This window comes from Streptomyces sp. NBC_00873 (assembly GCF_045207415.1).
GTDB lineage: Bacteria > Actinomycetota > Actinomycetes > Streptomycetales > Streptomycetaceae > Streptomyces.
Genome location: NZ_CP108804.1, coordinates 1 through 55,783, shown reverse-complemented (window position 1 = coordinate 55,783; position 55,783 = coordinate 1). Strand labels below are relative to the sequence as shown.

Sequence of the window (55,783 nt, the reverse complement as noted above, 5' to 3'; positions counted from 1 at the left end):
GTCCGCGCGTTCTGGGCCCAGGTCGAGGCCGACACCGCCGCACGGCGGGAGCTGGCCACCTTCCTCATCGGCCACCTGTCCTGGAAGGACCCTGCCATGTCCCCGACCGCCAAGCCCCTGGGAATCCGTTACGCCGCGCTGTCCGACGCCGGCCTGGTCCGCGAGAGCAACCAGGACACCGCCTACGCCGGATCCCGCCTGCTCGCCGTCGCCGACGGCTTCGGCCGAGGAGGAGCCCCGGCAAGCGCCGCTGCCGTCGACGCACTCAAGCGCCTCGAAGCCGACAGCACCCCGGCAGGCAATCTCCTCAACAGATCGGCACCCACAGCATCCTCACCGGCCCCTGAGCGCAGCGTGGTCATGGGAGCGACTGTTGACCGATCCGGACCGGTCAGCCGGTGCCCATCACGTGCTCGGCTCGCTTCCGGATCTCTTCTGAGATCGTCTGGTTCGGGCTTCTCGTGCGGAGCCGGGTTGCAGGGAGGGGTATCCGAGGGTGGCGAACCGGAGCTCGATCAGCCCGGTGCGGGCCTCATGGTCGAGCCGGATCGAGTACTCCATGTCGTGCGGCGGGTAGATCGCGTCAAGGTGGCGAGCCTCGCTCACCGGCAGGCCGAAGTCAGGGTCGGTCTGCGCGTTGACGAGGTCCTGTCGGCGATGGGTGGCGCTCGGCTTCCCCCGTGACCGGGGTGAGTACACGTACTCAGGTGTCGTCGGCCGGACTCCTCCATGCTGGTGCGCGAACGCCGGACCGTCTCAGGGGGACACGCATGGACCACGCCCTGCAGCTGCGCGCTGCCACGCCTCGGGATCACGACTGGATCCACGAGTTGCGCCATCGCGTGTACGCGGAGGAACTGGGACAGCATCCGGTGGATCCGTCGGGGCGGCTGAGCGACGGGCTCGACGGCGACAACATGTATCTCGTGGCCGCGCGCGGGGAGACGCGGATCGGCTTCGTCAGCCTCACCCCGCCGTGGGTCGGCCGCTACGCGCTGGACAAGTACCTGACGCGCGAGGAGCTGCCGGTCCTGTCCGAAGAGGCGCCGTTCGAGATCCGCGTCCTGACCGTCGAGGAGCGCTGGCGGTCCACCGTGGCGGCGCCGCTCCTCATGTACGCGGCGCTGCGCTGGGTCTCGGCCCGGGGCGGCCGCCAAGTGGTGGCGATGGGACGCACGGATCTGCTCGACATGTACCTCACCAGCGGGCTGCGGCCAGTGGGGCGCACGGTCCGCTCGGGCGCCGTCTCGTTCGAGGTGCTGAGCGGGTCCGTGGCCGAGCTGACAAGGACGGTCCGGGAGCGCCACGGCCGGACCGTGGAGCGGCTGCGGGCGGGCCTCGACTGGCGGTTGGACATGGCGTTCGCGCCGCGCGCGGACGGCTGCGAGCACGGCGGTGCCTTCTTCTCTGCGATCGGTACGGACTTCCGGACGCTGACCCGCCGTCACGAGGTGGTCGCGGCCGATGTGCTGGACGCCTGGTTCCCGCCGTCCCCGGAGGTCCGCGCGGTCTTGTCGGAGGATCCGGGGTGGGCGGCGCGAACCTCGCCGCCGACAGGCGCGGAAGGGCTGCTCGCGGAAATCGCCGGGGCCCGTGGGCTGCCGGTGGAGTCGCTGGTCGTCGGGGCGGGCTCGTCCGACCTGATCTTCCGGGCGTTCGGCCGGTGGCTGACGCCAGGAAGCCGGGTGCTCCTGCTGGATCCGAGCTATGGCGAGTACGCCCATGTCACCGAGCGGGTGATCGGCTGCCGGGTCGACCGGCTCCGGCTGCGCCGGGAGGACGGCTGGCTGCTCGATCCGGCCCGGCTCGCCGCCGCGACCCGGAGCGGACAGTACGACCTCGTGGTGGTGGTCAATCCGAACAATCCGACCGGCCGCCACGCTCCCGCAGACGCTCTGCGCGCGGTGATCGAGGCCTCGCCCACGCGGACCCGATGGTGGATCGACGAGGCGTACCTGGGCTATGTCGATCCTGCGGACTCGCTGGCCGGGCTCGCGTCGGTCGACCCCCGGGTCGTGGTCTGCACCTCGCTTTCGAAGATGTACGCGCTGTCGGGAATGCGGGCCGCGTATCTGGTGGCCGACCCCGACACGGCCGGGGGGCTGCGCCGCTGGACGCCGCCGTGGCCCGTGAGCCTGCCGGCCCAGCTGGCCGCCGTCACGGCGCTGCGCGAGCCCGCGTACTACGCGGAACGCTGGGCACGTACCGCTGTGCTGCGCCGGGGGCTCGCCGCCGGGCTCGCGGAGCTCGACGGGTTCTCCTCGGTCGACGAGGGGGTGGCGAACTTCCTCACGGTGACCCTGCCGCCGGGCGGACCGAGCGCGGCCCGGCTGGTGCACGAGTGCCGCCGCCACGACGTGTACCTGCGGGACCTGTCACCGATGTCCCCGGCGTACGAGGGGCGGACCGTCCGCGTCGCTGTCCGCGACACGGCGGAGAACACGCGGATCGTGGCGGCGTGCCGGAGCGCCCTGGACGCGCTACGCGCGCCGGTGGCGGTGGCGGTGGCGGTGGCGTCGGGCGTGCCGGACGGGCGGGTCTCCCGGTGACAACGGTCCCCGGTCTCGTGCCGTACCTCGGCGGGGCAGTGGCGATCGGAGGGCTCGCGGTGGCGGCGACCCGGCGGCGTGAGCTGATGGTCCGCTGGTGTGTGTGGGCGCTCGGAGTACCACTGGTCACCGGCGCGTTCTGGCTCGGTCCGCCGGGGATCGCGGTGCTCGCGGCCGTGGTCGGGGTGGTCGCGGTGGCGGAGTTCGGCGGGCTGCTGCGGCTGGGCCCGGTGGACCGGGCGGTGCTCGGCGCAGCGGTCGTCGGGCTCGTCCTGACCGCCTGGCTGGCCCCCGGGGAGGTGCTCCGGGTAGCGGCGGTCGGGGCGCTCGCGATCGCCGGAGTGCCCCTGCTGTCGGGCGACTCCGAGCACGGGTTACGCCGCCTGGGGGCGGGCCTGCTCGGGCTCGTGTGGCTGGGTGCCCTGGCCGGTCTCGTGCCGTCGGGTGCTCTCGGCCTCGTCCTGTTCGTGGCCGTGTCGATCGCCGACATCGTCGCGTACGGGGCAGGTCGCCGTCTCGGCGGCCCCCGGCTCTCCCCGCTGTCCCCCGCCAAGCGGTGGAGCGGCACGCTGGCCGGGGCGGCGGCCGGTCTCTTGACGCTCGCCGTGCTGTCGTCCCTGACCTGGCAGACGGCAGCGGCCGTGGCGGTCGGCGGCCCACTCGGGGACCTGCTGGAGTCGATGGTCAAGCGGGGTGCCCGCGCGAAGGACGCCGGCCGTTGGCTTCCCGGCTCCGGCGGTCTGCTGGACCGGATCGACTCCCTCCTCGTCGCCCTGGCGGTGCTGCTGGTGCTGGGCTGAGCCACGGTCGTGTCCCCCGGAACTCAGAGTGTCCCTTGGCAACGAACCTTGAGCGAGGCCACCGGGAGTTGAGCAACGTGGAAGTCTGCCAGCCTCCTAGATTGATGCCAGAACACGGTCAAGCGCCGCCCGGCCCGCGGGTCCCCATGTCGGCTTGCCGCCGGGCAGGCCCCGCTCCCCGGCCTGGCCAATGAGGATGAGGATGAGGCTCTTCAGGGCAGCCAACCCTCGTGCGCGCCGGATCGTCGCCTCGTCCGCGTGCGCGTACGCGTCGAAGAACCGTGCAGCCGCCCCCGCGGGAAGGAGCACCCACGCAGCCGCGAGATCGACCGCCGGATCGCCTGCGCACATGTCACCGAAGTCGATCACGCCCGAGAGCGTCCCGTCCAAGACGACGACATTTGCCGGGTGAAGGTCGCCGTGCAGCCATACCGGCGGGTCCTCCCAATCGGGAGCCGCAAGGGCCTCGTCCCAGACGTCCTGGACATTCCGGAGGTCGCCGGCAACGCCATCGGAGGCGAGGTCCTCGAGTGTTTTTCCGAAGGCGTCCGTGAGCGTTTTGAGGGGAACGCCGCGATCTGGAGTGACCGGTGCCTCGGCGGGCGCCTTCACGTGGAGCGCCTTGAGGAAGCCCGCCAAAGTGTCGGCCGCGCGGTCGTGGCTGATCGGGGCGCGGTCGGCTGGTTCGCCGGGAACCCATGTCGCGATGGTCCATGGCCGCGGGAAGCGTGCGGAGGGTTCACCGATCCTCACGGGGGTCGGGACCGGTAGTGGAAGGCACGGGGCCAGGGCGGGCAGCCACCGGTGCTCGTTGCGCAGGAGGGACGGTGCGCGCTCCGTGCGCGGCATGCGCACGGCCAACTCATCCCCGAGACGCCACAGTTGGTTGTCCCAACCGCCGGCCACCTCACGCAGGTCCAACTCTGCAAGGTCCGGATGCTGCTCTCGCACCAGAGAGCGCACCAAGTTCTCATCGCTCTCGAAGCTGTCCATGATCTCACTCAACCATCGATGGCACGGGCAGCCGGACCTGATCAGCTGAGACAACATCCGGCATTCATCCAGCCAGGACCACATCACCCGAGATTCCCGGCATCCCCACGTCTCAACTGAACTGGTCGCCGCACGTCAGCGGCCCGACGCCGAACCAGATCATTTAAGACGGGACAGGCAGTCCCGGTCTTCTGTAGACAGGAAGTTCAACCGGCGTACGGTGCGCCCCCGCTGCCCTCGAGCGTCCCGCATACCTGTAGGCACTGCCGGTCAGTGGCACACGATGCCTACAGATCTCCGGGACGAACATGAGCCGACGTCACCCGGCTCGGTATTACGCCGTAATAACCGGAGTCGCCGACATCCTGGATCCCGACCGCGCCCCTGCGCTGCCGCCGAGTATTACGGCGTAATAGTTGGCTTCGTCGGCATCCTGGTCCCGACTGCACCCCTGCGCTGCCGCCGAATATTACGCCGTAATACTGCATCGCTGGTCCTCCATCAGGTCCTCGTCATCCTCAACGGGCTTTGCTGTCAGCTTCGGCTCCAGGAACAGTCCCTGGTACTGCGGCTTCGGGCGCCGGCCAACGTTGTCACGGTCTGAGGCTTGCGGCTGGCGGGGGAGTTGAGGCATGACGGGCTCCGTTCGTTCGGACTGCGGGAGAGCTGATGGGTGGGGTCATGTGACATCGGAGACGCGGCGGACAGGGTGGTCGCCGCCGCGGTGCTTGTAGGCGATGGCGGCCCGGATGCTCACCGGCAACGGGTCGGGGCTCTCCTTGGCGGCGACTTCCTCGAGCTCCTGGCGGGCGACGACGACTTCGGTGAACGCCCCTTCGGGTTCGCGGGCCCTGGCGAGGATCTGCCGCTTCAACGCCTCCACGACACGGGGGTCGACGACGCCTGGCGTCTTCCGGCGGATCGCGGCAAGCCTGATCTTGTAGCCGGGGGATGCGGTGTCGCGTGTCTTCACCGGCGCCGGGCCGGCTGCGGGCGCAGGCGCTGCGGCGGGCCGGATCACAGATGCGGTCGCGACGGCACCGACGGGCAGGGCCGGATGGCGTGGACGACTTCATGGCCGGCTTTGTCGTCGATCTGCCTGGCGAGCTGCCCGCCAGGGAGGGAGTTGTTCGGCGTAGGCGGGGGAGCCACCAAGGGCGGACGGGTTGCCCTGCGAGGACGGATTTCCAGGCTGCCGTGAGGTCCATGGTGATCTTGTGGGGCGGTCACGCCCATGCCTCCTGTCGTTCCTCGGCGCGGGCGGACTTCTTGACGGCGTAGGCGCACAGGCGGGCTCCATACAGATCAAGGGCGTCGTCGGCGTCCTCCGTGTAGTGGTCGGCGACCTCGGGCCAGTTGTTCCAGTCAGCGCGGGCAGCGCGACGGTCGTCGTCGGTACGGGGCCCGGCCGCGGCGGCCGCCAGTTGTGCCCTCACGTGCTGCTGCTCAGCCCAGGCGCGCCATTCCGTGTTGGCCATGGGGTCGGCGGCGTTGGCGAGGGCTTGCTCATGGGCGGCGAGTTCGGCTTCGTACCGGGCCTGGCTGAGAAGCGCGGCGCGGATGTAGTTGGCGGGCTGCTGAGGGCGCCAACCGAGGCACATCCCGTTGAGCTCGGCGGCAATCTGGGTGCTGTCGAGTCCGCGGTCGAAGAACGGCCGCAGGACGTACGCGAGGCGGCGGAGCTTCTCCGTCTGCGTCCAGTTCACCAGGGCCCGGACGCGGCGGGTGTCCTGGATCTCTCGGGCTGCCTGCAGGGGTGTGCGGCGCTTGTGCCTGTCGCTGTTGTTGCTGGTCTGGTGGGGGAGTGATGCGGTTCGACGGCCCGCGTGCGGGGTGTCGTTAAAACCCCCCACCATCTGAACCTGACTCTCTTCATCAGCTGAGGTAAGGGAAGGGGGCTCACAAGATCGTTCAGCCGGGTTGTCCACAGGGTCCGAAGAGGCGTTGTCCACAGGGGCGGTCGTGGTGCCCGGGGTGCGCGCGTCGGGCATCTGTCGGTAGTCGACGACGACTCGTGCGGTGTACCCGGTGCCGATGATGCGGTGGCCGAGGGCGTTGTCGTAGGCGGGCGGGATGACCGCGGCATAGATGGTGGCCGTGCCCGCGTACCCGCCCAGACCGAGGGCCCGGCGGATATTCGTACGAGTGCCGTGCTGAACCCAGGCGAGGGCGCCCAGCTCGCGGAGGTAGGCGACGTGCCGCTTCACGGTGGCGCGGGACGTGTCGAGTCGGGCCGCGGTCTTGTCAAGGCAGTACCGGGCGTGACCGGTGTCGTAGTCCATGCGCGCCCCCAAGTCCCGTGCGACGGCGAGCGTGGTGGCGTTCGCTCGCGGGTGCAGGCCGGCTGAGATCAGCCATTCCACGGCGCGAAGCCACCGACGCGGGCCGCTCCGGCGCGATGCGGTGTGAGCGACCTCTTGCGAGGCACCGCGGACCAGGGTGACCTGCCTCGCACTGTACTCGCACGTACGTTCGAGCACGGCGTGCGGGGTGATCGTGTCGCCAGACGTTTGCTGGCGCGGGATGCCGCCGATGGTGGGTGACTTTTGCCGCGAATCGCCCATCCGGGCGCGCGGGAGCTGACAAGTAGGGGCGCGGTGCTGCACTATGTACCCGTCCTCCTTGTTGTGGACGTACGCGAAAGCCCCGGTGGGGTCTTCGTAAGTGGTTCGCCTGAACCTGAAAGTCGCTCGAAGCCTCGGGCCCGGTCGCCAAACCGGATCTGAGAGTTCGGGCCTTGGCTCGGTCGCCAAACCGAGCCGTATGAAGTGGCCGCGCACGGTGCGCCAACACCAGCGGCCGGCGGTAGAGGAAGTGCCCCCGCCAGGGGGCCCAGGATCTCCCGCTCAGAACGTCGCTACGTCACCTGATCTCCCTTGTTGGGTGAGGTCTGTGCCGATGCGGTGCGCATGACCATGTAGCTGGTCGTCTCGGCGACAACTCGCATCGGGTCTGGGGAAGCGGGCCTTGAGCTGTTCCACGCGCAGCTCGGCCTCGGGGGAGGGGTTGGGTGCCGGACGTCATCGTCCAGCCGTTGTTCTCCCAGCCCTCAACTCGGAAGGTCTTCTTGGTGCGGTGCTCCAGCCATGCAGGGCAGCGCTCCGCGAGCGAGCCGCGGAACTTGCAGAGGTTCTCTGACGGTGACCTGCGGCTGGGTCGGTGCGCGGTCGCGTTGACGGTCAGGGCCGAGGAGGGCTCGGCTGGGCTGCTCATCGCGTGGCGTGGGTAAGTGGTGACAGGGCCTGTGCGGTGTGTCGCCGGTGTGATCTTCACGGCGGACTGCTGAGTCCCACTGTCTGATAGCCCGGGTGTCCGGGTACGCTTCACCATAGAACTGGCACCTTCTTTTAGTAGAGGACTGTGGTGTCGGTCGGCCCCCGCACCAGATGCGGCAAACATCTGGAGTACTGCGGGGGCTTTCCTGTTGTCTTGGTGACCCCGTCCGGCCGATCCCATTTCTGAGTGGTCGTCTGGCGCCAGGCGCAGCCTATCGGTTGAACTCGCCACTCGCCTACCTCCTGCGGAATCGTGTCGTTGATCCGACTTGTCATCAGATAGCCAGCTCATCGCACGGTTGGCGGGGGCCTGTTCGTGTCCTCCAAAATCCGTCGAAGTACCGCACGTGCTCGCCCTGGCGGGACCTGCCCGATGAACTCGGGTCGTTCCAAACTGCGCACAAACGCTTGATCAGGTGGGCCGTGGACGGCACGTGGGAACGGATCCTTGCCGCGGTCCTGGCGTCGGCGGACGCTGGTGACGACGTGGGCTGGACGGTGTCGGTGGACTCCACCGTTTGGCGGGCTCACTAGCCCCAGTCGGTGAGCTGGACGGCCTCCCTCCGGATGTCGGTGAACCTCGTGCCGCAGCCGGTGCAGACCGGGCGCCGGGCCTCAAGCTCGGGCTCCTTCTCCTCAGCCAGGCGCTGTTGCTCGGCCTTGTACGCGGCCGCCCTGGCGGCCTCGGGTTACGACGGCTTCCCTGCGCGGAGTGCGGCTACGACGGACTCGTTCACCGCCAGGGGCGGGAGGCGCCGCTGCTGCCCGCGCCGCGGGCGGTCCCGCCCATCGAGCCCACCGGCCGTCCCAGCTCGGGTGAACTTCGCCGGCCCCCGTGACGCCGCCGACATCGCCGCCCTCGTACGCTGCCGCGTCATCCGGAAGACGCAGCAGCCAGACTCGACGGCGTACTGACCAAGGTCGGCGAAGCACTCGCCTAATGGAATCGAACACACGTACTATTCCCGTGTGTCCACGTACGACTTTCCCGAGGATCTGCGCGACGCCCAGCTCGCGCTCCACCAGACCCGCGCCGCATACGAGCAGTACGCCACCACGCTCCCGTGGTCGGCAGAGCCGATGCCCGGCTGGGAGAGCGAGAAACAGCCGTACACCAGCTTCCGCTCCGGCAAGGCCGACAGCCCCGGGTACACAGAGAAGCAGGCCGCGGAGGTCGCCGGCTTCCAGGAGAAGCTGCGCCGGCTGAGCGCCCAGGTGGCCACGCACCCGTACTGGACCACCCTCGAGGGCGCAGTGGTGGACGCCCGGATGGCCCTCAAGCACGCCCACGAAGCCGCGGACGAGGCGGCGTAGCCATGTCCGACCCCGGGTCGATATCCCGCCTCGACAAGCTCCAGGCCCTCGAGGAGTGGCTGGACTGGCAGCTGCGCCAGACCCGGGGCCGGATCCAGCAGCTCAAGGCCCAGGAGCGGCAGGGGCATCAGCAGGAGGAGCAGTGGGCGAGGGAGAAGCGCGAGCAGGGGAAGCCGCGGGTCGAGGAGCGGCGTAGTAAGGAGCGGCGTCCGCGTTCCCCGGACTGGGGCATCGACGACATCGGTGTCGGCACCCTGCAGTCCGAGGTCCACCGTGGCGACTGTTTCGCCGCCGGAAAGCGGCTGCGGACCATCAGTCGGGAGCAGGCACTCGCGGCTCTCAGCGACGGGGCTCCGGCCTGCGAGGTGTGCCGGCCGGACACTGCGCTCGGCGCACTGTGATCAGTGCCTGGTCGCAGCATGAGGGCGTGGAACTCCCGATCGGCGTGGCGCTGGCCCGTGCCGTACCGGTGCTGCCGGAGGGGCCGGGCTGGTGGTACGAGCCGAAGTTATGAACAGAGTTTGATGCTGTCCGTCGTCCAGGAGCTCTTCGACGCTGCCGCCCCGACCGGCGGAACGCAGCCCCAACGCAGGCTGGCATGCCCGTCCCGGTTCCCTGGCCTGTGGTTCCAGCGGCCCGGCAGTGTCGCCGCCCGCCAGAAGTGGCTTCCTCGGCATCGCAACCGCGAGCGCCTCTCCCGCAATACCTGGGCCGGCCGCCGCGTCCACTACCCGGGTGCGGTACGAAGTCCGGTGTGAACGATCAGACTCAGCCCGCGACCGTTCGCGTGTTCATCGCCCTCGCCCCGCCCGACCACGCGAAAGAAGAACTAGCCCGGGAGCTGCGCCCCGCCTATGACACGCACCCTCACATACGGTGGAACCGCATCGAGGACTGGCACATCACCCTGGCGTTCCTCGGGGAGCTACCGGCCGAGACAGTCCCGCTCCTGCGCCCGCCTCTCGCCAGCCTCGCAGCGGACCACCCACCACTCCGTTTGGCACTACGCGGCAGCGGAAACTTCGACGACCGGGTGCTGTGGAGCGGAATCGACGGAGACCTCGATGAGCTGCACATGCTCGCCGCCGATGTGCGTACCGCGGTCAAGAGCTGCGGTGTCGCCTTTGAGGACCGGCCCCTGCGCCCACATCTGACGTTGGCCCGTGCCCGCCGAGGAGACCGATCCTCGGCAGGAGAAATCGCCGAAGGGCTCGCCGGATTCACCGGCCGCCGATGGCCTGCCGAACGTCTGCACCTGGTCGGCAGCAACGTCGGCCGTAGCCGCGGACCGATCCACTACCGCGACATCGAGGCTTGGGCCCTCGGCAACGGGAACTCCACTGGATCTTGAACGAACCAACGGCGACCTGGGGAAACGTGATCACCTCGGGGGCTCCCGCAGAACTCGCGCATCAGGCGCTGGGCGATCACAGCACCGTGTTCGCCGGTTCTGCCGGTCGGCGGGGCCATGGCTGCCCGTGTGCGGGGTGTTCTCGGTGGCGGCCCAGCTGGCGAGGAGCTGCAGGGCATCGTGGTCGGGGGTGCCGGGCGCGGCGGTGTATGCGGTGAGGGTCAGGCCGGGCCCTGCTGAGCGGCAGGGTGTCGCCCTCGGCGTCGGCGCCGCCAAGGACTGACGGGCCTATAGGGCTCGTTCGGATCACCCGTCGCGCAGCAGAGGTAGTCGGCGTCCCTAGCCTCGTACTTCGCAGGCCGCTGATTCGGATGATCTGGCCGCCACCCCACAACAGAGAGTGTCCGGAAGGCATTTCCTACGGGCTCCCGGCACAGGATCAGATGGCCAGCGCCACCACCCCCACCACCGCGAACGCGACACTGGCCAACAGCACAGAGCCCGTCAGCAGGATGAGCACCGCACCGAGCACGAACCATCCCGTCGTACGGCGACCGACCATGGCGGTATCGGGGTCCACGGGGTCGTACGTGATCTCGGCCCGCTCGGCTCCCCCGTCCGAGCCCGTGCACTCACGCCGTACGCCTTGGCTGTCGACGTACGCGTAGGTGTACTGCTTGACGCCCTCGGGCTGGAGTGGGCGGCGTAGTAGCTGGCGAGTCTGCCGGGGCGGTGGTCCGAAGGGCGTAACCCGAACGGATGTGGAGCTCGGACTGGCAGAGCCTAGCTGGACTCTGGTGTGGGCTCCAGAGCGTCTACGTCTGACGTGGAGCCCTTCAGCAGACCAGTCTCCGCTGCCACCCTTACGAGCACGTCGTCGAGGGTCTGGCCCTCGACACCGCCGCCGTGCTGCTGCACGCCCATCCCGCCCATCTGGTACGGGTGTTCAGCAGGGCGTACGGCATCGCCCCGCACCAGTACCTGATGTCCCGGCGGGTCGGCCGGGCCCGGCGCCTGCTGCTGGAGGGACGGGCGCCGGGCGAGGTGGCGGCGGCCAGCGGCTTCTACGACCAGGCCCATCTCACCCGGCACTTCGGCCGGTTGGTGGGCGTGCCGCCGGGACGCTACCGGGCGGGCGTGCGCGGAACGTCGTAGCCGCTCACTTGACGTCGACGTAGTCGCCGGCCGCGGTCGCCCCGCCGGTCGTGTCCGTCTCGCCGAAGGTCCAGCGCCAGTAGCCGTCGGCGGAGGCGGTGACCGTGGTCTTCAGGGTACCGGCCGAGTTCGCCTTCACGATCTTGACCGTGGTGTAGGTGCTGGTGCCGGCCTTGCGGAACTGGAGCTTGGCCGACTTGCCGCCGAAGCCCGTGTACTTGTGCCGCACCCAGTCGGCGCGGGTGATCGTGCCGGTCACGGTGAGCGTCTTGCCCTTGGCGACGGGCTCCGGGGAGGCATTGACGGTGACCTTCGCCGCGCGCTTGACCCGGACCGTGCCGAAGCCGGTCAGGTACTCCGTGCTCTTGGGCTGGCCGTTCTTCCAGATACGGGCCATGACCCCGATCTTCCAGGTCGTGGCGTCGCTGTTGGAGTCCAGGGTGTAGCGCGGGTCGATGTACAGCTCGCCGTCGCACTGGGAGGGCGAGTAGTCGGAGTAGGTGATGACGTAGCTCATGTGAATGCCGTCGTCGCCCTCGTAGCCCTTGGCGGCCGTGGTGCCGCGGTACAGGAAGGGGTACGTGTTCGCGTCCCCCGCCTTGACCCCGGACGGCCAGGTCTTCCGGAACGCGAAGTCGGGGGTGACCTCGGCGCTGGTGCCCACGATGATGGGCTTGCCGTTGTTGAGGACCAGGTTCGACACGGTGATGCCGGTGTCCGCCGCCTCCGCGGTCGGCGCGGTGAACGTCCCCAGGGCGAGGGTTCCCGCGAGTACGACCGCGGAGCCGGATCTGCCTGCGCGCATGCACTGCCTCTTCGTCGGTGGGAGACCGGTGTGGTCCCGGTGCGGAACGAGCCGGTCGTCCACGCTAGCAGGCGCTCAGGAAAGGTCAGTCGGATATTCGGGGCCCGAAGTGCCGGTCCCGCTGGGCGTCGTACAGGTTGCGCGGGCGCACGACGTCCGTGGTGCCGTACAGCTCCAGCCGGGAGTGCAGGTCGCCGGTGAAGTCGGGGACGTCGATCTGGTCGAACTCGGTGACCGTGCTGATGCCGACGGTGGCGGAGTACGGGGCCAGGCCGTCGATCTTCATCAGGCCGGCGCGGCCGTTGGTCACGCGGATGTTCCAGTGGGCGAAGCGCACGCCGAACAGCGGGCCGGCGATGGCGTCGCCGCCGTGGCGGCCGTTGTTGTCGACGGTGATGTCGGTGTGGACGTTGGCGAACGGCAGCCCGCGGTGGCTGTCGAAGGTGCCCATGCGCATGTCGCCGCGCGACCAGACGCTGTAGGAGGACAGGCCCTCGACATTGATGCCGTGCAGCTGGGTGCCGGCGGGGGCCGGGACGGTGCGCTCCTCGATCGTGAACTACCGGGCCGGTGCGGTCAGGGGATCGTGTAGGGCCTGGGGTGGCCCATCCGCTCGTACCGCGCGGTCTCCTCGTCGAGCTGTCTCCGCTGCCACCCTTACGATTGTGAGAGCGGTATCGAAGGGCATCTCGTAGAAGCGCTCGCCCTCGTGCTGAATGCCGTGCAAATCCTCCGCGAGGCGCATGCCAGCCCTTCTTGCGTCCTACAACGCGCACCGCCCGCACCGCACCCTCGCCGGCGCCGCACCCCTGCGCCCGCTGCCCGAACCGATCACCGAACCCGACCGGCTTGTCCACCTTGACGTCCACCGACGCGACCGCCTCGGCGGCATCCTGCACAAGTACCAACATGCAGAGTGAGCAGCACGGATGTGGTTCTCGGCACCTACAGGGTCGGCGCGGCCGTCGAGCATGTAGGCGGCGCTGACCGTGACGGCGGCGCCGACTTGCGCCGCTCGTGGTCCTACGCGACGGGATCCCAGACCTGTCCGGGCCGGTACCAGGTCGTGCCGTCCCACCAGAAGCCGCCGGCGCGGAACAGCAGCTGGTCCTGGGACCACTGGCTGTGCAGGGAGGAGGTGTCGTCGTCGCTCATCAACAGCACGGTCCGGCCGTGGTCGGGGTGGTGACGTACCGACCAGCCCAGGCTGTGCTGGAACGGGTCGGTGGTGAAGGCGTGCCAGCCGCCGCCCTCACGGTTGGGGTCGAAGCGGCCCCACATGCCACTGGCCTCGTGGGCGGGGCATTTGGCCTCTCATGAGGCTGCCCCCCATGCCGATATACCTCCGATGATTTCAGCCCTTTTTCGCTGCAAGCGCCCTTGACAGGCTTCATTAGGCAGCCTCAAGATCTATAGAACCGATGTCTGAGTGTTCAGTCGGATGCCAGGAGATCCCACTCACACACGGCTGCGGAAGCAGCGGAAGGACAGTGACGATGCACCCCCAAGTCACCGGTTTGACCAGAAGTTTGAAGGCGGCGTTCGCGACAGCCGCCCTCGTGGCCGGTTGTGCTCTGGCCGCTGGCAGCCCGGCCCAGGCCAATCCAGCCCCCAAGCCCATCGATGCCTACCCCGCAGCGATCCCGCTGAGCACCGACACGAACATCGCGAACTGGGAGAAGCTCCAGTTCGGCATGTTCGTGCACTGGGGCATGTTCTCCTCCTACGGTGGCTACTACAACGGGGTGCAGCAGACCATCGGCTACCCGGAGCAGATCAAGGCGTGGATGAACATCCCGACCTCCGACTACCTGGCCAGCGCGCACCAGTTCACCGCCGACAAGTTCGACGCTGCCCAGTGGTGCGCTACCGCCAAGGCGGCGGGTGCCAAGTACTTGGTGCTCACGTCGAAGCACCACGACGGCTTCGCCATGTGGGACACCGCGACCACCGACTACAACGTCGTCGCTCAGACACCGTTCGGCCGTGATCCGATCAAGGAGCTGAGCACCGCCTGTCGCGCTCAGGGCATGGGCTTCGGTCTGTACTTCTCCATCATCGACTGGACGTTGCAGACCCCCGAGCCGTACCAGAACCTCAACCCGATTCCCGACTCGATGATGCCGTACATCAAGTCGCAGCTGACCGAGTTGCTGACGAAGTACGGGCAGCTCGACGAACTGTGGTTCGACATGGGCAAGCCGACCGCCGCACAGAGCGCGGAGATGGCGGCGACGGTGCACCAGTTGCAGCCACAGACCATGGTCAACTCCCGGGTCTGGAACAACAAGGGCGACTTCGAGGTCGGCGGCGACAACTCGGTGCCGGCCAGGCAGCTGCAGGCGCCGTGGCAGTCTGCCTACTCGATCTTCCCGATGTGCTGGGGCTACTGCACCTGGCCGAGCACCGATCGCTCCGACGCCTCCAAGGCGTCCAAGACCACACAGCAGGTCAGGTCCCTGTTCACCGTGACATCGGGCGGCGGCAACTACCTGTTGAACGTCGGACCGCAGGGCAACGGTGCCATCGACGACTTCCAGGCCGGCGTGATGGCCGGAATCGGCGCCTGGAATGCACGCCACCCCAACGCCGTCGAGGGTGCCCGGCCGACGCTCTACGGCCGGATGTCCTGGGGCGACAGCACGATCAAGGGCAACGCGGTCTACCTCGGCGTGAGCAGCTGGCCGAACGGCGGTGGCGACATCAGGCTGCCCGGTTTGGCCAGCACGATCCTCGACGTCACGGTGGACGGCACGGCTGACCAACTGCCGTACCGGATGGACGGCAACGATCTGGTGATCACCCTGCCGGCTCAGCCGACCGATGCCGACCTGTCGGTCATCAAGGTGCACACGGACGGTGCGCCGCTCGTGCAGCCGGCCGGCACCGCCGTCAGCGCGGACCGGCACTTCTCGATCGCCGCCGGTTCTCTGACCAGCCGACTCTCACCCATCAACGGCGGCCGCAATGCGTCCTCCGTGACCGGGTGGCTGGCCGGCCAGGATGGCAACAGCGGTTGGAACGCGGCCAGGGTCACCGTGTCCGGCACGTTCAAGGCGGACATAAACTACCGGATCACCCTCGGTGAGACGTCCGTGATGGCCACTGGAGCGCAGCTGGCTGCCGGAGCAGTGGACGGCCTTCGGTACCGATCGCAGCGGATCACGCCGATCACGATCGCGCTGGCCGACCCCGACTACTTCGCTGATCCGTTGGGGGCGACCGTCACGAACATCACTGTCGACGGCTACCGCGGGAACCCCTGAGCGTCCGATCCCGGTGCCGACTTCCCTCCCGAGCCGGCACCGGGCGGGTCGGCCCGATTCCACTCGTGAACGAGATCGAACGCTGCCGGTTCGTCGCGGCGTAACCGAGAGAAGCTGGCAGCACGGCCTTGCCAGTTCGACACAAAGAGCAGCTGTCAGGGGTGTGTCATCCGGCGGCCGGTGCGGGCGCGCCACCATCGTGCGGCCCGGCTACCCATAAACTGTGGCGGCGTAGCGGCGGTCGTCCATGCGGTGCGGACAGCCGTGGGCAGCTTCGGGAAGTCGGGGTCGTGGCGGGCTATCAAGCCTGCGTGAGGTACTTGAGTCCCGGGCAGCCGGATGGCTTGATGTGGATCTACTCTCCGGTTGTCTTACGGGCGGCGATCAGTCTCTTCAGGAGGATTTCGCGCTGCTCCTCCCCCATCTTTTCAATCACGATGTCGGCTACCTTCTCTCCGTCCAGCCAGGGCATCTTGATGACCTTCTTGCTGGGCGCAGGAAGGTCCAGACCAACAGCAGCCTCGGGTCCACCTGATTCTCGGAATACGCCTGGCGCGGTCTGTGTGTCGCTTGCCCTCCCCTCTGTACTGGCTGTGGTGCTAACGGCGTTAGCACCACAGCCAGTGGTTGGGGCGCCGGTGGGGGTGCTAACGGCGTTAGCACCCCCACCGCGCCTCCGCGACTTGCGTTCGGCCCGGGCAGTCAGGGCTTCGGCTGCGGCGCGCTGTTGTTGCTGCGCCGGCAGTTGGCCAACGTTGCGGGCTACCTCGACCGGAAGGCTCTTGTTCTCGACTGCCTCTTGGAGCTCGGGGGTGAGCTTCAGCAGAGCGATCCTCTGGGTGACCCAGGGGCTGGATTTGCCAAGGGATCGGGCGACCGCGCGCTGCGAGCCGTGGACTTCCACGAGGCGCTGCAGCGCCTTGGCCTCATCCAGCGGGTCGAGGTTTTCGTGCTGGACTGCAGCGGTGAGAGCGGTCTCCAGAAGAGTGTCGGCGTTCTCCGCGAGGGAGTCATCGATGTGAACAGGTACGTCGTCGAGGCCGGCCATGTTGGCTCCGGCGAGACGGCGGTTTCCGTCGACGACGACGTACGCGGCCGGCCCGAGATCGCCTTCGTGCCCGGGATGTGCGCTGAGGAAGGCCGCTCGGGTCACCACGGTGAGGGGCTGGATGACGCCTCGTGCGGTGAGGCTGTCAGCCATGTCTTCGACCGCTTTGAGTTCTTCCCGGGGGTTGAACGGATTGTGGGCGATCTGCGCGACAGGCAGCCTCGGTGACGGTGCGGGGCCTTCGCTGATGGCGGCTGGGGCGGCGTCTTCGCCGTGTCCGGCGTAGCGCGCGAAGGAGGCGGCGCGGCTGCTGATGGGGTGGGCGACGGCGTCGAAGGTGGCGGATGCGCCGAGGGATTCTGCCTTCTTCATGCCAGTTCCCGCATGATCTGCCGCATGCTGTGGGCTTGGTCGGACTCGGGTGCGTAGTCGAGGAGGGGTCTTTGGACTCGGACGGCTTCGCGCTGTTCCTTGACGTCCGGGATGACGGAGAGCACGGGTGGGGTGCCGAGTGCCTTCCATTTGTCGAGGGAGGAGGTGGCGATGAAGCCGCGTCGGGAGTCGTATTTGTTCACGACTAGTCCGAGCTGTTCGACGTCGATGTCGTAGTCCCGGGTCAGTGATCCGACCTGGTTGATGAGCATGCCGTATGCCTGGGCGGAGGTGTCTTCCGCTTCGACGGGGATGACGAGGCCGGAGGCGCCGGGCTTTTCGCCGTCGCGTTGGCGGCCGTAGACGAGTCCGGCGTCCATGGCCAGGCCGAGGCTGGGCGGCGAGTCGATGACGATGACATCGAAGTGCTCTTCGACGGGGGCAAGAGCGCGTTCGAGGGCGGCGTGGCGGGGGCCGCGGAAGACCGTGAGGCCGGAGTCGAGGAGGAAGGCGTCGAATGCGGCGGGCAGGATGCGGAGTCGGTCGCCGAAGCGTGCACCCTCTATGACGACGGTGAGGTCGATCAGGGGGTGCTTGGTGTCGTCACGGTTGAGCATGTGGGTGACCAGGCTTTCCTGGCCGGCGGGGATGGCTTTGAGTCCGAGTTGGTGTGAGAGGTGCCCTTGTGGGTCGAAGTCCACCAGCAGTACGCGGCTGCCTTGTTCGGCGAAGGCCTGGGCGATCCCTGCTGAAACGGCGGTCTTGCCGACGCCGCCCTTCTGGTTACAGACCACCAGACGCCGGACCGTCCTGCTGTCGGCGTTCGCCGGGTTCTGCTCCAGCCACAGCGCGACGGCTTGGGCGAGACCCTGGATGTAGGAGACGCCGCGGACACGGCAGTCACTCTTGAAGGAGTCGTAGAGCCCCTCGGGGAGCCAGGTGCCGAAGGACTCGGCGCCAGCAGTCTCAACCTGGGGGAGTGGCTCCGCTTGAGCTTGCCAGGTCTGGATGCCGCCGGTGACGGCGTCCTGAACGTCGACGGAGAGCTGGGCTGCTCGGACTTTGAGGGCCTGTCGGAGATGAGCGGGCAGCTTGGAGACCAGCTTCTCCCGCTCACCTCCTGGGTTCGGAGATGACATGGCGGCAGCTTACTGCCGCCGATCACCTTTCATGGCCCGCAACACGCGAATTCTGCGCTGATCCCACGTTAGCTGCTGCGGGTGCTAACGGCGTTAGCACCCTTCGAAGTGGACGTCCGGCAGTCGACTCTGGACGCAAGGGGCTGTGAGAACAGCGCCCTGACACGCCTACCCTCCAACGCAAAAAGTGGCCCGGCCCCGGGTTTTCCCCGGGGCCGGGCCACTTCGTGTGCGCTGATCAGAGGATCGCGCGATGGATCGGGAGGGGCAGCAGCCGGAGCGCATTCCTTGGACTACTGGCGGGAGGGAGTTATTCCGACCGTGCACTATTCCCTCGTAGGCTGCGGGCGCTGGCTGTGTTGCGCACTCGTCGTGTTCGTCCGGACTGAGCGAGGATCGCCAGAGCCTCGAAGGATGTCGTGCTCTCGGCAACCTTGCGTTGCGACCAGTCCGACGCGGCAACCAGCTCGTGGGGGCCCCAGGCCGCGTTCAACGCGATAGCGCTGATCAACGACCACTCTCGCAACCGTTGGGCGGCGAATGGGTGCAGGTCGACGGCAGCTGCCATCCTCCGGGCCCAGGTGCAGAATTCCGGGTCTCGGTGCAGGGTCGCCGCCCGTGCGTCCAGGTGTCGAACCACCGCGGACTGTGCCATCACCTGATCAGGATCACCGAGGACCGCGGCCACCAATGCGGTCTCCTCAGCGTCGGAGACCATCGCCAGCGCGTGCAGGTACTCCGCGAAGCGCTCATGCTCGGCTGGGGCCGTCGTGTCCGGGGTGATCTCCGGAGGCTGGGTCGAGCCGGTCATATGGCCTCACTTCAGGTGCCGGGTGAAGAACTGGGCCGCGGCGTCCCCCGCGAACTGCGGGACGCCGGTGTGCCCGCCCATATTGGCGTGGAGGGACTTCTCCTTGGAGCCGAAGGCGTCGAACAGGTCCAGGGCCGCCTGCCGGTCGTTCCCTTCGTCGTCCCACTGCAGCAGGACGTGCAGCGGAATGGTGACCTGGCGGGCCTCCTCGAACATGGCGCGAGGCACGAAACTCCCGGCGAAGAATCCGGCGGCCACGATGCGCGGCTCGACCACCGCAAGGCGAACGCCGATGGAGATCACTCCCCCCGAGTACCCGACCGGGCCGCCGATCTCGGGCAGCGACAGGAGGGCGTCCAGGGCGGCCTGCCATTCCGGGACCGCCTTGTCGACGAGCGGGAGGATGAGGGCGTCGATGATCTCGTCGCTGACCGGCTCGCCGGCTTCCATAGCCTGGCGCAGGTCAGCGCGGGCCTGCTCGGCGGCGGCCCAACGGGGCCGGTCGCCGCTTCCGGGGAGCTCGATGGTGGCTGCGGCGAAGCCATCCGCCACGGCGTGCCGGGCCCGGGCCACCAGTCGGGGGTACATCTTGTGCAGTCCGAGCGGGGGGTGGCCGAGCAGGATCAGCGGCGCCGGTGCGGATGTGGATGCGGGCGTCCACAGGATGCCGGGGATCTCGCCGAGGGTGAATTCGCGCTCGAGGACGCCGTCGTCGAGGCGCTGTTCAGAAGTGAAGTGCATGGTCGTGCCTTTCGGGAGTGCTCATGAATGGCGCTCCCGGACGACCTATCGCCCGACCGTGACCCCGGAGGGGAGCACCCATGTCGATACTGCGTTCACGGGTACCACCTCCTCGTTCTCTAGCACGGCCTCCGGAAACGTAGCAGTGGTCGCGGTGGTCCGCCAAACGGGTTCTTGCGCGGGCTCCGTGGCCGGATGCCAAGGAGTCGGAACACTACGCAGAGCTACTTGGGGCCTCATCGCGGCTTCCCGGCCGATCCGCAGGCGGGCGTGCTCGTGCTCCAGGAGCCGTCCCCTACGGCATCTGCGTCGAGCCGAGCAACGTCAAGGCCGGCGGCCACGGCTGCCCATTTCGGTCATCGCCCGCGCGGGCGAACCCCCGCCCGGCACGACCGCCGGACCGCAGGTCAGCCGCAAGTCGCTGCTGGCCGACGTCGCGAACCTCACGGCCCACAACGGGAGACTGGCCGCACACATCACCAGACTCGAACGGCGCCTGTCCGAGGCCCTGGGCCAGACAGTCTGGGAATCCTCCGGCCTCGGCGCCCCAGCCGACATCGAGACGCTCACACGCCGCACCACCGAGTTGGAACAACAGATCCTCGATCTGCGCGGCGAACTCGCCGAACGCGACGAGGACCTCGAAGCCGCCCGCGCTGCGAATCGTGAACTGATGGCGCAGGTCAACCGCTGAGAGCCTGTGAACGAGCCGCGCGACACTAACCAAGCTGGTCAGCGCGTTCTCGATCAAACTCCAGGGCCTCCCCGCCTGTTCCCGGCCGGTCGCCGATGGCTCCGGGCCGGGGACGGCACCGCAAGACCTGATGTGGGCGACCGCTTTGTACATTGATCGTATGAGCGATCAACACGGTTCAGGTCTACGGTGGATCGGCGAGCACGCCTACCAGGACGCGAAAGGCCGTATGCCGGGGATGCTCCGCGGCATTTCCCTGACGACGGCCCGCGGCGTGGACACGGAAGAGTTCCTCGTCCGGCTCGGCGCAGATCCTGAGCAGCTCGAATGCGGGGACCTGTACAAGGAGCGCCACGAGCTCGCCATACCCCCAGACATGGGGGACGTCAGCCGCGCCATGTACGGCACCTGCGGCGGCTGGCTGTACGTCCTGGAGGACACGTGGGCCGCCACCTGGTCCCTCGGCTACCGCGAGGTACCGGAGATGGATCCCCTCGTCGGCGAGGAGATCATCTGTCTCACCCTGAATCTCGGGCCGGGCCCCTCCCGGATCCTGCACGCCCCGGGCGACGACGGCCGCACCTGGCAGGCCGAGTTCACCGAGAAAACCGGCCGGAACTCGAAGCTCGACACCGCCCTGCATGCTGCCGGGGCCGTCTTCCCCACCGCCTACGACGGCGTGCACACCCAGGAGGAGGCGTCGCGGTACTTCGAGGAGCACCACCGCGACATCCCGGCCCGCGTGTTCGCCGGCGTAGGCGACTACTGTGGCCTCACGATCGACCGGGCCGCGGTGGAAGCCGGAACGCTTCCGCTCGTCCTGCTGCCGGTCCCGCAGCTCTGAGACGCGAAACGGCGCGGGCCCCAAGGAGGAGCCCACGCCGACTGCTATCCGGAGACGGCTACTTCGCGGTCATTGTGCAGATCACCGGGTTGACCGGCGAACCGAACGCGTCGGTGTGGTCGCACCGCCCGGTCATGCGGGTGTCGAGCCAGTAGGCGTCCTTGTCCATGATGCGCATCTGCTTCATGAATCCGTCACGAACGACGGCCGCTGAGCGTCGTAGTCCGGCGCAGGCAGCGCCAGGTCCACCGGAAGCTCGATACGCAGCCGCGCCCACGGCGACCACTCCGTCTCGTACAGCGACCCGTCATACGCAGACGTGCGGAACACGTAGTCGACGTTCGGCTTCAGACGGCCAGGCGCCACCGTCACGGTCACCGCAGTATTGGACGGCACATAGGGAGAGACGATCACGCCGTACGAGTTGGCGTCGGTCAGCTTCACCCTCTCCAAAGGAGCGCCGCCCTCAGTGGTGGTCCACGCCTCGAACGACAGGTTCGCCGTTGGACTGTCCCCGTCGAACACCCAGTTCTTCAACTGGACGTGACGCGTGTTCACGCTCCACGTGCCGAGACCCCCGTCGACCTGCTTCCACTTCGGTCCGGCCGACGGCGTCTTGCCCGACGAGGGACGCTGCGTGTTCGCCGCGATTCCCATGCTCCGCTCGGGTCCCCGCAGCGGGCCGCGACGACGGAGCATAGTTCGGATCCGTGGCGCTCGGAGCGTCCCCCGCCGTTGGGGTGCCGGTAAGAACCGTGTCACCGATCCTGCTGGCCAATTCCGTTGCGGGTCACTTGTGATGCTCGTTGGTCGTGTAGCGGTCGTGCTCTTCCGTCTGCGGCCGCGGGGTTCCCGACCGGGTGACCCCGTCGTGTCTCCGGTCCCACGCCCCTGCTGTTAGTCTGGTAGAGACGTTGATCGTTTGTTGAGGAGCCCAGACATGGTGGTGGACGACGACATCTCCGGGTGATACCCGGACCCGACAGGCCACCGGCCGGTGCGTGGAAGCGCCGCCGACGTGGTCTCTCTGTCGTCCCCTCTTTCCCCTGTCTGCTGCCGGGGCAGAAGTGTCTTCCATGCCCCTTTCCCACGAGGTCACCTCCATGTCCGACGCCTCCATCGTCTGCTCGAACCTGTCCTTCACCTGGCCCGACGACACTCCCGTCTTCCAGGACCTGTCCTTCACCGTCGGCTCCGGCAGCACCGGCCTCGTCGCGCCCAACGGCACCGGCAAGAGCACGCTGCTCAAGCTCATCGCCGGTGAACTGCGGCCTGGCAACGGGTCGGTCTCCGCGGCCGGCGCCCTCGGCTACCTCCCGCAGAGCCTCCCCCTGACCGGCGACCTCACGGTCGCCGAGGTGCTGGGCATCGCCGCGGTCATCCAGGCCATCGACGCCGTGGAGTCCGGGGACGTCGACGAGAAGCACTTCACCACCATCGGCGATGACTGGGACATCGAGGAACGCACCCGCGCCCAGCTCGACCGCCTCGGCCTGGCCGACCTCACCCTGGACCGCAGCCTGAGCACCCTCAGCGGCGGCCAGGTCATCTCCCTCGGTCTCGCCGCCCAGTTGCTGAAGCGGCCCGACGTGCTGCTGCTCGACGAGCCCACCAACAACCTCGACCTCGACGCCCGGCACAAGCTCTACGACGTGCTGGAGGACTTCAACGGCTGCCTGCTCCTGGTCAGTCACGACCGCGCCCTGCTCGACCGCATGGAATGCATCGCCGAACTCGACCGCGGCGAACTGCGCTTCTACGGCGGCAACTTCACCGAGTACGAGGAGGCCGTGCAGGCCGAGCAGGAAGTCGCCGAGAAGAACGTCCGCAATGCCGAGCAGGAGCTGAAGCGGGAGAAGCGGGAGATGCAGCAGGCTCGCGAGCGCGCCGAACGCCGGCAGAGCAATGCTGCTCGCAACCTGAAGAGCGCCGGTCTGCCCCGTATCTTCGCCGGCAACATGAAGCGGGGCGCGCAGGAGTCCGCGGGCCGGGCGGGCCAGATGCACGCCAGCCGGGTCAGCGAGGCGAAGACCCGGCTGGACGAGGCCGGGCGTGCGCTGCGCGAGGAGCAGCGCATCACGCTGGACCTGCCGGACACCAATGTGCCCGCCGGACGCAACCTGTTCCTCGGCGAGCAGCTCCGCGTCCACCTCGGCGACAAGGACGTGTTCGCCGACCAGGGCGTCGATCTGACCGTCCGGGGCCCGGAGCGCATCGCGCTGACCGGTCCCAACGGTGTGGGCAAGAGCACGCTGCTGCGTCTGCTCAACGGTGACCTGACACCACAGAGCGGCGAGATCAAGCGGGCCGACGGCCGCATCGCCTACCTCTCGCAGCGCCTCGACCTGCTGGACCTGGACCGTACGGTCGCCGAGAACTTCGCCGACTACGCCCCACAGCGGCCGGAGGCCGAGCGGATGAACCTGCTCGCCCGCTTCCTCTTCCGGGGGCCTCGCGCCCATCTGCCCGTCGGGGTGCTCTCCGGAGGCGAGCGGCTGCGCGCCACCCTGGCCTGTGTGCTGTGCGCGGAACCGGCTCCGCACCTGTTGCTCCTGGACGAGCCGACGAACAACCTCGACCTGGTCAGCGCGGGCCAGTTGGAGAGCGCCCTGAACTCCTACCGGGGGGCCTTCGTAGTGGTCAGCCACGACGAGCGGTTCCTGCGCGCGATCGGCGTGAACCGGTGGCTGCGGCTGGCCGACGGTGAGCTGAAGGAGACGGGGGCCCCTGAGGTGTGAGCCGCCAGCGTGTCGACCTGGCCCGTGTCCGAGGCATGCCGCCCCGCGGGCTGAGCACCGATCACGTTGGACGGATCCCATGCTTCAGCCCGCTCTGCTCGCCCACGACCTCGTCCGCACACTCGGCGACCGACGGGTGCTCGACGGTGTCTCCCTGACAGCCTCGCCCGGGCACCGCATCGGGCTGATCGGGGAGAACGGCGTCGGCAAGTCGACCCTGCTGCGCCTGCTGGCCGGGAGGGACGAGCCTGACGCCGGCAGCGTCTCGGTCCCGCCCGATCTGGGCTTTCTTCAGCAGGAGATGCCATACGACGCCGATGTGACGATCGCCGACGTACTCGACGACGCCCTGCGCGAGGCCAGGGAGGACCTCGCCGAACTGGAACGTCTCACCGAGCAGCTCGCGCGGACCGCGCAGGACGCGCCCGAGTACGCCGGCCTGCTCGACGCGTACGGCGTCCGGCTCGAACAGGCCCAGGAGCGGGAGGACTGGGACGCCGACCAGCGTGCCGCGCTCGTGCTCGATGGCCTCGGCCTCGGCGCCTTCGGACACGATCGGACGCTCGGGTCGCTGTCCGGCGGGCAGCGCGGCCGGCTCGCGCTGGCCGCGCTGCTGGTCCGGCGGCCCTCCGCGCTCCTGCTGGACGAACCGACCAACCATCTCGACGACCGTGCCGCCGCCTTCGTCGAGGAGCAGGTGCGCACCCTGCCCGGGGGCGTCGTGGTGGCCAGCCACGACCGGGCCTTTCTGGACGCCGTGTGCACGGACCTGATCGACCTCGACCCCGCGATGGACGGCCCGGTCCGCTATGGCGGCAACTACAGCGCCTACCTGGCCGAGAAACGTGTCGAGCGGGAACGCTGGGAGCGGCGCTGGGCCGAGGAACAGAAGGTACGGGCGGCGCTACGGGTCTCCGCCGGGGTCACCGCGCACCGCGTCGCACAGGACCGGGGGCCGCGTGACAACGAGAAGATGGGCTACGGCCACCGCGCCGGCCGGGTCCAGAGCCAGATCTCCCGGCGGGTGCGCAACGCCACCCGCCGCCTGGAGGAGCTGGAGCGCTCCCAGGTCGGCGAGCCGCCGAAGCCGCCGCGGTTCGAGAGCACGGCGCTCGCCGCACCGGCGGCGGAGGGCGACGGTCCGCTGGTGTCCCTGGATGACGTACGGGTGCCGGGCCGGCTCGCAGCGGTGAGTGCGGAGGTGTCGGCGACGGACCGTCTGCTGGTCACCGGTGGGAACGGGGCCGGGAAGTCGACTCTGCTGGCCGTGCTCGCCGGGCGGCTCGCACCCGAGGGCGAGGTGCGGCGGCGGCGCGGACTGACCGTGGGACTGCTCGCCCAGAACACCGTTTTCGACCGGCCGGACCGGTCCGTCCGGGACACCTATGAGCTGGCGCTGGGTGCCGAGCGGGCCGAGGCGGTGCCGCTGGGCTCGCTGGGTCTGATGCACGAGGCGGACCTGGACAAGCCGGTCGGCCGGCTCTCGGTCGGACAGCGCCGGCGGCTCGCGCTGGCGCTGCTGGTGGCGCGACCGCCGCAGTTGCTGCTGCTCGACGAACCCACCAACCACCTGTCGCCGCGCCTGTGCGACGAGCTGGAGGCGGCGCTGGGCACCGGCCCCGGCGCGATCGTGCTGGCCAGCCACGACCGCTGGCTTCGGGAGCGCTGGCAGGGACGGGAGATCCAGCTCGGCTCCGACCGCGAGCGTGCGGACTGGTGAGCGTGAAGGGCGCGATGCCCTCCCGCACCCGGTCGACGTACCAGCCGAACCGGTCGTGCCCGGTCAGCGCGCCATTCGAGAGGGAGAGGACGGGCGAGGGGGTGGCTATGGTCTGAGACACACCGCCACGCTGAAGACGACCGCCCCACCGGCAAAAGCCGCTCCTCGGCCATCCCTTCCCGCCGCTCCCGCGCGCCGGGCGGGTTCCGTGGTTTGCGGCTGGTGGCACGGTTCTTACCGGCACGTCGGCCGTGAGTTCAGCGTGACTGAGGGGATTTCACCGGGAACCCACGGCGTCTTCGGCAGGCAGGCTCGAAAGTGCGGTGCGTTCGTCGCCTCTCAATCGGCAGGATAGTTATTCGCTCTCGGCGGTCTGTTCATCTGATGCCGATCTCCGAAACGGATCCTCACCAGCCATGATCTGGGCCACGAAAACCATCTCGCCAGCCGCCACGCTGCCGGGTACGTTCATCTCGTGTGCTACTACGCCGAAAAGCCCTACAAGCTGCATTACGCGTGCGTGCTCTGCCGCGTCGCGTACAAGCGGCATCCCAGTCCCGGCGAGCACCGATGCCCTCGATGCTCAGAACCAATGGTTTGTGCCGGCCACGACTTCGCGGCACCACGGCGTCGGGACACCAAGGCGTGGACCGTCGTGGCCGCGGTTCTCAACGCCGGACTGCGTTACGAAGGCCGAGAACCGTGCGGCTGCGGCAAGGAACCCAAGTTCCGTCCCCGCACACGAGCTCAGCTGCGCGCCCGCCGAATCGCAGCAGCACGAACCGGCACTCCCCTCGCCGACATGCTGGGACGCGCAGAGCTACAGGCATCCGACTGATCCGAGAAGCGATGCAGAGACGGCAGCACACGATCCGCCTCCATAAGATCATTCACGGAACTGCGGTCAGAGCCAAAATCAAAGAGCCTCATCAGACTGGTCGTCGAGCAGGTTCTGGGCGATGGTCGCGTAGCGGCTCGCGGTCGTGTGGGACAGGTTGAAGACCAGGGCGAGATGGAGCGGGTCGGCGCCGACGGTCAGTGCTTCGTGCAGTACCCGGTCGCCGCGGATGCGTTCGAGGTAGACGCCCTGGTGCAGCAGGTGCCGCTTGAGGTATTCGGCACTGACAGGCCCGGTTCCCAGGGCCGACTTCGCGTTGATCAATACGTGCCGGTTGGGAGTCTTCGGCCAGGTGATGCGACGCTGGGCGAGCCAGGCCAGCAGGGTCTGATGAGACAGTTCACCAAGCCGTTGGGTATCTCGCGAGCCAGTTCGGGAAGGCCGACATCGGAGGCGATGAGGGCGGCCTGGTTGTAGACGGCCGAGCCCATCCCCTGGTCGCCTTTCGCCTCGGCCGTGTCGGCCAGGTCGACGAGAGCGTGCACGCGGGCGGGTAATGGCAGGCAGGCGGGGCGGAATCGGGCGACGAGCGGGAATCGTTTCGCTATCGGGCCGTGCGGATCCATGAGTTCCCCCGGGGGCGACGTGATGGGCGGGTGTCGAACGGGCGGTGCCCGCCGGCATGGGCGGCGGGCACCGTCTTGTCACGTTCGGATCGGTGTCACTGCCAGTCGACGACGACGCGGTTGATCGGAGTGTCGAGGACGAAGCGGCCGGGGCCGGTCTCGGCGGGTGCGGCGTCCAGGGGCTGGAGCTCGAATGTGGCTTCCCGGTCGCGGTGGTCGCGGTCCCAGGTGCGGATCGCCTCGGCGACCCGGGTGGCCAGCTTGTCACTGCCGGGGCCGTGACCGATGACGCCGAACTCCCAGAGCTTGCCGCCCTCGTCGGTGGTCTTCTCCGACAGGCGGCGGGCGAGGTAGGTGACGGCTCCCTTGTCGACCGCCGCGGTCGACGAGGGGTAGGGGTCCTCGGTGAGCAGTGTTCCCTTGGCGGTCTGCGGGAACAGCATCCGGATCAGGCCGGACGGCAGACTGCAGGAGACGAACAGCTCCATCCACTCCGGCGACTCCATGGCGCGGACCATCACGCCGGTCCACTCCTCGGTGCGCGACTGGTGCAGGACGCCGGCCAGGGCGTCGGCGTCGATGTGCTGCCCGGCGGGAGCCTGGAGCCGTACGGTGCCGTCCGCGCTGAGCGGGACGACGCGACGGTCATCGTCGGCGAGGCCCCTCCGCAGCGGCATGAACGTGTTCATCTCGCTGCCGAGGGACACCCATCGGCCGCCGTGCTGCTCGTAGGTGATGGAGCGGGACACGCTTCCCTTGAGGCGCTGGGGGACCACGAGCCGGCCGCCGGGGGCGAGCTGGTCGAGCCAGGCGTGCGGGACGCCGTGCGCGCCGACGGTGGCGATGATCCGGTCGTACGGTGCACCCGCAGCGTGGCCGACGGCCCCGTCGCGGGCCAGTGCCTCGACGTTGGTGATACCGGCGGCAGCCAGGTGCGCGCGGGCACCCTCCACGAGGTCGTCGTCGACGTCGATGGTGGTGACGTGTCCGCTGTCGCCGACCAGGTGAGCGAGCAGAGCGGCGTTGTAGCCGGTGCCGGCACCGAGTTCGAGAATGCGCTCGCCGGGCTGGGCCTCAAGCTGGTCCAGCATGAGGGCGACGACGCCCGGCTGGGAGGCGCAGGAGATCGACGTGCCGTCGGTGTCGTACTTGATGTTCACCGGCGCGTTGGCGTACGCCTCCTCAAGCGAGGCCTCGGGCACGAACGCGTGGCGGGGCACGGTGCGCAGCGCGGTCTCGACAGCGGGCGTGCGGGCGTGCCCGTCCGCGCGGATCTGGTCGACCAGAGCGTTGCGGAGCCGTTCGGCGTCGGCCTCGGGGGCGGCGATCGTGTCGGTATTCACCGCCCTGACGCTAGTGGTCTCGGTCGCCTCTTCGGCGGGCGACGCGGTGTTGTCATTCGATCCCATGACTGCCTTTCGTGCGTCTTGCGCTTGGCTCGGACGCTCTGGTCCCCGCCGATCAGGTGCCGGTTGTCGACCCCCGCGGCGCAGTCGCTCTTGGAGACGTCCGCGAACGGGCGGCGGCAGGCGCGGCAGTAGGTATCCAGAGCGTCGATCCGCTGCTCGGTCTTCGTGCGGAAGGAGCCGCGGAAGTCGGCGACGCGTGCCACGGAGTCGTCGACGACGATTTCGGCTGCAACAACCCACGTGTGCGGGTGCTTGAGGGTGCTGGCGGAACGGGACGTGGACTCAACGGTCACGTGCTGATCTCTCCCATGAAGAACCGGGCTCCAAGGCCTTGATACTGAGAGAGACGCGGCAGCAGCCGTATGTGTTACGTCAACCGTTGACGCTACGGGGGCCGTAGGCGTCCGCGGTGTCGATGTGCGTGAGGCCGTGGGCGTGGACGGCCTGCCGGAGGATGCTGACTGCCTGGTCGCGGTCGACGGGGTCGCCCCAGGTGCCGGGCCCGGTCAGGCGCATTGTGCCGAATCCGAGTCGGGAGACGGTCTTTCCAGCGATTTCGATCGGGCCCGCGGGCCACACGGCGCTCATACGGCGGCCTCCTGCAGGCAGATCTCAAGTGCCTTCGCGACGGCGTTCGCCTGGCTGCCGGGGTCGCTGGTGACGCGCAGGTGGGGAATCGTCTCGGCGGTGAGGAGCGCGTGCACGTGCTGGTTGACCAGCACGCGATACCGGGGGTCATAGTCGTGCTTCTGCTCGACCGGCATCGTCTCGTCGAGCACCGTCGCCAGGAGCAGGTCGTACTTCGGTAACTGCGTAGAAGCCAGCAGCAGCAGCCGATCCCGCTCCAGGTGGTGGATCTGCTCACCGCGGAACTCCAGAGCCGCATTGAGGTAGGCGAGGGCGTCGTGGGGAGCGCGGTCCGCCAGGATGACGTCCGCGCCCTGGGCCCCTGCGGCGATCTCGTCGGCAATGCCCTGCGCAATGATCCACTCGGTGGACGCCGCGGTGTGCTTCTGCATCTTGGGCAGCCCGTTAAGGGCGGCACGCTTCCCGATGCTGCCGGTCCGGGCCGGGTTCACACCGTTGCCTCGCAGCTCCATCTCGATGCGCTTGAGCAGCATGGTCTTGCCAGTGGAATGAGCGCCGAGCACGCCGATACGAATGGGCGGAGTCGTAGTCACCACAGGGTGGGTTCCTCTTCTGGTTCGGGGGCTCCGGGCAGGCCGGGCGGCACAGCCGCGGCGACGAGCTGGTCCCAGGTGTCGTAGTGGGCTGCCATGGCGATCAGGAGTTGCGCCGTGGCGTAGGCGTCGAACGTGGCGCGGTGCCGCTGTGCGGGGGCCGCTCGCAGGTCCGGTTGGACGTGCTCGATCAGGGCGTCGAGCGAGTATTTCGGCAGGCCCGGGTAGGTGGCCTTGGCCAGCCGGAGCGTGTCGAGCACTCCGGCCGGCTTCCACTGCGGCAGGTGCGCGGACAGGACGCGGTAGTCCACGTGCGCGTTGTGGGCGGCGATCCATGCCGTACCAAGGCAGGCGTGGACCTCACCCGCGATCTCCTCCCAGTCCGGCTTCCCGTCGAGGACTTGGTTGGTCAGGCCGTGCACCCGGGCCGCGAAAGGGGTGACGGGGCGGGGCGGCTTGATCAGCCAGGCGCTGGCTGTGCTCGTGTCGGGCTGTCCGGCGCGGACGGGGAGCGCGGCGACCTCGACCAGGTCGGGAGGATTGGTGCCGTTGCCTTCGACATCGACAACGAGCAGCGTGGGCCAAGAGGCAAAGTTCATGACGTGATTACAGAACATCGACGTTCACACCGGACAGCCGGTTCCGACAGTCGAGCACATACGGCGCGTGCTCAAGGATCGACTCATAGTCGAATTCCGTATGGTCCGTCAGCAGTACCACGGCGTCGGATGCCGCAATCTCCTCTGCGGTCGCTACTACTCGGATCAGGCGTGCGTCGGTGCGGATGTCATCCACGACGTGGGGGTCCGCGCCACGCACCTCGGCACCGAGGTCGAGCAGTAGCTCAGCGACACGCACCGACGGCGACTCGCGGGCGTCGGAGGTGTTGGCCTTGTAGGCCAGACCGAGCAGCAGGACACGAGATCCGCTGACGGCCATGCGGCGCGTGTTGAACGCCTCCATGAGCCGCCGGACCACGTAGTCAGGCATGTGGGCGTTCACGTCGTTGGCGAGTTCCACGAACCGGAACGGAACGCCGACCGTGCGTTCCACTTTCCACGACAGAAATGACGGGTCGATCGGCAGGCAATGTCCGCCGACGCCGGGACCGGGGGTGAACCGCATGTAGCCGAAGGGCTTGGACGCGGCGGCGTCGATCGCATCCCAGACGTTCACGCCAAGCGGCCTGGCGAGCATCGCCATCTCGTTGACCAGCGCAATGTTGACGTGCCGGAAGGTGTTTTCGATCAGCTTGGTTAGCTCGGCCACCTTTGTTCCGGAGACCGGAACCGTGGTCTCCACCACGCCGTCGTAGAAGCTCTTGACCACGTCAAGCGATGCGGCGTCGATGCCGGACACCACCTTGGGCGTCTTCTCGAACGGCCACGTCCGGTTTCCCGGGTCGATGCGCTCGGGGCTGAAGCCGACGTGGAAGTCCGCACCAGCGATCAGACCGGATGCCTTCTCCAAGATCGGTAGCACCAGTTCCTCGGTGGTACCGGGGTAGGTCGTGGACTCCAGGATCACGGTCGCGCCGGGGCACAGGTGCTCGCCAAGCGTTTGGGCACAGGACTCGACGTAGGTCAGGTCGGGCACCCCGTCCCGCAGCGGGGTCGGCACGGTGATCACCGCGATGTCGAACCGGGGCAGCACGGCGGCTTTGGCGGTCACGCAGTAGGCCCCGGAGTCCAGCACTGCGCGGAGCCGCGCGGACGCCACATCCTCCACGTACGACTCGCCAGTGGCGATCTGCTGAACGCGATGCGGGTCCACGTCGAAGCCGACGACACGGTGGCCGGCGCGTACGGCCAGCGGCAGCCCCACATAGCCCTGACCAGCGACAACAACATGCATAGCAGCTCCTACTACGATCGCAGTGTTTGAATGGACCGTCGTCCCTGACCTAGCAAGGAGAAGCGCTGTGCCCCTGGTGTCTGTCGTGATGCCCGTGTACAACTCGGCAGCCACCCTCGGCGCAGCGATCCGGTCGGTGCTCACACAGACCCACAGCGACCTGGAGCTGCTGATCACCGACGACAAGTCGTCCGATGGCTCCATGGACCTGCTCATGGAGTTCGCCCGGCAGGACAACCGCGTCCTGCCGGAATCGGCACCCGAGCGGGGCGGTGCCGGCCGGGCACGCAACCTCGCTATCGAGCGGGCCCGGGGGGACTACGTGGCCTTTCTCGACAGTGACGACATGTGGCTGCCGGAGAAGGCCGAGCGGCAGATCGAATTTGCTGCGGCGGGTAGTGCGCCTTTGACGTTCACCTCGTACTTCAAGATGGACGCCGACTACGACGGCGAGAGCACCGACTTCATCCCGAACGGGCGAGTGGTCCGCGCCCGGGAGCACGTGGACTACCGCCAGATGCTGGTCCAGGACCACATCGGTGCTCTGACCGCCATGTACGACCGCAACGTCCTGGGCACGAGGCTGATGCCGGAGATGCGGAAGCGACAGGACTACGCCCTGTGGTTGTCGATCATGCGTGACGGCGCTGACGCCCGGGGCCTTCCTGAGCCGCTTGCGGTGTACAGGGCCCACCAGGCGGGATCGCTGTCCTCCAACAAGCTGTCGCTCGTCCCGTACAACTGGGAGCTGTACCGAGAGCACGAGGAACTGTCGGTCCCCCGGGCGACGCGGGCGCTGGCCGGCGCCGTGTGGCAGTCGCTGCGCAACTCACGGATCTAGAACTTGCAGCGACCCGGCCAGACACCCGCCTGCACCACCTACGAGGCGGCCGGACCGGTTGCGCCCGTGCGCAGGAACAGCTGGAGCAGCAGACGGCGGTCCTCGGGCGCGACATCGTGCTGGCCGTCGGCGAGCGGTTCGCGGCCGTGGACCCAGCGGTGCTGGTTCACGATCAAGAAGTCACCGCGCTGGAGCGTGCAGGAGACCTGGCCGGCGACCATCTGGTGCGCGAGTTCCTTGGCCGCCTGGGCGTGCTCCTCGTCGAGTCCAGACTCGGCGAGCATCTTGGCGGTAAACCGTACGAACCCGCGGTCCTCGGGCTCCCCGTCCAGGACGGGGAACGGCGTGCACTCCTCACCGACGTCGGACAGGTCGAAGAAGCCGCCGTAGGTGAATGCCACGTCGGCCAGGAGGGCGCGACTTGCTGGCGCCAGGCGGGATACGGCCTCGCGGGCATTGGAGAGGATGCTCGCGCCCGCTCCGAGCGGGTCGGGCCGGACGCACAGCAGCGTGGTGTAGTCCGGCGGCAGGGTCGCGTTGACCAAGTCCATGTGGAACGCGTTGTACCCCGTACCGGTGGACAGGCCGGGATTGGCGTTGAGGTTGGTCCCTATCTCCTTCCACAGCGGCCATCGCTGGAAGGGCTGGAAGGGGATCGCCACTTCGGCGAGGATCGCCGTTGCCAAGCGGAGGAACTGTTCGCCGACCCCCAGCGCCTGGGCGATGTTCCCCAGACGCACCACGGCGTATCCGCCAGCCGCCCCGTTGAGCGCGGCGAGAAGGGGGCCCCTGATTTCGTTGAACAGCGGAGCCGAATCCAGTTTGGTCCGGTACTGCTCGATCGTGGAATTTGCCAGGAAGGCGCCCTCCACGTCCCAGGCAGGAAGCGTGCTTCCGATCTTGATCAGGTCGTCTTCCAGCTCCTTCGGCAGGTCGATGAAGCCGTCCCTGTCAGCATTCACGGTCTCGGGCATGGGGCTGTCCCTTTCTGCGGATTCACGCCGGGTGGGCCTTGGAGCTGGCCTCTCGTCCGTGCTCATCGGCAGCGGTGGAGAGGCGGGAGTCTGTTGAGGACAGGAGCGGCACGCGTCACCGCTTCATTGCGGCGTAGTTGATCAGGGTGATGGCGACCACAAGGGTGGACACCTGCCACGCGCGACGGGACATGGGCCCTTCCAGGACGTTCAGGCAATCGAGTCGGGCGTCGTGAGGTCGTCGAGGTCGACGACGGTAAAGTCCCGCAACGTACGTACGAGTTGAGAGGCCAGGAACCATCGCAGGCATGGGTCTCCATACGGCACGGGCTTGTCGTCACCTGCCAGCGCTTTGATCCCCTGGGCGGTCCACTCGTACGGCGTCCCAATGACCCCGCAGAGGGGGGCGCTGCGCACCATCAGTGCGGTGTAGCCCTGCTGGAGGTGCGGGCACTGCTCCACCGCGACGCGCATGTGCGCCAGACAGACCGGCGGCTGCGCGGTAGGTTCCCCGGGCTGCAGATCGCTTTTGGCAGCGCTTGCCAGGAACGGGTATCCCTCCGGCGTTCTGGTAGGGCGCGCGCAGATCTGACAGTTGAGCAACGTCATCGTCTCGCGCTGCCTGGCGGGGTGGATCAGCCGCCACTGCGGCTGTCCGGACGGCAACCCGTCGACACCGATCGACTGTGAGCACCGGCCCCACAGCACACCCTGCGGATCGCGATCCTCTCGGCTCTCGTCCCAGTAGCCCAGGGCGGAGCGGCCGGCGCCGTCGAAGGAAGCGCGCAGGGCCAGGTACGACTCGGGTTCCTCGCCCTCGCGGGCTGTGATGTATGGGACCAGGCGGCTGACAGTGCTCATTAGAGGACCATCCCTTCTGCAGCCTTCTTCGGTAGGGTTGTGACCTCTCGGTCCCGGTGGGTGCATGGCCAGTAGTGCGAGCCGTTCGACGGCCAGCATGAGTTCCGCCAGCCCCGCCGGACCGAGGCCGTCTGATCGGCTTCAGGGACACGCCCCGCAGAGGGCCGATTAATGAGCTCCCGGCAGACGACCTCACCCCCGGGCAGGTGCTCCGTCGAAGTCACAGGAGTACGACCTTCGTGTTCATCGGATGGGACTGGGCGACCGAAACCCATGACGTGACCGTCATGGACGACGCCGGAAAACGCATCGACCGGTGGGAGTTCGCCCACACCGAGGAGGGGTTCGCCAAGACCCTGGCCCGGCTGGCGAAGTACGGCATCCCGGCGGATCTGCCAGTGATGATCGAGACCAGCCGCGGCCTGGCCGTGGACCGGCTGCTGGCCGCCGGCCACCCGGTGGTCCCGGTGCACCCGAACGCCTTCCACGCCATGCGCCCCCGCTGGGGCGCCAGCAAGGCCAAAACCGACGCGGGCGACAGCATGAAGCTCGCCGATTACCTGCGCACCGACGGTCACCTGCTGCCCCGGCTGGAGCCCACCGAGCAGGCCACCCTCGATCTGCAGGCCCTCACGCGGACCCGCGCCGATCACGTCGAGGCCCGCATCGCGGCGGTCAACCAGCTCGCCGCGCTGTTGGACATGCACTGGCCCGGCGGCAAGGCGGTGTTCGCCAACCTCGACAGCGACATCGCGATGGCGTTCCTGGAGCGTTACCCCACCCCGGCCTCCGCCGCCAAGCTCACCGCCGGACGCCTCGAAGCCTGGTGCAAGCGGCACGCCTACTCCGGCAGGAAGCCCGGAAGCGTCCTGATCGAGCGTCTGCGGACGGCCCCGAAGGCGGCCTCCCGCCTCGGCGAGGCAGTCGTCGAGCAGCTGGTTCGGGTCCAGGTTCAGCTGGTTCAGGGCATACGCACGACCATCCGCACGCTGGACAAGGCCATCGCTGAGGCCGTCGAAACCCACCCTTACGGGCCGCTGTTCGCGACCATGCCGCGCATCGGCAGGGTCAGCCTCGGCCAGATCATCGGCGAGATCGGCCCACTCCTGGAACGCGCCCGCACCAGCGAACAGCTCATCGCTGAGGCCGGTGTCGTCCCTGTGACCCGCGCATCGGGCAAGTCCCGCACGGTCGCCTTCCGCTTCGCGACCAACCGCAGAGCCCGCGTCGCCCTGACCGCCTTCGCCGACAACAGCCGGCACGGCAGCGACTGGGCCGCGAAGATCTACAACGACGCCCGCGCCCGCCAGAAACGTCACCCCCATGCCATCCGCATCCTGGCACGCGCCTGGCTGCGGGTGATGTGGGCCTGCTGGCGCGACGGCACCTGCTACGACCCCGCCGTCCACCAAGCCAACGGCAAGATCAACACAGCCGTCGACACGCTCTTGGCGGCATAGAGGTTGACTCAGGAAACTCATGCGGCTGCCCCCGTCAGCGCGGTGGGTCGGGGCTTGTGCTGGCACATGGGCGACGCTCTTCCTCTCGGGCATGCTGTGGTCGGTCCCTCTTCGGCGGGATTTACGAAACCGCGGGGGACCGGAGTCGGACCGCCGAAGAGGGAGTTTTGGGGCCGCCGATCGGGGCGGCGTCGGTGTGCAGGCCGATGAACTCGGCTATCGCCGGGTCGCTGTAGCCGTAGAAGCGTCCGCGTGCGACGTCGTCCCACCAGCGCGCCGGCTCTCGCTCGCCCCACTCCACGACGTGGCATGTGTCCGGGTAGGGCGCCCACTTCAGGCGCAGGTTAGGGAAGCCGGGGCGGTCCTGCAGTACGTTGCGCACCGCCAGGCCGAAGCAGAGACAGGGGATGCAGTAGTAGCCGCCTCGGCGCGTGCCGCCGACCGGTACGGCGAGGAACGGCATCCGCAGGGTGCGTAGGGCGACGCTCTTCTCTAGAAGCCACGCGTCTGCGAGGCGCGTCTCGAAGTAGTCGTAGTCGTAGGCGTCCCTGGCAGGCATCGCGGTGACGACCACGGGCGGGTGCCTGAGCGCGTTGGGGTCGTGCATCAGTCGGCGTCCTTGATCTGCCGAGTGGCAATCAGGCGTTCGATCAGGTCCGCTGTCACCCAGGACAGACGACGGGCGAGCCCGAGAGCCGGCCGATATTCGCGGGGTATCTGTTCGTCCCGCAGGCTTCGCCCTCGGTCGATGAGCTGCAACGTCGTGGCATCCGCGGGGAACTTCGGGTCGGCTACGGCGATGGCACTGAGCTGCTTGAGCGTGCTGCGTAACCGTTCGGCGAGTTCATCGACTTCGTCCGCTCCTGGCATCTGGTCCCCTTGGGCCATGTCCAGGTCATCGAAGACGGCCTCGACGACGAGAGGGTCCCAGGCGCGTACCCGCTCCAGGAGGCGCGCCAGGGCGTCCGCGTCGAGCGGGGGAGTCCACTGCGGTTCCGCCGGCCTGCTCCCGCTCACCTCGGTCTCCAAGACCGGAGCGGTGGGGGACATCACTTGCTCCCAGGGCCGGTGAGGGCGCACCAGGTGGGTGTCCTTGCGAGGATGGTGCTCATGCTGGCACCACTCCCGGCATCATGCGTGCGCGTACAGCCTTGCCGCCACGCTCGCAGAGGTGCCACGTGAGTGCACCGCCAAGCCGGTCGACTACCCAGAGGCCTCGGCCTACCTCGCCGGAGGACGCTCGCTCAAAGTTCCGGAACTCGGGAAGCGGATCGTGGACGTCGATAAGAAGGGCGTGGTCTTCGGTGATGGCGAGCCGAAGCCGCACGAATCGGTCTTGGTGGTTCGGCCCCGGGTCGGCATGGGCCACGGCGTTGCCAACGAGGATTCCTGCGGCCTGTGTAGCGCCCTCGCTGTTCCCCGACCACCTGAGCATCGTCAGTCGCGTCCGGGTGTGTAACCGCGCCAGTTGTGCGGCGCTGGGCTCGAGTTGGAAAGTCCTGCCCCATTCGCGATCGACTGGCGAGCTCACCAGGAGCTCGGTCTGAGTTCCCGTAGTTGACCGGCGATCGAGCGAGAAGCGAGGCTCCGCCACACCATCCGGGTGCGCTGGCGGCCGTGCGGTCTCGATAGGCACAGGGACTCCCTGGTTACGCGAACGGTTCGTACCGGCACTCTCAGCAAGGGCAAGTACGAGCCTGGCGACGCTCGCGCTACAGAACTAGCCCCGGCTCTCCCTCGGAATGCGGCCGCAGAACCTCGCACTTTCCTCGGACCTACCTCGGTACCTCTAAGTACGTTGGTTGTAGGGCAAGTTGTTGGGGACGGCGTTCTACCGTCGACTCCAGTGACGTGCAAAACATGCGGGAGAAGAGGGGACCATGCGAACGCTGCTCCGGTACCTGCTTGACCAGCGTGAGCTTCGCGACCACGCGGCATTTCTGCCGCACTTCAAGCAGGCTGCGGGCGAGCTGGCTGAGTTCGAAGGGAACCCGGCCATTGCGACTCTTGCCCCAGCGAAAGCAACGTTCGAGGGCTGGTACTACGGCAACCGCCGACCGCAACGGGAGTCCCGCCGGGTGCTGGTACGCCTCCTCGGGTACAGCATCGATCAGCTGTGGACTGAAGTCCCCGACGGCGCGGTACCAGCCTTCCCCACATTGATCGGCACGTCACGCGCGGAAGGTCAGGCCGGACCCGGCTTGACCATGCACGAGATGAAAAGGACGGGTGCAATGGCCGCACGGCGCGCAATGGACTTCGCCCTGGGCGCGGAACGCAACCAGGTGGGCGACGAGGCTCTCGGCTTCCTCCAGGACGAGGTGGCCCGGATCGTGGAGCTGTATCCCCGCATCCCCCTGGCAGAGATCTGGGACGACCTGGCGAACGCGCAGGAAGACACCTTTCGGATCCTTGAAGGCGGACGAGCACGCCCGTCCCAGCTCAGGGATCTGAACTTCATGGCCACGGTGCTGTCGTTCCTCATGGCGAAGGGCTCCCACGACATGGGCGAGTCCAAGGTCGCCCTGCAGCAGGCCCGGGTCGCCGCGTTCTGCGCGAAGGAGGCAGAGCACACGGGCTTGATGGCCTTGGTCGACGGGCTCAAGTCCCTCATCTCCTACTGGGCTGGCCGGCCCGAGGACGCACTGCATTACGCGCAGCAGGGTGCGACCCGCGCGCCCAACCTTCGGGGCACGGTCAGCGTGTGGCTCCCGGGACTCGAAGCCCGCGCCGCTGCACTCCTCGGTGACGAAGAGGCTGTGCGCGCTGCGAACCAGAAGTCGGAGGTACTGCGCGAGCAGGTGGTGCCTGATGACCTCGACGCGCTGGGCGGCCTGCTCACCTACCCCGAGCTGAAGCAGCTCTACTACATGGTCGAGTCGGAAGTCCTTCTCGGACACGGCGACTCGCAACTGGCAGCCCGCGCGGAAGAGGCAGTGCGCGGCTTCAGCGACCGGGAACAGTCGCACTGGGCGTTCGGCGACCTCGCGGGCTCGCAGTGCAACCTGGCTCTCGTCCGGCTGTATGCCGAAGACCTGGACGGTGCGGCAACGGCGATTCGTCCTGTCCTCGACCTGACCCCTGGTCTACGGAACAACGGCATCGTCAGGTCTGCCGAGCGCGTGAGGTACGCGCTCGGCCGCAACCCGGTGCGCAGCACGGCTCTGGCCGGCGACCTGCGCGCCGAGATCGCTATGTATGAGCCTTCTCGCCCTGCTCTGCCGCGGTAGGCCCGGGATAGAGTCCCTGCATGTACCCGATCAGCCGTCGCAGCGAACGCCTCGAACTTCGCGAGCTCACCGTCGATGATGTAGATGCCCTTCTCGGGATCTACGGAGACCCCGAGACTACGGAGCACCTGTCGTTTGAGCCGCGGACGCGAGCACAGGTAGACCAGATCGTCGCTCGCTCCGTGGCCTCGGCCGGCGCGTCACCTCGCAGTGAGTACGCCCTCGCGATCGTCGAGCGCAACAGTGACGACCTGATCGGGTTCGGCCGCATAGCCACCGATCCCCACCAGCCCCGCGGCGCTACCTTCGGCTTCGCGCTGCATTCCAACGTCTGGGGAGACGGATACGGAGTCGAGTCGGTGCGCCTCCTCCTCGGGCTCGGGTTCGAGGACCTGCACCTTCACCGCATTTGGGGAGCACGATCACCTCTCAACGAGGCATCGGCAAGGACCATGACAAAGGCAGGGATGGTCGAGGAGGGCATCATCCGGCAGCACATCGAGAAAGCCGGTAAGTGGCGCGACTCGGTGGTTCACGCGATGCTCGACGACGAGTGGGACCCAACCACGAGGCTGGCCAAAAGCCCTCTGTCTGCGAGATGATCACGCGACCCCCACAGAACGACACAGGGGGTCGCATGAGTCCGGCAATGCCGCACAGCATGACGCGTGCGACTGTGGTCCGCGCTGGCCGCCGCACAACGCTTGTGGCCCTGCCCGCCTGGTGCAACGGACAAATCCTTATCTAGATGTGGATCAGGTTTGCGCAGTTCAGCGCCTTGCTTTGGCGTGAGCGACGTGAGGCTAGGTCCTGTCTTTCGGATCTTCCGGTCGGATTGTGCAGAACAGGGCGGTGTGGACGATCATCAGGTCGTGAACACGGACTATTGGGCGGTGCTCGAAGACTCCAAGCGGGATGAGTGGGAGTACGTCCCACGTCAGACCATCGGACCGCTGGACTTCGGAATGGACCGGGACGATGCCGCCACCGCCATGGCGGAGCACGGCTTTACGGCAGAGCAGCACAACATGGGGGGTTGGCACTCGACGGGACGTATTCAGTGGCGTGTCGAGTTCGGCAAGCTGAGCCCACGCTGGAGCCGGCCGGCGGTGAAATGCTATTTCGTCGAAGGCGCTGGACTGACATGCGTGCTGGTCGACGGACTAGTCGGTCCGCAGGTCACCCATGAGGGGATCCGCTTGATCGGCCGTGTGCCGTCGGAGCTCTCCAGGGAGATGGAGGCGTACGTGATCGAGCACGACACAGGGCTTCGGTCCAGCCCTGGAGGAGACCTCTCCGTCGACAGCTTCGAGATTGAGCTGGGCACGCAGCGCGCCGGCGACACTGTCGTGACCTGGGCCCTGTTTTTCAACACGGGGGAGATCGCGGGCACCTCCTGGGATATCGCCCCCGCAGAGGTCTGGCACCACTGGTAGGGCGTCCTCATCCTGCAGTTGGAGGACTTCATCCGACTTCCGGGCCAGCGTCAGCTTGTTCCCCGTACGGAATGCTGGCGCTGGATGCCTGATCAGAGGGAGGCGAGGATCTTCGCCTCCCTCTCGGGGGCGATCCCGTGTTCCGCCCACCGAGGGTGGTCCACGGGACGGCCGTCGTTCTGCAGCCAGTTCCAGGTGTCGCGGATGGTCTCGTGCAGCGGCCGGCAGCGGAGCCCTGCGGCAACGGCCCGGCTCGAATCCACGGACCAGACACCTCTGTGGGTGCGCCACAGGGGGAGTTCGGTCCACTGCTTCACACCGTGGTCGATGAGGACCGAGGGGTCGACCCATACGGGGCGCCCGGCTCCGCCCGTGACTTCCAGGCAGGCACCCAGGAAGTCCTCGAACGTGATGCCGTCCGGGTGCGCGACGTTGTAGCTCCCAGACTCGATTTCGCCAGCGGCCCGGTTCAGCGCGAACGCAGCAACGTCGCGAACGTCCACGGGCTGGATCAGCCGCTGGGCCGGTGCTGGCGCTACAAAGGGGCCTCCCTGGTGCGCACGGCGCAGCCACCATGGAAGGCGTCCCACGTACTCGCCGGGGCCAAGGATCACGCCAGGGCGGAGGAACACGGCTCGGCCGGCGAACGACTCGGTCACGGCACGCTCGCCGCCCGCCTTCTGGAAGCCATAGATGGTGGGACTGTCGTCCTCGCCGGTATGGCCGTAGTTCTCATCCGCGTCCGCCGGGCACTCCAACAGCTCGGAGTCGTCCTTCAGGTGGCTGTGGGGCCAGCCCCTATATACGGACACCGTGGAGACGTGAATCCAGCGGGCAGCACAGTCCTTCAGCGTCGAGGTAGCAACAGCACGTCCCGTGGCGGCAGATCGGAACTCGACGTGTCGATGACTGCATCCCATGGGCCGTGCGCTGCGAGCGTCCGAACATCGTCGATGACGGTTCGGTCCCCGTGAACAGGCGTGACCCCGGGAACGTCCTTCCCGGAGCGGCCCCGGTTGAAGGTGGTCACGTCCCACCCTCTGGGCAGGGCCGCTTCGGCAATGTGCTTGCCCAGGAACCAGGTACCACCCATCACCAGGAGTCTCATGCTCAGAGATCTTGCCCCGTGGATGTTGCTGAACGAAAGGGCACCCGCGATGCTCGAAGCCGAGCCCGGAAGTGGCAGGTGGCCATCGGCGTCGCGCCTTCCGGACCCGGATCGCGAACGGTGTCCTGCTCCACAAGGTCGAATCCGTAGTGATCCAGCAGTTTGTCCCACACGGGCGTGTCGAGAACCCAGCGCTGCATCGTGCCTGGGCTGCCATCGGGCAGGCGTGTGGGAATGCTCGCGGGCCGGCACTCGGTCTCAGCCGGTGCGCCGTTCTTGTAGTGGCCGAGGGTAGAAAAGACCAGCAGCCCGCCGGGCCGCAGGGCGGCCGCCACGGCAGGCAGCAGGAGCTGCGGATCACAGAAGTCGAGTGCGCCGAACATCGAGTAGGCGACGTCGAGGCTGCCCGGCGTGGCAGGCAGGTACGCAGCCGCGTCCTCCTGGACGAACTCCAGGCCATGGACATGGCCGTACAGGTCGCGGCCGCGGGCGTGCTGGGTGGGGGAGCTGTCGATCGCGATGACCCGGGCGGGATTCATGATCCGGGCCACGTACGCGGCCTGGTGCCCCGCCCCAGCGCCGAGTTCGGCGACCGTACAACCAGCGACGTCGCCCAGTAGCTCGTCGCCGGGGCCCGTGCGCTGGTACCAGTCCCAGTACAGGCGAGAAGGGGCGCTGTGCTCCTTGGCTGACGCTGACGATCCGTAGAGGTGCCAGAGGTCGGGCGACGCCGGTGTGGTCAATGGGGATGGATTCACGGGCACATACTGGCCTGTCCGTCATGATCGACGTGGTGGGCCCTGGGTTTTCACCCGTATGACGTGCACCATGCCCGTCGGCTGGCTCCCGCGCGGTCCGACCGGGCGGGAGCCGACGCCCTTGCTCAGTGACCGTCCTCGCCGGGCCGGCACGGCGTGCAGTTGGAGGCGTCCGCGGCCCAGAGCGGGTGGTCGACATCCCATCCGGCGCTGGCAAGCAGGTCGGCGGTGCGCACTACGGATCCGTCGCCCTTCATCTCGACGAGCGGCACGTGGTGGAGGTACTCCCCGCCGTTGTACTTCTCGCACAGCTCGAAGTACGCCTTGGTGTCCAGCATGATCATGTGGACGCCGATGTCGACGATCCGGCCCGGCCCCATGCCGAGCCGTCGTCCCTTGTTCTCCATGGCGGTGATCAGGTAGGCGATGCCCTGGCCGAGCACCCTCTCCGCCATGACGCTGTCGAACGGGTAGTCGCGCATGAGCAGGCCGACCAGTTTCGTCCACTGCTCGGTAGGGATGTATGCGCGGGGGTCCCGCGGGGCTGCGAGGGGATCGGTGGTGCCACGGACAGGGGTCTCAAGGACTGCGGTCATCGTGGGCCTCCTATGGTCGGAACCCCCGGTCGGGGGCGATGACAGAAGCACACCGCAGACCGGAAAAGATCGGCTGTCAACGCCCGTGTTCTGCACGCCGTTTGCGGGTACTGCATGCGCCATATACGGCACGCCTTCGTCCCCCTACCGTGGGGAGACGGCCGCTCGGACCCTGGCCAGTGGGAGGCGCGATGCAAACCATCGACCCGCTATGGCACTCTCCGGACATCGATGCCCTCATCGACCGCAAGAATCTCGGCGGTCTCATCCGGATGGGGCGCGTAGGCCTGGGATGGCGACAGGCAGATCTTGGCGCCCGCATCGGATGCTCTGCGTCAACCGTCTCCCGACTGGAACAACGGGGAAGACACGCCGACCTACGCTTACTGCGGCAGGCTGCCTTAGAGGTGGGCATGCCTACAGCAGTCCTGGCCGCGGCTCTGGGGCTAACGGAGCAGCCGACCACTAGAGTTGCGGCGGTAGGTCCACGAGCCGAGGAGGACCCGATGCGCCGCCGCACACTGCTTGCAGCAGCCGGTTTGGCAGCCCCTGCTCACCTTCTCGCAGGGATGGACGACGCTCTGGCGAGCATGCCCGCCCCCACAGGCTCAGCCGTACCCCTCGACACACGCCTCGCGAAGGCCCGCGGCGCCTTCGACGCCGGGAAGAACCACGAGCTGCTAAAGGTTCTGCCCGGTCTTCTCGCTGATGCGCACGACGCGACCAGCAGCCGTAGCGACATGGCGTACGCGCGCCTGTCCGCGTCCTACAGCCTTGCTACCCAGCTACTCACAAAGATCGGCCGCTACGAGCAGTCCCGGCTGACCGCAGACCGCGCGAACATCTACGCCGAACTGTCCGGCTCCCCGCTTGCATCCGCCGCCGCAGCCCGCGAACTGAGCATCGTGCTGCGCCACCAGAACAAGTCGGCCGCAGCGCAACGACACATCCTGGGCGCAGTGTCACGGGTCGAGGCAACCGGACTCAAGACGGCTGCGCAGGCTTCGGCATACGCACAGATGCTCTGCACGACGTCGTACACCGCGGCGGTCGCGGGCGACCGGGACCAGGCACTCGCGATGATCAAAGATGCCTCGCGGGCGGCCCGCGACCTGCCTCACACCGCGCCGGCGGCCCGCTTGTTCCGCATCACGCCCGCGTCTGTCCGCTTGTACGCCGTGGGCGTCCACTGGGCATTGGGTGATGCAGGCGCCGCAGTCGAAGCCGGCCGCGGGCTACATGAAGCACAGTTCGAGACCGGCGAGCGCAAGGGGCGGATGCGCACGGACATGGCGCGCGCATTGTGGCTGTGGGGCAAGCCGGAGCAGACCGCGACCGAGCTCCTGGCCGCGATGCGAGTGTCGCCGAGCGAAGTGCGTGACCGTCCGTCTATCCGGCGGATCGTCGCTGAGCTGCACGATCGCCACCCGCGGACCCCGGGCGTACGCGAACTTGTGGCTGCGACTGACCTGCGATCCTCCTGACGAGCGAAGCAAGGCGCAATCCGCGCAGTTCTGGTCAGAACGGCCGGCATGCGGGATGATCACTCGACCCCACACAGAACGATGCAAAGGGGTATCAGGTGAGCCGCATATCGCCGCACAGCATGACGCGTGCAACCGTGGTCCGCGCCGACCGTCAGACGACGCTCGTGGCCCTGCCCGCCTGGTACAACGGCCAAATCCTCGTCCCGGTGGCGACCTGGATCATGATGGCCACCGGCCAGAAGCGCGGCGCCTTGCCAGGCACGGAAATCTGGGTACGTGCCCGGCTCGGCGTCCGAAGCGAAGTTGACCTGGCGCTACAGAACTGGGCGCCGACCGAGCAGTTGGCACCCTCACTCCCCGTCGCCGCAGCCGGGTAACGAGACCCCGCCGGCGACGTATCCCGAGACCACTACGGCTCAGCTCGGCGCGCATGCTTTGCGCGCGGCCTGAGCCTGGATGATCACAGCCCGCGCCAGGACCTAAGACGATCGGCGATGTCGTACGAGTCCACGCGCAGGGCGCGGATGTCGTTGATCAGGTCGCGCCACGGCTCGTACGTCGTATCAACGTGTTCGCCAGAGGCCTGCAGGTAGGCGATGGCGACGCCGTACCCGTAGGCCTCATTGCGGGCGGGGAGCGGGCGCAGCAGTACGCACTCCTCCAGGAACACGGCGGCCCGCCAGAAGGCATCCGGGTCCGCCTGATCCAGGCGTGGGGTGTTCACCCGGTGCCGGGCCGCCATGCCGACGAGTACGGACAGGTCGTTGACGGTGAGGTCGGTGCGGAGGATGTCTTCCTGCCGGGCCAGAAGCCATCGGTAGTCGACGAGCAGTTCCACAGGTTCAGGCCGCCCGCGGAATCTCGTGTACGGACGCCGGCGGGAGCCCGCCGAAGTCGGCGTCGAACCGGTCCAGGATGCCGGGCTCGCCGATGACGCGGCGGAACGCGGCCGTCGCGGAGTCGAGGAGCTTCTCGTGCTCCTTCTCCGCGGCCACCTGGGCGAGGTAATCCTTCATGGACATGCCCGCCCCGTCGGCCAGGGCCTTGAGCCTGTCCCTGGTGATGTCGTCGATCTTGACGCTGGTGTCTGCCATGGTTCGAGTATGCCGCCGGGCATACCGCTCTGGCTACCCGCTTCGAAGAATGGCCCTGACGCGTAAATACCAACCGGAGCGGGCAAAACCGCAGGTAGCTGACCAGCTGACCTCCGCCTCCTGCGTTGCCGCCCCCGCGATGCAGTGTTGATCAAGGGCCACGGGGTGTTCAGCGCGCCCATTTACCCGCCCCACGGCGGGCGGCGAAGCCGCCCTGGGTCGCTGACCTGGTGTTTCAGCTGTCGGGGTGGCGGGATTTGAACCCACGACCTCTTCGTCCCGAAGCAACTTGGGTGAGGGCCTGGCCTTGACCTGGTGTGCCGCACTTTCTCAAGGGATTAGGCAGCTCACCGATCCAAATTGGAAAGCCTTCTACTAGTTTCCTGTTGGATTTTAGTATCCGGTTGTCTTCGTCGCGGTCGGCCGAGTCTCAATTGGGTGAGTCAAAACCTGTCTTCTTGCCCTGGGTCTTGCCGGGGCATCTTGGTGGACTGGTTTTGGGCTGGTCAGGCGCAGTGGGCCCGTGTGTCTAGTAGTCGTCATTGGTCGTCACTCGCCATTGTTGAGCGGCCTCGGGCGGCCCAGAGACGGCCCAGCTTTGGAACGGCGGTCACCTCAGATGCGGCCCGTCTGAACCTCAGCCGACGACAGTCAGCCACGACGGCGAGGACGTCGACCGGTCACGCGCGCGTATGCCTCGCTGCACCCCCGCTGGCCTCAACCGCGCTGCCGGTCCCGTCGACCAGGGCAAGTAACGACGGCTGGCCCGTGACGACGGTGCCGGAGCCCTCAGCTTGGGAAGCTGCGATCATCTGGGGGATGGTTCGCGCGTTGAGCCGTGCGGACGTCCGTGGTATTGCCTCGTCGGCACCGGCTGCTTTCACCGTTATTCCCGGCTTTTCCCCGCTCGATCTGTTGCGCTTGTGGTGCGGTAGCGGAGCTGTCTCAGGCAGGGAATGCTCAGAGGGCAGTGTGCGGTGAGAAGAATCGCCGCTGGCTCCTGGACCTTGCTCTTACAGACCTGCAGAGCAGCGCTCGCTATGCAGGGGGCGGCTGTGCTGGTTGGCCTGAGTCTTGAATGAGGGATTTTTCGGTGATATTTACCCTGTAGGAGACCCCGGGCTCTAGGCGCCCATCATGCAGGAGAATCTCGAGGCCATCTACCTCGCCGAGGTGTTTCTGGGCCAGATCGCGGGTCATTCGCTGCAGCTCCTGGCCGGTTCTTTGTTGACCGCCTTGCAGCGTTACCTCTTCGTGCACGACCCGGATTACTCCTTCCTGGTCGTACATCATGCAAGACCTGACGGATGCGATTGAGATATTACTGTTAGTTGCGAGGTTCATGCTGCACTCATTTCAGAACAGGTAGATGACTGACCAAGCGTGGGTGATTGCCTCTTGAGCGCTTGCCATTGCGTAGACAGTCGCAGAGGTCACTTGTGGGTGGTAGAAGGCACCTTCTTCGAAGGGTGGGAGGTTGCGGTCGGTGAAGGGTTTGCCGTCTTCGATGCCTGAGAAGTGGTCAATGCCACAGGCATTAGTTCCTCCCGTATTTTCCCCGGGGTCCACGCGATTCAGCGAGATCTGGACGGTTGCCGGACGGTTCCCAACGTTTACAGTCGAAATGGCGAGATGAGAGTCAGGTTGACAGCGGATGAACCAATAGAAGAATTCCATTCCTATCCCCTTTTGTGGCCTGTCTGCCCGGCCTCATGCCGGGCGCTTGGGTCTAATCAAGGTTTACCCGTTGCCTGTCACCCCTCTCGTTAAGAGGTGTTTTATCACCCGTTGAGAGGTTTCCGGACCGCCTCTGGCTCGCAGAAATTGGGCACGTGGTCGGCGGAGCGGCTTTGGGCTGGAGCGTCGCCGTCTGGCGGTCGGTCCGGCGAAGTGGTGACACGAAGACCCGGAAGTCCCGGCGCACGCTCGCTCTGCCGGCGCGCTGCGTCGAAGCCCTCTGGCAGCAGTTCGAAGATCAGGGATGGGACCGGCTCGCCGCTGATGACGAGTGGGAGGAACACGGCCTGGTCTTCTCGTCGGCCGTGGGCAAGCCGCTCGATGCTGCCAACGTCCGCCGCGCTTTCCGGCAGGCACTCAAGGGTATCGACGGGATCAACGCCGACGAGTGGACGCCGAGGGAGCTGCGGCACAGCTTCGTGTCTCTGCTGTCCGACCGTGGTGTCCCGCTGGAGGAGATCTCCCGGCTCGTCGGGCACTCCGGGACCGCCGTGACCGAGGAGGTCTATCGGAAGCAGATCCGGCCCGTGATCCAGACCGGCGCCGTGGTCATGGACGGGATCTTCGGCGCCGACCCGCGACGCCCGTAGACACTCAAAAAAATCGATAGTCACGCAGATAGACACGCAGCAAAGTCAGAGGGCCCTCACCGACTCGGTAAGGGCCCTCTGGTCCGAAAATAACGTCTGAGCATCAGCCCGGTAGGTGGGTTGAGGTGGCCTCGATGGGTTCGAAGCGGACGGTAAGGCCGAGGGCGTTGGCCTGGCGGGTGATCCGGCGCAGGGCGCGTTCGGGGTCGTGTTTGGCGTAGTAGTCACCGCCGAGGTCGTGGAAGGCGGTGTCCTGGGTGAGCATGTGCCAGACCGCGGTCAGGGTCGAGTGTTCGAGTGCGACCAGGGCTTTCTTCTTGCCGAGGCGGGGCATGAGGCGCATGTAGCGGGCGCCGAGGTAGGTGGTGTCGCGGGTGCGGGAGGCGGCCATGGCTGCGGTGCCCAGGGCGGCGCCCAGCCAGCGGTTGCCGTGGCGTCTGCGGCCGGACTTGGGCTTGCCGGCGGACTCGTGGTGGCCGGGACAGACCCCGGCCCAGGAGGCCAGGTGTCCGGCGGTGCGGAAGCGGGACATGTCGCCGCCGGTCTCGGCGATGAGCACCTCGGCGGTGGTGCGGCCGACTCCGGGAATGGTTTCCAGCAGTTCAAGCTGGCGGGCGAAAGGGAGCAGCTCCTCCTCGATCCGCGTGGACAGCTCGGCGATGGCCGCCTTGAGCTGGTCGATGCGTTCCAGGTGCAGACGGCACAGGAAGGCGTGGTGCTCGCCGAAGTTGCCGGTCAGCGCCTCGACCAGGGCGGGGGTCTTGGGCCGCATGCGGGCCTTGGCCATCTGGGCCAGGGCGTGGACGTCGCGTTCGCCGTCGATGAGCGCGGTCAGCATCGCCCGCCCGGAGACGCCGAGGATGTCGGTGGCCACCGCGGAGAGTTTGATGCCGGCGTCCTCCAGTTCCTTCTCCAGCCGCTGGGCCTCGCGGCCGAGTTCCGCGGCGAGGGTGGAGCGGTAGCGGGTCAGGTCGCGCAGGTGCCGGATGGGCTCCGGTGGCACGAACGATGCCTTCAGCAGGCCGCACTCGCCCAGCTGGCACAGCCAGGCCGCGTCGGCGACGTCGGTTTTGCGCCCGGGCAGGCCCTTGGCGTGTGCGGCGTTGATCAGGATCACGTTCAGGCAGTCTTCGAGGAGGTAGAACGCCCCGCGCCAGTAGTCGCCGGTTGCTTCCATGACCACCAGGGTGACCTGTTCGGAGATCAGCCAGTCACGCAGCTCCAGGAGCGCGTTGGTGGTGGTGGCGAACGTGCGGGTCTCTTGTCGGCGCGAGCGTCGCCCGCTCGGGCTGGGGGTGCGTACGCACGCTTTGAGGTCCTTCTTGCCGATGTCCAAAGCGGCGCACCGCTCGTGCAACACGTCCATGAACCCCTCCCGGGCGACGACACGACTAGCCGACGAGGCGCCGTCCGGAGGGGCCACAGGGCTGAAGAGTCTGGTCCGCGTGCTGCAGCAACAATTGACGGTCCCTGTCAGCGGCCCCCAACGCCATACTGACGCGCGAGCTCGATGGCATCACAGATAGATCGGCGTGCCGGACGGACACGGGCCCATTTTCCCGCCTCCACGGAGGCCCGCGCAGCGGGCCTGGATTACTGACGCGTAAATACCGACCCGCATGGGCAAGACCGCAGGTAGCTGACCTCCGCCTCCTGCGTTGCCGCCCCCGCGATGCAGTGTTGATCAAGGGCCACGGGGTGTTCAGCGCGCCCATTTACCCGCCCCACGGCAGGCGGCGAAGCCGCCCTGGGTCGCTGACCTGCGTCTTCATGGTGAAGCAGGGGCCTCCATGAACTTGCCGAAGAGCGGCACGGCGTCCAGCGGATCGGTCTCTGTGGACTCGACGGTGTCGTCCGGCCGGTTGTAGCGGGAGTCGGGCAGCGGAGACCTCTCGCCCCAGTCGCCCGCCTCGCGCCGGTCGGCGAGGGGGACCTTGGCGCGCTTCATGTCGGTGTTCGGGCCGGCACGCAGAGAGTGGCTCGTCACCTTCAAGCCGTTGATGTACGTCACCCCGGCGGCGGCCGCGCGCTTCTTCACGATCTCGTTGATCGCCCTGCCGGAAAGGTGCAGGCCCCGCACTGTGGCGTTGCTGCGCCCCTTCAGGTTGCCCGTCGTCGACAGGGCCCGGAAGAGAGGAAGGACCGGGTTGTCGGCGTCGAGCTCGCGCAGGTCGCCGAGCCAGGCCCGTACGCGCCGGACGATCTGCAGGTCGGCCCGGTCGCGGATGAACCGCCACTTGCCCTCGCCGTCGCGGCGGGTTTTGGACTTCGCGGTGTAGACCCACACCCCGTGGTCAGTCACGCGGAGGTTCTTTACGAGCAGGTCGGCGACCTCGATACCGCGGGACAGCTTGCCGTACGCGACGGCGAGCATGGCCGCGTCCCGGCGGCCGATCCGGGTGCTCTCGTCGATCTTGTCGAGCACCTGGACCAGGTAGAAGAGAGTGAGGCCCGCGGCCCGGTCCCGCTCCCCGCCGGCCGGGATGTACTCCTCAAGGCGGTAGTCCTCGACCATCTGCCGGACCAGGGAGCCGTCGGGCCGCTCCCCCGCGGGGTACCAACCGACGATGCGGGAGAGGTAGGCGAGCAGGCTGTCCGGGCTGTACTGACTTCCGTCCTTCTTGCAGCTCTCTATCAGGTGGTCGAAGTAGGCGACGACGTTCGCCGTGGTGGTGGCCGGCCGGGCGATCCGCCCCTCCTTCACGCACCACTCCTCGAACCGGTCTCGCGTGGTGTCGCGGTTGACGCGGGTGTTCCTCGCGCCGCGCTCCTCGGCCCGGCGCTTGGCGGACGGAGGGACGATGAAGTCCCGCTCGGTGAAGACGGGTTGCTCGTCTACGCGCGGCGGCAGCTCCCCTTCGACTAGCAGCGTGTCCCGGGTGATGCGGTACACGGGAGCGGCCCCGTCGACGACGATGGCGGGCAGCAGCCGGACAGGCGCGTCGTCGTCGACCAGTTCGGCGTCAACGACGTCGTCTGGGTCGGGTGCTGCGGCGGTCACGGCCGCTCCCCCCGTGATCTGATCTCAGTCCTTGGCCATGGCAGACGACCAACAATCGCCGCATGCAAGATCATCATCTCCGTTCGGTTGGAATGGCATGGTGCAGCGCAGGCAGTCCTCCAGACCGTCGAAGACTTCCGAACAGCTGAAGCAGAACTCCCGCTGCCGATCCGGATCGTCGGCGAGGTACACCTCGTGCATGAGGGTGTATGCGCCGCATTCCGGGCAGTACTTGGCCGGCTGCCCAGTCTTTCGGTACTCCCGAAAGGAGTGGCCCAGCACCCAGACCGCGTAGGCCAGGGGAAACGTGTCTGGATCCCACTCCTGTGGGCAGAAGCGGCACTCCAGCGATCCGCCGTCCGCGATTAGCGCCCACATGCCGCAGTCCGGACAGCGGAGTGTGCATCCCTTGAGTGGGTCCAGGGCGGGAGCGAGCTGTTCCATCCGGGTACGGGCGTATTCCCGGATCCGGGGCAGAGCCTCCCGAACGACGCGCATCTCCTCCTCCAGGTGCTGCGCATCAGCACCATCGAGGCCGGGACGCAGGTACTCGTCGACGAACCCTATGAGGAAGTGGAGCACCTGGGCAGCTCGGGCCTCGACTGCCGGGCCGGTGGCTGTCAGCCCGAAGTGCTGGAGCCGGTTGCGCTGCTGGCCAAGGTTGGTGATGTGCCCCTTGGCCTCCGGCGAGATCTGGACGCCCTCCGCACGGAGCCGCTTGATCGCGTCGTCGACCTTGCAGCTATTGAAGTCACCCTGTTTGTAGGCGACTTCGGCAGCCTCATCCGGCTTCATGAAGACCAGACGCCAGTCAATGGAAACCAGGCGCGCCTTCAGGAGCACCTCAGTGGCCGCCTGGAGGTGAAGCACGGCGTACTTCAGATCGCGCGGCCCGGGTTCCTCGTGGTCGAGGTGGCCGACGACGCTGCGCAGATAGTCCATGCCGTTCTGGATTGGCGGATAGTTCATGTCCGCCTGGGCCGCGCTCACTGGGGACTGCTCTCGGTAGTGGCCGCCCGGGGGTTCCCACTCACGCCGATGCCACCGAAGCCGCACAGTTCCTTGCCCTGGCTAACTATCAAGTTCTCAACTTCCCCTCCCTTGGCGCCGCCTGACCGGCACTCATGTACCTCCTATTCTGCCAGGAATAGGAGGTTAGGTGATCCTAATCGCGCGACACTAAGGTGAAGCGTGATGCAGGGGAGCGGGTTCGAACAGTTCGATTCTTCGCTCAGAACGATTCTCCCGAGCGACCCCTACGACGCCGAGACGGACCCGGCACGGCGAACCGGCCTCTCGTCACACACCGAGGAGCCCCATGACAGCCCTGCCGTATTACATCGACGACCCGCACATTGACGAGGCCTGCAAGGCGCACTGCCCGCACATCGAACCCCACCCGGTTGAGCCCGCGACGGCGAACGGCACCGAGGATCGCTGTCCTGCGTCGTCGATATCTGCAGCAAGCCGCCCTCCGTGGCGCCTCACAAACTGCTGCTGAAGCGCTGCTCCGCGTTATCGACAGACCACCTCGCAGGGTTACTGGTCCTGTAGCTCCGCGAACCACGCCTGCAACTCACGGTGCGGGAACTGATACGAGATCCCCTCGGTCCGCATCAAGCCGGCGTCGCAGCACCAGTCCAGGAACACGCCCAGACGGCAGGGGAATGTCCGGATGCTGATGATCCCGAACGCCAGATATCTGCGTCCGGCGGCCGGAGCTCCCAGGAACACCGGAGGCAGAACGAGCGCAAATCCGAGTGCATAGCCCGTCAGGGAGCCGACGGCCATACCTACTGTGACTGAGCGCCACAGTTGGCCAGTCTGAGCGCATTCTTGGGCGGACAAGGCAGCGAGCTGACCGGCTGTCTGGTATCCCCTTTCCCCATGACCTCTGATCCCTCCGCACCTCGCTGGCCGTACTGTGGCCACGGCGCCGACCTCGCTGCTGGCGGCCCGGTCGGCTGCCGTGGCCGTTCCGTCGAACCGAACACATCCTGCCTGGCGCACCTCGCTGACGGCGACCGCGGCACTTATCTCGCATCCCTTGCGCCCGGCAATGACGTGGATCACCGGGGCACCGAATTCGACGCAACACTGCTCATGGAGCTGCTCGACGCCCTACACGACCCGACCACTGGCCACGCACGCATCGGTGAAGCCCGGTTCGACGAAGTGACCTTCGGATGCGACGTTTCATTCGAGGGAGTCACCTTTTACGGCGAGGCCTGGTTTGATGGGGCGACACTTACCTCGGGTGCGGAGTTCACCAAGGCGATATTCTGTCAAGGTGCTTGGTTCGGCGGGGCCACCTTCGTTTACGGTGCAGAATTTCTAGAGACAACATTCCGCACTGACGCCTGGTTCGTACATGCAATATTCGGGGGAGATGCGAGGTTCAGCGGAGCGGTCTTCGGTGGCGATGTCCGGTTCGACGGCGCAATATTCGACGGAATCGCTATGTTTTTCCGCGCCGCGTTCGAGAAAGCGACACTTGTAGGTCCGCTGGCCTGCAGCACAGTTATTGATTTTCGTGAGGCGTCGTTTACAGGCCCCGTCGTCATTCAGGCCGCAGCCGCCGAACTGAACTGCACGCGGACCCGGTGGGAATCCGCAGCAGTCATGCGGCTCAGGCTGGCCGACGTCGATCTCAGCGATGCCGTGTTCGAGTACCCATTGAAGATTTCGTCTCGGTCTAGCCCGTTTCACGCCGGAGATGGTTCCCTGCTGGACGAGTCGGTCGTGACGCTCGGCGACCCGACCGTGCGGATACTTTCACTGCGTGGTGTCGACTGCGCGCACCTGGTGCTCAGCGATGTCGATCTCACAGAGTGCTTGTTCAGTGGCGCTGTCCACCTTGACCAGGTCCGGATGGAAGGCGTGTGCCCCTTGGCGCAAGTTCCAGAGGGGATACGGCGGCGGGGATCACTCCCAGTGCGGTGGACCCCGAGACGCACCCTGGCCGAGGAGCACCATTGGCGGGCCGCCCGTGGCGGGGCTGGGTGGAGTGCCGCTCCTGCGGGTACAGATCACACTGGGCCGGCCTCGCTTGCCTCGGTTTATCGACAGCTCCGCAAGTCGTTTGAGGACAGCAAAAACGAGCCCGGTGCTGCGGACTTCTACTACGGCGAGATGGAAATGCGCCGCCATGATCCCGCAACGCCGCGTGCGGAACGGTGGCTGCTGGCCGGTTACTGGGGGCTCTCAGGGTACGGACTACGGGCCACCCGTGCGCTTATCTGGCTGCTGACCGCCATGACCGTGACGCTGCTGGCAATGATGCTGTGGGGGCTGCCGACCAATGACCCAAAGACCGAAACTAAAGGAAGGCTCAGGGGGGCAGAAATCGCACTTACGGCGGAAACGTCTGCCCCCGTCAACCCAAGCGGGTCGTGGCACCAACGTCTATCGATAGAACGCTTTGATAAGAGCCTGCAGGTCGTATTCAACTCGGTAATCTTCCGCTCCTCGGGCCAGAACCTCACCACTACCGGTACATACATGGAAATGGCATCACGGCTGGCCGAGCCAGTACTCCTCGGCCTCGCTCTCCTCGCCATCCGTGGCCGCATCAAGCGGTAGCCCAGCAGGCCCCAGTTGGCGTCTCGGGTGTACGGGCATGGGACAGTCGCCCCGACCTGGCAAGCTGGACGCACAGACTGGCCAAGTGAGGCGCTCACCGGCCAACTGTCGCGCCGACCACAGGACGTGTGAAGGAGCAGGCTGCCGGCCTGTATGCGCGGCGCCTGGCTGAGCAGGGGTTCGTCGCCCTCGCGTTCGATGCCGCCTACCAGGGCGAGAGCGAGGGCACCCCGCGCGGCCTGGAAGATCCTGCCCATCGGGTGGAGGACATCAAGGCCGCGGTGTCGTTCCTCACCAGCCGTGACGATGTCGACCCCGACCGTATCGGGGCGCTGGGCATCTGCGCCTCCGGCGGGTATGTGCTTCCTGCCGCCGCGACCGACCACCGCATCAAGGCCGTCGGCACCGTCAGCGCCGTCGACATCGCCCGCCAGTTCCGACTGGGCGCCGACGGTACCCAGGACCCCGCTGTCATCCAGGGCGTGCTGGACGTTGCCGCAGCGGCGCGTACGGCCGAGGCCCGACCATGCGTCGAGCGCGACATCGAGCATCGAGCGCTCTCCCCTGGCCCGACGTAGGAGGGCGCCGAGGCGCTGTCCGCGTTCGACCTCTGCGGGAGTGAGTGGCAACCCGGCCATGGCTCCAATTGTAATACCGGTATAGTAAGGCCGGTATAGTTATTGGTTGCGTGAGAAGGGCGCCGCATGATCGAGATCCTTAACCCCACCCTGCTGGTCCGGGCAAAAACCACCGGCGCCCTGGTCGGTGACATCCTGCAGACGCTGAAGAGCCGTAGCACGATCGGCACGAACCTTCTGGACATCGACCGGTGGGCCGAGAAAATGATCGTCGAGGCGGGAGCGTCGTCCTGCTACGTCGACTATGAGCCCTCCTTCGGGCGCGGCCCGTTCGGCCACTACATCTGCACGGCCGTCAACGACGCCGTGCTCCACGGACGGCCGTACGACTACACGCTTGCCGACGGCGATCTGCTGACACTCGACCTCGCCGTCTCCAAAGGCGGAGTCGCTGCAGACGCTGCCATCAGCTTCATCGTGGGCGACGCACAGCCCCCAGAGAGCGTCGCGATGATCAGTGCAACCGAACGCGCGCTGGCCGCAGGGATCGCCGCTGCCGGGCCCGGGGCCCGCATCGGCGACATCTCCCATGCCATCGGCACAGTCCTCAGCGAGGCGGGGTACCCGATCAACACCGAGTTCGGAGGGCATGGCATCGGATCAACGATGCACCAGGACCCACACGTTGCGAACACCGGACGGCCTGGCCGTGGATACAAACTGCGCCCTGGGCTGCTGCTGGCACTGGAGCCGTGGGTCATGGCGGACACCGCTGAACTGGTCACTGATGCCGACGGGTGGACGCTCCGAAGTGCGACAGGCTGCCGGACAGCACACAGTGAGCACACGATCGCTATCACCGACGACGGAGCCGAAATCCTCACCTTGCCGAAGCAAGCCCAGCCGTGAGGAACGACCCCGCAGGCC

At 67.4% G+C, this 55,783-nt stretch carries 52 protein-coding genes and 9 pseudogenes (1 of these 61 cut by a window edge); 26 read left to right on the top strand and 35 right to left on the bottom strand.

What is annotated here, in order from left to right; all coding sequences use genetic code 11:
* The 3 genes from OH809_RS44010 to OH809_RS44000 form a co-directional block, all read left to right on the top strand.
* Positions 1–684 carry the 3' portion of a helix-turn-helix domain-containing protein gene (locus OH809_RS44010; RefSeq protein WP_331743861.1) on the top strand. Its footprint begins 243 nt before the window's first position, so the window shows 684 of its 927 coding nt (coding positions 244–927); its start codon lies beyond the left edge, outside the window; its stop codon occupies positions 682–684.
* An 86-nt stretch (positions 685–770) separates the two neighbouring features.
* On the top strand, positions 771–2,549 hold the full coding sequence (locus OH809_RS44005) for a histidinol-phosphate transaminase (protein WP_331743858.1): 1,779 nt from the start codon (positions 771–773) through the stop codon (positions 2,547–2,549).
* Positions 2,546–3,349, top strand: a complete 804-nt coding sequence (locus OH809_RS44000; protein WP_331743854.1) for a phosphatidate cytidylyltransferase — start codon at positions 2,546–2,548, stop codon at positions 3,347–3,349. The genes OH809_RS44005 and OH809_RS44000 overlap by 4 nt, the downstream gene beginning before the upstream one ends.
* Before the next feature lie 96 nt (positions 3,350–3,445).
* Here the strand turns inward: OH809_RS44000 and OH809_RS43995 are convergent, their stop codons facing one another.
* The 3 genes from OH809_RS43995 to OH809_RS43985 form a co-directional block, all read right to left on the bottom strand.
* On the bottom strand, positions 3,446–4,342 hold the full coding sequence (locus tag OH809_RS43995) for an aminoglycoside phosphotransferase family protein (protein WP_331744031.1): 897 nt from the start codon (positions 4,340–4,342) through the stop codon (positions 3,446–3,448).
* A gap of 679 nt (positions 4,343–5,021) precedes the next feature.
* The gene (locus OH809_RS43990; protein ID WP_331743851.1) at positions 5,022–5,315 is read right to left on the bottom strand and encodes a hypothetical protein; all 294 of its coding nucleotides are present in this window, start codon (positions 5,313–5,315) and stop codon (positions 5,022–5,024) included.
* A 253-nt stretch (positions 5,316–5,568) separates the two neighbouring features.
* On the bottom strand, positions 5,569–6,705 hold the full coding sequence (locus OH809_RS43985; protein WP_406516340.1) for a cell wall protein: 1,137 nt from the start codon (positions 6,703–6,705) through the stop codon (positions 5,569–5,571).
* Positions 6,706–7,953: 1,248 nt separating this feature from the next.
* Between OH809_RS43985 and OH809_RS43980 the strand changes: the two are divergent.
* The 5 genes and pseudogenes from OH809_RS43980 to thpR all read left to right on the top strand — a co-directional run.
* A pseudogene (locus tag OH809_RS43980) lies at positions 7,954–8,148 on the top strand (transposase); the annotation flags it as partial.
* Between the two features lie 438 nt (positions 8,149–8,586).
* Positions 8,587–8,931 (top strand): hypothetical protein, encoded by a 345-nt coding sequence (locus tag OH809_RS43975; RefSeq protein WP_331743845.1) that lies wholly within the window; start codon positions 8,587–8,589, stop codon positions 8,929–8,931.
* A gap of 2 nt (positions 8,932–8,933) precedes the next feature.
* Positions 8,934–9,332, top strand: coding sequence for a DUF6233 domain-containing protein (locus tag OH809_RS43970; protein WP_331743842.1), 399 nt, complete (start codon positions 8,934–8,936; stop codon positions 9,330–9,332).
* A 120-nt stretch (positions 9,333–9,452) separates the two neighbouring features.
* On the top strand, positions 9,453–9,689 hold the full coding sequence (locus OH809_RS43965) for a hypothetical protein (RefSeq protein WP_406425567.1): 237 nt from the start codon (positions 9,453–9,455) through the stop codon (positions 9,687–9,689).
* Positions 9,686–10,282 carry an RNA 2',3'-cyclic phosphodiesterase gene (thpR, locus tag OH809_RS43960; protein ID WP_331743839.1) on the top strand — a complete coding sequence of 199 codons (597 nt, stop codon included), beginning with the start codon at positions 9,686–9,688 and terminating at the stop codon, positions 10,280–10,282. Before OH809_RS43965 ends, thpR begins: the two co-directional genes overlap by 4 nt.
* Before the next feature lie 30 nt (positions 10,283–10,312).
* Here the strand turns inward: thpR and OH809_RS43955 are convergent.
* Both OH809_RS43955 and OH809_RS43950 read right to left on the bottom strand, forming a co-directional pair.
* Positions 10,313–10,519: pseudogene (locus tag OH809_RS43955) on the bottom strand (hypothetical protein); the annotation flags it as partial.
* A 202-nt stretch (positions 10,520–10,721) separates the two neighbouring features.
* On the bottom strand, positions 10,722–10,862 hold the full coding sequence (locus OH809_RS43950) for a hypothetical protein (RefSeq protein WP_331743836.1): 141 nt from the start codon (positions 10,860–10,862) through the stop codon (positions 10,722–10,724).
* Between the two features lie 287 nt (positions 10,863–11,149).
* On the opposite strand from OH809_RS43950, the pseudogene OH809_RS43945 reads away from it, so the two are divergent.
* Positions 11,150–11,437 (top strand): annotated as a pseudogene (locus OH809_RS43945) (helix-turn-helix transcriptional regulator); the annotation flags it as partial.
* Between the two features lie 4 nt (positions 11,438–11,441).
* Here the strand turns inward: OH809_RS43945 and OH809_RS43940 are convergent.
* Positions 11,442–12,242, bottom strand: coding sequence for a hypothetical protein (locus OH809_RS43940; RefSeq protein WP_331743833.1), 801 nt, complete (start codon positions 12,240–12,242; stop codon positions 11,442–11,444).
* 85 nt (positions 12,243–12,327) lie between these two features.
* Positions 12,328–12,801, bottom strand: a pseudogene (locus OH809_RS43935) (hypothetical protein); the annotation flags it as partial.
* Between the two features lie 184 nt (positions 12,802–12,985).
* Between OH809_RS43935 and OH809_RS43930 the strand changes: the two are divergent.
* On the top strand, positions 12,986–13,162 hold the full coding sequence (locus tag OH809_RS43930; RefSeq protein ID WP_331743830.1) for a hypothetical protein: 177 nt from the start codon (positions 12,986–12,988) through the stop codon (positions 13,160–13,162).
* A gap of 103 nt (positions 13,163–13,265) precedes the next feature.
* Here OH809_RS43930 and OH809_RS43925 read toward each other — a convergent pair whose 3' ends face one another.
* Entirely contained in the window at positions 13,266–13,523 is a 258-nt protein-coding gene (locus tag OH809_RS43925; protein WP_331743828.1) for a hypothetical protein, read from the bottom strand.
* A 215-nt stretch (positions 13,524–13,738) separates the two neighbouring features.
* Here OH809_RS43925 and OH809_RS43920 point away from each other — a divergent pair, with 215 nt between their 5' ends.
* Positions 13,739–15,508, top strand: a complete 1,770-nt coding sequence (locus OH809_RS43920; RefSeq protein WP_331743825.1) for an alpha-L-fucosidase — start codon at positions 13,739–13,741, stop codon at positions 15,506–15,508.
* A 355-nt stretch (positions 15,509–15,863) separates the two neighbouring features.
* Here OH809_RS43920 and OH809_RS43915 read toward each other — a convergent pair whose 3' ends face one another.
* The 5 genes from OH809_RS43915 to OH809_RS43895 all read right to left on the bottom strand — a co-directional run bounded on the left by OH809_RS43915 (position 15,864) and on the right by OH809_RS43895 (position 20,370).
* Positions 15,864–16,928, bottom strand: a complete 1,065-nt coding sequence (locus OH809_RS43915; protein WP_331743822.1) for a ParB/RepB/Spo0J family partition protein — start codon at positions 16,926–16,928, stop codon at positions 15,864–15,866.
* Positions 16,925–18,067, bottom strand: a complete 1,143-nt coding sequence (locus OH809_RS43910; protein ID WP_331743819.1) for a ParA family protein — start codon at positions 18,065–18,067, stop codon at positions 16,925–16,927. Before OH809_RS43910 ends, OH809_RS43915 begins: the two co-directional genes overlap by 4 nt.
* Positions 18,068–18,377: 310 nt before the next feature.
* Entirely contained in the window at positions 18,378–18,878 is a 501-nt protein-coding gene (locus OH809_RS43905; protein WP_331743816.1) for a hypothetical protein, read from the bottom strand.
* A 6-nt stretch (positions 18,879–18,884) separates the two neighbouring features.
* Positions 18,885–19,619 carry an alpha/beta hydrolase gene (locus OH809_RS43900; RefSeq protein ID WP_331743813.1) on the bottom strand — a complete coding sequence of 245 codons (735 nt, stop codon included), beginning with the start codon at positions 19,617–19,619 and terminating at the stop codon, positions 18,885–18,887.
* Between the two features lie 295 nt (positions 19,620–19,914).
* Positions 19,915–20,370: a hypothetical protein gene (locus tag OH809_RS43895; protein WP_331743809.1), complete on the bottom strand. Its 456-nt coding sequence runs from the start codon at positions 20,368–20,370 to the stop codon at positions 19,915–19,917.
* Between the two features lie 103 nt (positions 20,371–20,473).
* Here OH809_RS43895 and OH809_RS43890 point away from each other — a divergent pair, with 103 nt between their 5' ends.
* Positions 20,474–21,157, top strand: a complete 684-nt coding sequence (locus OH809_RS43890) for a hypothetical protein (RefSeq protein WP_331743806.1) — start codon at positions 20,474–20,476, stop codon at positions 21,155–21,157.
* A 58-nt stretch (positions 21,158–21,215) separates the two neighbouring features.
* On the opposite strand, the gene OH809_RS43885 is transcribed toward OH809_RS43890, so the two are convergent.
* Together OH809_RS43885 and OH809_RS43880 are read right to left on the bottom strand one after the other, a co-directional pair.
* On the bottom strand, positions 21,216–21,344 hold the full coding sequence (locus OH809_RS43885) for a hypothetical protein (protein WP_331743803.1): 129 nt from the start codon (positions 21,342–21,344) through the stop codon (positions 21,216–21,218).
* Positions 21,341–21,814 (bottom strand): hypothetical protein, encoded by a 474-nt coding sequence (locus OH809_RS43880; protein WP_331743800.1) that lies wholly within the window; start codon positions 21,812–21,814, stop codon positions 21,341–21,343. The genes OH809_RS43885 and OH809_RS43880 overlap by 4 nt, the downstream gene beginning before the upstream one ends.
* A 446-nt stretch (positions 21,815–22,260) precedes the next feature.
* On the opposite strand from OH809_RS43880, the gene abc-f reads away from it, so the two are divergent.
* On the top strand, positions 22,261–23,895 hold the full coding sequence (gene abc-f, locus OH809_RS43875; RefSeq protein ID WP_331744028.1) for a ribosomal protection-like ABC-F family protein: 1,635 nt from the start codon (positions 22,261–22,263) through the stop codon (positions 23,893–23,895).
* Between the two features lie 79 nt (positions 23,896–23,974).
* The gene (locus tag OH809_RS43870) at positions 23,975–25,615 is read left to right on the top strand and encodes an ABC-F family ATP-binding cassette domain-containing protein (protein ID WP_331743798.1); all 1,641 of its coding nucleotides are present in this window, start codon (positions 23,975–23,977) and stop codon (positions 25,613–25,615) included.
* Between the two features lie 916 nt (positions 25,616–26,531).
* Here OH809_RS43870 and OH809_RS43865 read toward each other — a convergent pair.
* The 6 genes and pseudogenes from OH809_RS43865 to OH809_RS43840 all read right to left on the bottom strand — a co-directional run bounded on the left by OH809_RS43865 (position 26,532) and on the right by OH809_RS43840 (position 31,523).
* Positions 26,532–26,777: a hypothetical protein gene (locus OH809_RS43865; protein WP_331743795.1), complete on the bottom strand. Its 246-nt coding sequence runs from the start codon at positions 26,775–26,777 to the stop codon at positions 26,532–26,534.
* 397 nt (positions 26,778–27,174) lie between these two features.
* Positions 27,175–28,503, bottom strand: a pseudogene (gene fxlM, locus OH809_RS43860) (methyltransferase, FxLD system); the annotation flags it as partial.
* Between the two features lie 357 nt (positions 28,504–28,860).
* Positions 28,861–29,076, bottom strand: a complete 216-nt coding sequence (locus OH809_RS43855) for an aldo/keto reductase (RefSeq protein ID WP_406425578.1) — start codon at positions 29,074–29,076, stop codon at positions 28,861–28,863.
* A complete protein-coding gene (locus tag OH809_RS43850; RefSeq protein WP_406425580.1) occupies positions 29,073–29,669 on the bottom strand; it encodes an AAA family ATPase in 597 nt (198 codons plus the stop codon). Before OH809_RS43850 ends, OH809_RS43855 begins: the two co-directional genes overlap by 4 nt.
* Positions 29,666–30,268, bottom strand: a complete 603-nt coding sequence (locus OH809_RS43845) for an exonuclease domain-containing protein (protein ID WP_406425582.1) — start codon at positions 30,266–30,268, stop codon at positions 29,666–29,668. The genes OH809_RS43850 and OH809_RS43845 overlap by 4 nt, the downstream gene beginning before the upstream one ends.
* A 7-nt stretch (positions 30,269–30,275) precedes the next feature.
* A complete protein-coding gene (locus OH809_RS43840) occupies positions 30,276–31,523 on the bottom strand; it encodes a nucleotide sugar dehydrogenase (protein ID WP_331743786.1) in 1,248 nt (415 codons plus the stop codon).
* Positions 31,524–31,590: 67 nt separating this feature from the next.
* Here OH809_RS43840 and OH809_RS43835 point away from each other — a divergent pair, with 67 nt between their 5' ends.
* Positions 31,591–32,364 carry a glycosyltransferase family A protein gene (locus OH809_RS43835; protein WP_331743782.1) on the top strand — a complete coding sequence of 258 codons (774 nt, stop codon included), beginning with the start codon at positions 31,591–31,593 and terminating at the stop codon, positions 32,362–32,364.
* 38 nt (positions 32,365–32,402) lie between these two features.
* Here the strand turns inward: OH809_RS43835 and OH809_RS43830 are convergent, their stop codons facing one another.
* Positions 32,403–33,338 (bottom strand): TauD/TfdA family dioxygenase, encoded by a 936-nt coding sequence (locus OH809_RS43830; RefSeq protein ID WP_331743779.1) that lies wholly within the window; start codon positions 33,336–33,338, stop codon positions 32,403–32,405.
* A gap of 210 nt (positions 33,339–33,548) precedes the next feature.
* A complete protein-coding gene (locus tag OH809_RS43825) occupies positions 33,549–34,199 on the bottom strand; it encodes a hypothetical protein (protein ID WP_331743775.1) in 651 nt (216 codons plus the stop codon).
* Positions 34,200–34,438: 239 nt separating this feature from the next.
* Between OH809_RS43825 and OH809_RS43820 the strand changes: the two genes are divergently transcribed.
* Positions 34,439–35,659 carry an IS110 family transposase gene (locus OH809_RS43820; RefSeq protein WP_331743773.1) on the top strand — a complete coding sequence of 407 codons (1,221 nt, stop codon included), beginning with the start codon at positions 34,439–34,441 and terminating at the stop codon, positions 35,657–35,659.
* Positions 35,660–35,780: 121 nt separating this feature from the next.
* On the opposite strand, the gene OH809_RS43815 is transcribed toward OH809_RS43820, so the two are convergent.
* Positions 35,781–36,266: a DUF6302 family protein gene (locus tag OH809_RS43815; RefSeq protein ID WP_331743770.1), complete on the bottom strand. Its 486-nt coding sequence runs from the start codon at positions 36,264–36,266 to the stop codon at positions 35,781–35,783.
* Positions 36,266–36,709, bottom strand: a complete 444-nt coding sequence (locus tag OH809_RS43810; protein WP_331743767.1) for a DUF6415 family natural product biosynthesis protein — start codon at positions 36,707–36,709, stop codon at positions 36,266–36,268. Before OH809_RS43810 ends, OH809_RS43815 begins: the two co-directional genes overlap by 1 nt.
* Positions 36,710–37,539: 830 nt before the next feature.
* Here OH809_RS43810 and OH809_RS43805 point away from each other — a divergent pair.
* The 3 genes from OH809_RS43805 to OH809_RS43795 all read left to right on the top strand — a co-directional run bounded on the left by OH809_RS43805 (position 37,540) and on the right by OH809_RS43795 (position 40,325).
* A complete protein-coding gene (locus OH809_RS43805) occupies positions 37,540–38,889 on the top strand; it encodes a hypothetical protein (protein WP_331743762.1) in 1,350 nt (449 codons plus the stop codon).
* 20 nt (positions 38,890–38,909) lie between these two features.
* Positions 38,910–39,491 (top strand): GNAT family protein, encoded by a 582-nt coding sequence (locus OH809_RS43800; RefSeq protein ID WP_331743759.1) that lies wholly within the window; start codon positions 38,910–38,912, stop codon positions 39,489–39,491.
* 270 nt (positions 39,492–39,761) lie between these two features.
* The gene (locus OH809_RS43795; RefSeq protein WP_406425587.1) at positions 39,762–40,325 is read left to right on the top strand and encodes a hypothetical protein; all 564 of its coding nucleotides are present in this window, start codon (positions 39,762–39,764) and stop codon (positions 40,323–40,325) included.
* A gap of 92 nt (positions 40,326–40,417) precedes the next feature.
* Here OH809_RS43795 and OH809_RS43790 read toward each other — a convergent pair.
* From OH809_RS43790 to OH809_RS43780, 3 genes and pseudogenes are all read right to left on the bottom strand, one after another.
* A pseudogene (locus OH809_RS43790) lies at positions 40,418–41,433 on the bottom strand (NAD-dependent epimerase/dehydratase family protein).
* A gap of 2 nt (positions 41,434–41,435) precedes the next feature.
* The gene (locus tag OH809_RS43785) at positions 41,436–42,176 is read right to left on the bottom strand and encodes a class I SAM-dependent methyltransferase (RefSeq protein WP_331743747.1); all 741 of its coding nucleotides are present in this window, start codon (positions 42,174–42,176) and stop codon (positions 41,436–41,438) included.
* Positions 42,177–42,316: 140 nt separating this feature from the next.
* Positions 42,317–42,787 (bottom strand): hypothetical protein, encoded by a 471-nt coding sequence (locus OH809_RS43780; protein ID WP_331743744.1) that lies wholly within the window; start codon positions 42,785–42,787, stop codon positions 42,317–42,319.
* A 191-nt stretch (positions 42,788–42,978) separates the two neighbouring features.
* Between OH809_RS43780 and OH809_RS43775 the strand changes: the two genes are divergently transcribed.
* Positions 42,979–44,271, top strand: coding sequence for a helix-turn-helix transcriptional regulator (locus OH809_RS43775; RefSeq protein WP_331743741.1), 1,293 nt, complete (start codon positions 42,979–42,981; stop codon positions 44,269–44,271).
* Positions 44,272–44,393: 122 nt separating this feature from the next.
* Positions 44,394–44,651 carry a hypothetical protein gene (locus OH809_RS43770; RefSeq protein ID WP_331743738.1) on the top strand — a complete coding sequence of 86 codons (258 nt, stop codon included), beginning with the start codon at positions 44,394–44,396 and terminating at the stop codon, positions 44,649–44,651.
* Between the two features lie 83 nt (positions 44,652–44,734).
* On the opposite strand, the gene OH809_RS43765 is transcribed toward OH809_RS43770, so the two are convergent.
* Both OH809_RS43765 and OH809_RS43760 read right to left on the bottom strand, forming a co-directional pair.
* Entirely contained in the window at positions 44,735–45,112 is a 378-nt protein-coding gene (locus OH809_RS43765) for a toxin Doc (RefSeq protein WP_331743735.1), read from the bottom strand.
* A gap of 4 nt (positions 45,113–45,116) precedes the next feature.
* Positions 45,117–45,368 carry an antitoxin MazE7 gene (locus OH809_RS43760; protein WP_331743732.1) on the bottom strand — a complete coding sequence of 84 codons (252 nt, stop codon included), beginning with the start codon at positions 45,366–45,368 and terminating at the stop codon, positions 45,117–45,119.
* A gap of 1,137 nt (positions 45,369–46,505) precedes the next feature.
* Between OH809_RS43760 and OH809_RS43755 the strand changes: the two genes are divergently transcribed.
* A complete protein-coding gene (locus tag OH809_RS43755) occupies positions 46,506–46,685 on the top strand; it encodes a hypothetical protein (RefSeq protein WP_331743729.1) in 180 nt (59 codons plus the stop codon).
* Between the two features lie 39 nt (positions 46,686–46,724).
* On the opposite strand, the gene OH809_RS43750 is transcribed toward OH809_RS43755, so the two are convergent.
* Positions 46,725–47,045 (bottom strand): hypothetical protein, encoded by a 321-nt coding sequence (locus OH809_RS43750; RefSeq protein WP_331743726.1) that lies wholly within the window; start codon positions 47,043–47,045, stop codon positions 46,725–46,727.
* Positions 47,046–47,230: 185 nt separating this feature from the next.
* On the opposite strand from OH809_RS43750, the pseudogene OH809_RS43745 reads away from it, so the two are divergent.
* Positions 47,231–47,695 (top strand): annotated as a pseudogene (locus OH809_RS43745) (tyrosine-type recombinase/integrase); the annotation flags it as partial.
* A 103-nt stretch (positions 47,696–47,798) separates the two neighbouring features.
* On the opposite strand, the gene OH809_RS43740 reads toward OH809_RS43745, so the two are convergent.
* From OH809_RS43740 to OH809_RS43730, 3 genes are all read right to left on the bottom strand, one after another.
* Positions 47,799–49,061, bottom strand: a complete 1,263-nt coding sequence (locus tag OH809_RS43740; RefSeq protein ID WP_331743723.1) for an IS110 family transposase — start codon at positions 49,059–49,061, stop codon at positions 47,799–47,801.
* A 402-nt stretch (positions 49,062–49,463) separates the two neighbouring features.
* Positions 49,464–50,696, bottom strand: coding sequence for a tyrosine-type recombinase/integrase (locus tag OH809_RS43735; RefSeq protein ID WP_331743720.1), 1,233 nt, complete (start codon positions 50,694–50,696; stop codon positions 49,464–49,466).
* A 24-nt stretch (positions 50,697–50,720) separates the two neighbouring features.
* The gene (locus OH809_RS43730) at positions 50,721–51,686 is read right to left on the bottom strand and encodes a hypothetical protein (RefSeq protein ID WP_331743717.1); all 966 of its coding nucleotides are present in this window, start codon (positions 51,684–51,686) and stop codon (positions 50,721–50,723) included.
* 897 nt (positions 51,687–52,583) lie between these two features.
* On the opposite strand from OH809_RS43730, the gene OH809_RS43725 reads away from it, so the two are divergent.
* Positions 52,584–54,278: a pentapeptide repeat-containing protein gene (locus OH809_RS43725; RefSeq protein WP_331743713.1), complete on the top strand. Its 1,695-nt coding sequence runs from the start codon at positions 52,584–52,586 to the stop codon at positions 54,276–54,278.
* Positions 54,279–54,400: 122 nt separating this feature from the next.
* Positions 54,401–54,802: pseudogene (locus OH809_RS43720) on the top strand (alpha/beta hydrolase); the annotation flags it as partial.
* Between the two features lie 3 nt (positions 54,803–54,805).
* On the opposite strand, the pseudogene OH809_RS43715 reads toward OH809_RS43720, so the two are convergent.
* A pseudogene (locus tag OH809_RS43715) lies at positions 54,806–54,916 on the bottom strand (transcriptional regulator); the annotation flags it as partial.
* Positions 54,917–54,982: 66 nt separating this feature from the next.
* Between OH809_RS43715 and map the strand changes: the two are divergent.
* The gene (gene map, locus OH809_RS43710; protein ID WP_331743711.1) at positions 54,983–55,765 is read left to right on the top strand and encodes a type I methionyl aminopeptidase; all 783 of its coding nucleotides are present in this window, start codon (positions 54,983–54,985) and stop codon (positions 55,763–55,765) included.
* Positions 55,766–55,783: the final 18 nt, after the last annotated feature.

What these genes read in the sequence shown, in the direction of transcription:
- OH809_RS43930 (WP_331743830.1), top strand. Translation starts at nt 12,986, where the DNA reads ATGCCAGCCCTTCTTGCGTCCTACAACGCGCACCGCCCGCACCGCACC.
- OH809_RS43855 (WP_406425578.1), bottom strand. Translation starts at nt 29,076, where the DNA reads ATGAGCGCCGTGTGGCCCGCGGGCCCGATCGAAATCGCTGGAAAGACC.
- OH809_RS43770 (WP_331743738.1), top strand. Translation starts at nt 44,394, where the DNA reads ATGACGCGTGCAACCGTGGTCCGCGCCGACCGTCAGACGACGCTCGTG.
- OH809_RS43915 (WP_331743822.1), bottom strand. Translation starts at nt 16,928, where the DNA reads ATGAAGAAGGCAGAATCCCTCGGCGCATCCGCCACCTTCGACGCCGTC.
- OH809_RS43830 (WP_331743779.1), bottom strand. Translation starts at nt 33,338, where the DNA reads ATGCCCGAGACCGTGAATGCTGACAGGGACGGCTTCATCGACCTGCCG.
- OH809_RS43755 (WP_331743729.1), top strand. Translation starts at nt 46,506, where the DNA reads ATGCAGGAGAATCTCGAGGCCATCTACCTCGCCGAGGTGTTTCTGGGC.
- OH809_RS43815 (WP_331743770.1), bottom strand. Translation starts at nt 36,266, where the DNA reads ATGCACGACCCCAACGCGCTCAGGCACCCGCCCGTGGTCGTCACCGCG.
- OH809_RS43780 (WP_331743744.1), bottom strand. Translation starts at nt 42,787, where the DNA reads ATGACCGCAGTCCTTGAGACCCCTGTCCGTGGCACCACCGATCCCCTC.
- OH809_RS43925 (WP_331743828.1), bottom strand. Translation starts at nt 13,523, where the DNA reads ATGTGGGGCCGCTTCGACCCCAACCGTGAGGGCGGCGGCTGGCACGCC.
- OH809_RS43905 (WP_331743816.1), bottom strand. Translation starts at nt 18,878, where the DNA reads ATGACCGGCTCGACCCAGCCTCCGGAGATCACCCCGGACACGACGGCC.
- OH809_RS43940 (WP_331743833.1), bottom strand. Translation starts at nt 12,242, where the DNA reads ATGCGCGCAGGCAGATCCGGCTCCGCGGTCGTACTCGCGGGAACCCTC.
- OH809_RS43805 (WP_331743762.1), top strand. Translation starts at nt 37,540, where the DNA reads ATGCGAACGCTGCTCCGGTACCTGCTTGACCAGCGTGAGCTTCGCGAC.
- OH809_RS43810 (WP_331743767.1), bottom strand. Translation starts at nt 36,709, where the DNA reads ATGTCCCCCACCGCTCCGGTCTTGGAGACCGAGGTGAGCGGGAGCAGG.
- OH809_RS43910 (WP_331743819.1), bottom strand. Translation starts at nt 18,067, where the DNA reads ATGTCATCTCCGAACCCAGGAGGTGAGCGGGAGAAGCTGGTCTCCAAG.
- OH809_RS43800 (WP_331743759.1), top strand. Translation starts at nt 38,910, where the DNA reads ATGTACCCGATCAGCCGTCGCAGCGAACGCCTCGAACTTCGCGAGCTC.
- OH809_RS43840 (WP_331743786.1), bottom strand. Translation starts at nt 31,523, where the DNA reads ATGCATGTTGTTGTCGCTGGTCAGGGCTATGTGGGGCTGCCGCTGGCC.
- OH809_RS43880 (WP_331743800.1), bottom strand. Translation starts at nt 21,814, where the DNA reads ATGGGAATCGCGGCGAACACGCAGCGTCCCTCGTCGGGCAAGACGCCG.
- OH809_RS43885 (WP_331743803.1), bottom strand. Translation starts at nt 21,344, where the DNA reads ATGAAGCAGATGCGCATCATGGACAAGGACGCCTACTGGCTCGACACC.
- OH809_RS43970 (WP_331743842.1), top strand. Translation starts at nt 8,934, where the DNA reads ATGTCCGACCCCGGGTCGATATCCCGCCTCGACAAGCTCCAGGCCCTC.
- OH809_RS43870 (WP_331743798.1), top strand. Translation starts at nt 23,975, where the DNA reads ATGCTTCAGCCCGCTCTGCTCGCCCACGACCTCGTCCGCACACTCGGC.
- OH809_RS43890 (WP_331743806.1), top strand. Translation starts at nt 20,474, where the DNA reads ATGAGCGATCAACACGGTTCAGGTCTACGGTGGATCGGCGAGCACGCC.
- map (WP_331743711.1), top strand. Translation starts at nt 54,983, where the DNA reads ATGATCGAGATCCTTAACCCCACCCTGCTGGTCCGGGCAAAAACCACC.
- OH809_RS43920 (WP_331743825.1), top strand. Translation starts at nt 13,739, where the DNA reads ATGCACCCCCAAGTCACCGGTTTGACCAGAAGTTTGAAGGCGGCGTTC.
- OH809_RS43845 (WP_406425582.1), bottom strand. Translation starts at nt 30,268, where the DNA reads ATGAACTTTGCCTCTTGGCCCACGCTGCTCGTTGTCGATGTCGAAGGC.
- abc-f (WP_331744028.1), top strand. Translation starts at nt 22,261, where the DNA reads ATGTCCGACGCCTCCATCGTCTGCTCGAACCTGTCCTTCACCTGGCCC.
- OH809_RS43775 (WP_331743741.1), top strand. Translation starts at nt 42,979, where the DNA reads ATGCAAACCATCGACCCGCTATGGCACTCTCCGGACATCGATGCCCTC.
- OH809_RS43760 (WP_331743732.1), bottom strand. Translation starts at nt 45,368, where the DNA reads ATGGCAGACACCAGCGTCAAGATCGACGACATCACCAGGGACAGGCTC.
- OH809_RS43725 (WP_331743713.1), top strand. Translation starts at nt 52,584, where the DNA reads ATGACCTCTGATCCCTCCGCACCTCGCTGGCCGTACTGTGGCCACGGC.
- OH809_RS43900 (WP_331743813.1), bottom strand. Translation starts at nt 19,619, where the DNA reads ATGCACTTCACTTCTGAACAGCGCCTCGACGACGGCGTCCTCGAGCGC.
- OH809_RS43825 (WP_331743775.1), bottom strand. Translation starts at nt 34,199, where the DNA reads ATGAGCACTGTCAGCCGCCTGGTCCCATACATCACAGCCCGCGAGGGC.
- OH809_RS43740 (WP_331743723.1), bottom strand. Translation starts at nt 49,061, where the DNA reads ATGGACGTGTTGCACGAGCGGTGCGCCGCTTTGGACATCGGCAAGAAG.
- OH809_RS43995 (WP_331744031.1), bottom strand. Translation starts at nt 4,342, where the DNA reads ATGGACAGCTTCGAGAGCGATGAGAACTTGGTGCGCTCTCTGGTGCGA.
- OH809_RS43750 (WP_331743726.1), bottom strand. Translation starts at nt 47,045, where the DNA reads ATGGAATTCTTCTATTGGTTCATCCGCTGTCAACCTGACTCTCATCTC.
- OH809_RS44005 (WP_331743858.1), top strand. Translation starts at nt 771, where the DNA reads ATGGACCACGCCCTGCAGCTGCGCGCTGCCACGCCTCGGGATCACGAC.